The organism is Rufibacter sp. JT20002 (genome assembly GCF_056491185.1).
The window spans coordinates 2,017,796-2,074,658 of sequence record NZ_JBSZJY010000001.1; the positions used below are offsets into that span (position 1 = coordinate 2,017,796).

General features: G+C 50.0%; 53 protein-coding genes (2 of these 53 cut by a window edge). 29 read left to right on the forward strand and 24 right to left on the reverse strand.

Annotated features, from left to right (window positions below):
* The 5 genes from ACW9SV_RS08035 to ACW9SV_RS08055 all read right to left on the reverse strand — a co-directional run.
* On the reverse strand, positions 1-106 hold the 5' portion of the coding sequence (locus ACW9SV_RS08035; protein WP_479556218.1) for a DUF5615 family PIN-like protein. The gene continues 218 nt to the left of window position 1, outside the view; only the first 106 of its 324 coding nucleotides appear in the window; its start codon is at positions 104-106; its stop codon lies off the left edge, out of view.
* Positions 90-332 (reverse strand): DUF433 domain-containing protein, encoded by a 243-nt coding sequence (locus tag ACW9SV_RS08040; protein ID WP_479556219.1) that lies wholly within the window; start codon positions 330-332, stop codon positions 90-92. Before ACW9SV_RS08040 ends, ACW9SV_RS08035 begins: the two co-directional genes overlap by 17 nt.
* A gap of 37 nt (positions 333-369) precedes the next feature.
* Positions 370-1,314: an NAD(P)H-dependent flavin oxidoreductase gene (locus tag ACW9SV_RS08045; protein ID WP_479556220.1), complete on the reverse strand. Its 945-nt coding sequence runs from the start codon at positions 1,312-1,314 to the stop codon at positions 370-372.
* A gap of 17 nt (positions 1,315-1,331) precedes the next feature.
* The gene (locus ACW9SV_RS08050) at positions 1,332-2,525 is read right to left on the reverse strand and encodes a hypothetical protein (RefSeq protein ID WP_479556221.1); all 1,194 of its coding nucleotides are present in this window, start codon (positions 2,523-2,525) and stop codon (positions 1,332-1,334) included.
* Between the two features lie 94 nt (positions 2,526-2,619).
* Complete coding sequence (locus ACW9SV_RS08055; protein ID WP_479556222.1) at positions 2,620-3,618, reverse strand: sugar phosphate nucleotidyltransferase; 999 nt, start codon at positions 3,616-3,618, stop codon at positions 2,620-2,622.
* A gap of 322 nt (positions 3,619-3,940) precedes the next feature.
* On the opposite strand from ACW9SV_RS08055, the gene ACW9SV_RS08060 reads away from it, so the two are divergent.
* From ACW9SV_RS08060 to ACW9SV_RS08070, 3 genes are all read left to right on the forward strand, one after another.
* Complete coding sequence (locus ACW9SV_RS08060) at positions 3,941-4,519, forward strand: LemA family protein (RefSeq protein WP_479556223.1); 579 nt, start codon at positions 3,941-3,943, stop codon at positions 4,517-4,519.
* Positions 4,520-4,656: 137 nt separating this feature from the next.
* Positions 4,657-5,121 carry a TPM domain-containing protein gene (locus tag ACW9SV_RS08065; RefSeq protein ID WP_479556224.1) on the forward strand — a complete coding sequence of 155 codons (465 nt, stop codon included), beginning with the start codon at positions 4,657-4,659 and terminating at the stop codon, positions 5,119-5,121.
* Complete coding sequence (locus tag ACW9SV_RS08070) at positions 5,118-5,906, forward strand: TPM domain-containing protein (protein ID WP_479556225.1); 789 nt, start codon at positions 5,118-5,120, stop codon at positions 5,904-5,906. Before ACW9SV_RS08065 ends, ACW9SV_RS08070 begins: the two co-directional genes overlap by 4 nt.
* Positions 5,907-6,174: 268 nt before the next feature.
* Here the strand turns inward: ACW9SV_RS08070 and fbaA are convergent, their stop codons facing one another.
* Both fbaA and ACW9SV_RS08080 read right to left on the reverse strand, forming a co-directional pair.
* A complete protein-coding gene (fbaA, locus tag ACW9SV_RS08075; RefSeq protein WP_479556226.1) occupies positions 6,175-7,242 on the reverse strand; it encodes a class II fructose-bisphosphate aldolase in 1,068 nt (355 codons plus the stop codon).
* Positions 7,243-7,294: 52 nt separating this feature from the next.
* Positions 7,295-7,576, reverse strand: coding sequence for a 2TM domain-containing protein (locus tag ACW9SV_RS08080; RefSeq protein ID WP_479556227.1), 282 nt, complete (start codon positions 7,574-7,576; stop codon positions 7,295-7,297).
* A 476-nt stretch (positions 7,577-8,052) separates the two neighbouring features.
* Here ACW9SV_RS08080 and polA point away from each other — a divergent pair, with 476 nt between their 5' ends.
* Complete coding sequence (gene polA / locus ACW9SV_RS08085) at positions 8,053-10,923, forward strand: DNA polymerase I (protein WP_479556228.1); 2,871 nt, start codon at positions 8,053-8,055, stop codon at positions 10,921-10,923.
* 104 nt (positions 10,924-11,027) lie between these two features.
* Here polA and ACW9SV_RS08090 read toward each other — a convergent pair whose 3' ends face one another.
* The 5 genes from ACW9SV_RS08090 to ACW9SV_RS08110 form a co-directional block, all read right to left on the reverse strand.
* The gene (locus ACW9SV_RS08090) at positions 11,028-11,498 is read right to left on the reverse strand and encodes a hypothetical protein (protein WP_479556229.1); all 471 of its coding nucleotides are present in this window, start codon (positions 11,496-11,498) and stop codon (positions 11,028-11,030) included.
* A 101-nt stretch (positions 11,499-11,599) separates the two neighbouring features.
* A complete protein-coding gene (locus ACW9SV_RS08095) occupies positions 11,600-12,097 on the reverse strand; it encodes a hypothetical protein (protein WP_479556230.1) in 498 nt (165 codons plus the stop codon).
* Positions 12,098-12,646: 549 nt separating this feature from the next.
* Positions 12,647-13,111, reverse strand: coding sequence for a lipocalin-like domain-containing protein (locus tag ACW9SV_RS08100; protein ID WP_479556231.1), 465 nt, complete (start codon positions 13,109-13,111; stop codon positions 12,647-12,649).
* Between the two features lie 157 nt (positions 13,112-13,268).
* On the reverse strand, positions 13,269-14,708 hold the full coding sequence (locus tag ACW9SV_RS08105; RefSeq protein WP_479556232.1) for an SGNH/GDSL hydrolase family protein: 1,440 nt from the start codon (positions 14,706-14,708) through the stop codon (positions 13,269-13,271).
* Between the two features lie 11 nt (positions 14,709-14,719).
* Positions 14,720-15,961, reverse strand: a complete 1,242-nt coding sequence (locus ACW9SV_RS08110; protein WP_479556233.1) for an OmpP1/FadL family transporter — start codon at positions 15,959-15,961, stop codon at positions 14,720-14,722.
* Positions 15,962-16,230: 269 nt separating this feature from the next.
* On the opposite strand from ACW9SV_RS08110, the gene ACW9SV_RS08115 reads away from it, so the two are divergent.
* From ACW9SV_RS08115 to ACW9SV_RS08125, 3 genes are all read left to right on the forward strand, one after another.
* Complete coding sequence (locus tag ACW9SV_RS08115; protein ID WP_479556234.1) at positions 16,231-17,124, forward strand: NAD(P)/FAD-dependent oxidoreductase; 894 nt, start codon at positions 16,231-16,233, stop codon at positions 17,122-17,124.
* A gap of 708 nt (positions 17,125-17,832) precedes the next feature.
* Positions 17,833-18,630, forward strand: coding sequence for a T9SS type A sorting domain-containing protein (locus tag ACW9SV_RS08120; protein WP_479556235.1), 798 nt, complete (start codon positions 17,833-17,835; stop codon positions 18,628-18,630).
* A 311-nt stretch (positions 18,631-18,941) separates the two neighbouring features.
* Entirely contained in the window at positions 18,942-20,132 is a 1,191-nt protein-coding gene (locus ACW9SV_RS08125; protein WP_479556236.1) for a T9SS type A sorting domain-containing protein, read from the forward strand.
* 80 nt (positions 20,133-20,212) lie between these two features.
* Here ACW9SV_RS08125 and ACW9SV_RS08130 read toward each other — a convergent pair whose 3' ends face one another.
* Entirely contained in the window at positions 20,213-21,040 is an 828-nt protein-coding gene (locus ACW9SV_RS08130; protein ID WP_479556237.1) for a cyanophycinase, read from the reverse strand.
* A 241-nt stretch (positions 21,041-21,281) separates the two neighbouring features.
* On the opposite strand from ACW9SV_RS08130, the gene ACW9SV_RS08135 reads away from it, so the two are divergent.
* Both ACW9SV_RS08135 and ACW9SV_RS08140 read left to right on the forward strand, forming a co-directional pair.
* On the forward strand, positions 21,282-22,631 hold the full coding sequence (locus ACW9SV_RS08135; RefSeq protein ID WP_479556238.1) for an MBL fold metallo-hydrolase: 1,350 nt from the start codon (positions 21,282-21,284) through the stop codon (positions 22,629-22,631).
* 332 nt (positions 22,632-22,963) lie between these two features.
* On the forward strand, positions 22,964-23,770 hold the full coding sequence (locus tag ACW9SV_RS08140; protein WP_479556239.1) for a DUF481 domain-containing protein: 807 nt from the start codon (positions 22,964-22,966) through the stop codon (positions 23,768-23,770).
* 120 nt (positions 23,771-23,890) lie between these two features.
* On the opposite strand, the gene arfB is transcribed toward ACW9SV_RS08140, so the two are convergent.
* Positions 23,891-24,295 carry an alternative ribosome rescue aminoacyl-tRNA hydrolase ArfB gene (arfB, locus tag ACW9SV_RS08145; protein WP_479556240.1) on the reverse strand — a complete coding sequence of 135 codons (405 nt, stop codon included), beginning with the start codon at positions 24,293-24,295 and terminating at the stop codon, positions 23,891-23,893.
* 515 nt (positions 24,296-24,810) lie between these two features.
* Between arfB and ACW9SV_RS08150 the strand changes: the two genes are divergently transcribed.
* The gene (locus ACW9SV_RS08150) at positions 24,811-25,017 is read left to right on the forward strand and encodes a hypothetical protein (protein WP_479556241.1); all 207 of its coding nucleotides are present in this window, start codon (positions 24,811-24,813) and stop codon (positions 25,015-25,017) included.
* A 67-nt stretch (positions 25,018-25,084) separates the two neighbouring features.
* On the opposite strand, the gene ACW9SV_RS08155 is transcribed toward ACW9SV_RS08150, so the two are convergent.
* Positions 25,085-25,630, reverse strand: a complete 546-nt coding sequence (locus tag ACW9SV_RS08155; RefSeq protein WP_479556242.1) for a hypothetical protein — start codon at positions 25,628-25,630, stop codon at positions 25,085-25,087.
* A 283-nt stretch (positions 25,631-25,913) separates the two neighbouring features.
* Here ACW9SV_RS08155 and ACW9SV_RS08160 point away from each other — a divergent pair, with 283 nt between their 5' ends.
* Together ACW9SV_RS08160 and ACW9SV_RS08165 are read left to right on the forward strand one after the other, a co-directional pair.
* On the forward strand, positions 25,914-26,315 hold the full coding sequence (locus ACW9SV_RS08160; protein WP_479556243.1) for a BlaI/MecI/CopY family transcriptional regulator: 402 nt from the start codon (positions 25,914-25,916) through the stop codon (positions 26,313-26,315).
* Positions 26,290-28,362, forward strand: a complete 2,073-nt coding sequence (locus ACW9SV_RS08165; protein WP_479556244.1) for a M56 family metallopeptidase — start codon at positions 26,290-26,292, stop codon at positions 28,360-28,362. Before ACW9SV_RS08160 ends, ACW9SV_RS08165 begins: the two co-directional genes overlap by 26 nt.
* Before the next feature lie 151 nt (positions 28,363-28,513).
* Here ACW9SV_RS08165 and ACW9SV_RS08170 read toward each other — a convergent pair whose 3' ends face one another.
* The 6 genes from ACW9SV_RS08170 to ACW9SV_RS08195 form a co-directional block, all read right to left on the reverse strand.
* Complete coding sequence (locus ACW9SV_RS08170) at positions 28,514-29,158, reverse strand: class I SAM-dependent methyltransferase (protein WP_479556245.1); 645 nt, start codon at positions 29,156-29,158, stop codon at positions 28,514-28,516.
* 25 nt (positions 29,159-29,183) lie between these two features.
* Entirely contained in the window at positions 29,184-30,023 is an 840-nt protein-coding gene (locus ACW9SV_RS08175; protein WP_479556246.1) for an alpha/beta hydrolase, read from the reverse strand.
* Positions 30,024-30,120: 97 nt separating this feature from the next.
* Positions 30,121-30,621, reverse strand: a complete 501-nt coding sequence (locus ACW9SV_RS08180; RefSeq protein ID WP_479556247.1) for a GyrI-like domain-containing protein — start codon at positions 30,619-30,621, stop codon at positions 30,121-30,123.
* A gap of 180 nt (positions 30,622-30,801) precedes the next feature.
* The gene (locus ACW9SV_RS08185; RefSeq protein ID WP_479556248.1) at positions 30,802-31,200 is read right to left on the reverse strand and encodes a hypothetical protein; all 399 of its coding nucleotides are present in this window, start codon (positions 31,198-31,200) and stop codon (positions 30,802-30,804) included.
* 506 nt (positions 31,201-31,706) lie between these two features.
* Positions 31,707-32,474, reverse strand: coding sequence for an RDD family protein (locus ACW9SV_RS08190; RefSeq protein WP_479556249.1), 768 nt, complete (start codon positions 32,472-32,474; stop codon positions 31,707-31,709).
* A gap of 93 nt (positions 32,475-32,567) precedes the next feature.
* Positions 32,568-33,077 (reverse strand): hypothetical protein, encoded by a 510-nt coding sequence (locus tag ACW9SV_RS08195; protein ID WP_479556250.1) that lies wholly within the window; start codon positions 33,075-33,077, stop codon positions 32,568-32,570.
* Positions 33,078-33,270: 193 nt separating this feature from the next.
* Here ACW9SV_RS08195 and ACW9SV_RS08200 point away from each other — a divergent pair, with 193 nt between their 5' ends.
* From ACW9SV_RS08200 to ACW9SV_RS08240, 9 genes are all read left to right on the forward strand, one after another.
* A complete protein-coding gene (locus tag ACW9SV_RS08200) occupies positions 33,271-33,825 on the forward strand; it encodes a hypothetical protein (protein WP_479556251.1) in 555 nt (184 codons plus the stop codon).
* A gap of 200 nt (positions 33,826-34,025) precedes the next feature.
* Entirely contained in the window at positions 34,026-35,063 is a 1,038-nt protein-coding gene (locus ACW9SV_RS08205; RefSeq protein ID WP_479556252.1) for a DUF3667 domain-containing protein, read from the forward strand.
* 84 nt (positions 35,064-35,147) lie between these two features.
* Positions 35,148-35,855: a head GIN domain-containing protein gene (locus tag ACW9SV_RS08210; protein ID WP_479556253.1), complete on the forward strand. Its 708-nt coding sequence runs from the start codon at positions 35,148-35,150 to the stop codon at positions 35,853-35,855.
* A 471-nt stretch (positions 35,856-36,326) separates the two neighbouring features.
* Complete coding sequence (locus tag ACW9SV_RS08215; protein WP_479556254.1) at positions 36,327-39,071, forward strand: S8/S53 family peptidase; 2,745 nt, start codon at positions 36,327-36,329, stop codon at positions 39,069-39,071.
* A gap of 259 nt (positions 39,072-39,330) precedes the next feature.
* Positions 39,331-40,974, forward strand: a complete 1,644-nt coding sequence (locus ACW9SV_RS08220) for a TldD/PmbA family protein (protein ID WP_479556255.1) — start codon at positions 39,331-39,333, stop codon at positions 40,972-40,974.
* A gap of 76 nt (positions 40,975-41,050) precedes the next feature.
* On the forward strand, positions 41,051-42,367 hold the full coding sequence (locus ACW9SV_RS08225; RefSeq protein WP_479556256.1) for a TldD/PmbA family protein: 1,317 nt from the start codon (positions 41,051-41,053) through the stop codon (positions 42,365-42,367).
* Between the two features lie 170 nt (positions 42,368-42,537).
* Positions 42,538-42,693: a DUF4160 domain-containing protein gene (locus ACW9SV_RS08230; protein WP_479556520.1), complete on the forward strand. Its 156-nt coding sequence runs from the start codon at positions 42,538-42,540 to the stop codon at positions 42,691-42,693.
* Entirely contained in the window at positions 42,677-42,910 is a 234-nt protein-coding gene (locus tag ACW9SV_RS08235) for a DUF2442 domain-containing protein (RefSeq protein WP_479556257.1), read from the forward strand. Before ACW9SV_RS08230 ends, ACW9SV_RS08235 begins: the two co-directional genes overlap by 17 nt.
* 14 nt (positions 42,911-42,924) lie before the next feature.
* Positions 42,925-43,545 carry a DUF4159 domain-containing protein gene (locus ACW9SV_RS08240; RefSeq protein ID WP_479556258.1) on the forward strand — a complete coding sequence of 207 codons (621 nt, stop codon included), beginning with the start codon at positions 42,925-42,927 and terminating at the stop codon, positions 43,543-43,545.
* Positions 43,546-43,611: 66 nt separating this feature from the next.
* Here the strand turns inward: ACW9SV_RS08240 and ACW9SV_RS08245 are convergent, their stop codons facing one another.
* Positions 43,612-44,325 carry a tetratricopeptide repeat protein gene (locus tag ACW9SV_RS08245; protein ID WP_479556259.1) on the reverse strand — a complete coding sequence of 238 codons (714 nt, stop codon included), beginning with the start codon at positions 44,323-44,325 and terminating at the stop codon, positions 43,612-43,614.
* Positions 44,326-44,622: 297 nt separating this feature from the next.
* Between ACW9SV_RS08245 and ACW9SV_RS08250 the strand changes: the two genes are divergently transcribed.
* Both ACW9SV_RS08250 and ACW9SV_RS08255 read left to right on the forward strand, forming a co-directional pair.
* Positions 44,623-45,618: an AAA family ATPase gene (locus ACW9SV_RS08250; RefSeq protein ID WP_479556260.1), complete on the forward strand. Its 996-nt coding sequence runs from the start codon at positions 44,623-44,625 to the stop codon at positions 45,616-45,618.
* A gap of 167 nt (positions 45,619-45,785) precedes the next feature.
* Complete coding sequence (locus ACW9SV_RS08255) at positions 45,786-46,670, forward strand: DUF58 domain-containing protein (RefSeq protein WP_479556261.1); 885 nt, start codon at positions 45,786-45,788, stop codon at positions 46,668-46,670.
* 146 nt (positions 46,671-46,816) lie between these two features.
* On the opposite strand, the gene ACW9SV_RS08260 is transcribed toward ACW9SV_RS08255, so the two are convergent.
* Together ACW9SV_RS08260 and ACW9SV_RS08265 are read right to left on the reverse strand one after the other, a co-directional pair.
* Positions 46,817-48,889: an insulinase family protein gene (locus ACW9SV_RS08260; RefSeq protein WP_479556262.1), complete on the reverse strand. Its 2,073-nt coding sequence runs from the start codon at positions 48,887-48,889 to the stop codon at positions 46,817-46,819.
* Positions 48,890-48,922: 33 nt separating this feature from the next.
* Positions 48,923-50,248: a M16 family metallopeptidase gene (locus tag ACW9SV_RS08265; protein ID WP_479556263.1), complete on the reverse strand. Its 1,326-nt coding sequence runs from the start codon at positions 50,246-50,248 to the stop codon at positions 48,923-48,925.
* A gap of 213 nt (positions 50,249-50,461) precedes the next feature.
* Between ACW9SV_RS08265 and ACW9SV_RS08270 the strand changes: the two genes are divergently transcribed.
* The 6 genes from ACW9SV_RS08270 to ACW9SV_RS08295 all read left to right on the forward strand — a co-directional run.
* Positions 50,462-50,893, forward strand: a complete 432-nt coding sequence (locus tag ACW9SV_RS08270) for a hypothetical protein (protein ID WP_479556264.1) — start codon at positions 50,462-50,464, stop codon at positions 50,891-50,893.
* An 89-nt stretch (positions 50,894-50,982) separates the two neighbouring features.
* Positions 50,983-53,484 carry a penicillin acylase family protein gene (locus ACW9SV_RS08275; protein WP_479556265.1) on the forward strand — a complete coding sequence of 834 codons (2,502 nt, stop codon included), beginning with the start codon at positions 50,983-50,985 and terminating at the stop codon, positions 53,482-53,484.
* Positions 53,485-53,486: 2 nt separating this feature from the next.
* Positions 53,487-53,819, forward strand: coding sequence for a hypothetical protein (locus ACW9SV_RS08280; RefSeq protein WP_479556266.1), 333 nt, complete (start codon positions 53,487-53,489; stop codon positions 53,817-53,819).
* Between the two features lie 194 nt (positions 53,820-54,013).
* Positions 54,014-55,195 carry a hypothetical protein gene (locus ACW9SV_RS08285; protein WP_479556267.1) on the forward strand — a complete coding sequence of 394 codons (1,182 nt, stop codon included), beginning with the start codon at positions 54,014-54,016 and terminating at the stop codon, positions 55,193-55,195.
* 171 nt (positions 55,196-55,366) lie between these two features.
* Complete coding sequence (locus tag ACW9SV_RS08290) at positions 55,367-56,233, forward strand: EamA family transporter (protein WP_479556268.1); 867 nt, start codon at positions 55,367-55,369, stop codon at positions 56,231-56,233.
* Positions 56,234-56,446: 213 nt separating this feature from the next.
* Positions 56,447-56,863, forward strand: the 5' portion of a protein-coding gene (locus ACW9SV_RS08295) for an RNA polymerase sigma factor (RefSeq protein WP_479556269.1). It continues 93 nt past the right edge of the window; only the first 417 of its 510 coding nucleotides appear in the window; the start codon lies at positions 56,447-56,449; the stop codon falls past the right edge of the window.

Here is a 56,863-nt window from a genome sequence, read left to right on the forward strand (position 1 = left end):
CATTCTTCTTTCCATTCCAGCCTTTGTCTCGAACAGTGTAGGTTTCATGTTCCGCAAAATCAGTTTTAAGGCGTTTAGGCAAATTCTCGTCAAGCAGCAGTTTCATATAGCTGCTCAATATTCTTAGAGGTTACTAGTTTTTCTGCTATTCCCAAAACGCCAACGGCATGCTCTCTATGTACTGTGGGAAAGTCTTCTAAAAATTCATCTAGGGAAATTCCTTTTTCCAAATGGGCAAACAGAGTTTCAATTGGAACCCGGGTTCCTTTGAAGACTGGTTGCCCTGCCAGGATTTCTTGATCAATAGTGATATAATCTTTAATAGCCGCCATACTTAAATATACGCATATTGTGCAGAAGAAGCGTAACTCACCATTGGCTACAAAACCTCGCCTTGGCGGCTTCAAACTCCTTCCACATTTCGCGCAGAATATCGCCGGCTGGTTTGATGCCGTTGACGATGGCGGCGGCTTGGCCAATCTCTAGTTCGCCTTCCTCCAGGTCGCCCTCATACATGCCACGTTTGGCCCGGCGAGATCCTAACAATTCCACTAGCTCCAGATTAGAAGCCCCGCGTAACTCAGCTGCTTTCACGTCTTGGTAGAACTTGTTTTTGAGCAGGCGAACCGGCGTAAGTTGCTTCAGGGAAAGTTCAGTGTCTCCTTCCTGAGCCGCTACCACACGGTCTTTGAAACTCTGATGCGCACTAGATTCCACGCTGGCCACAAACCGGCTGCCTACCTGCACGCCCTCGGCGCCTAAGGCTAAGGCGCCGAAGATACCGGCTCCGTTGGCAATGCCACCGGCGGCAATCAGCGGCAAGTTCACGGCTTGCCTAACCAGCGGAATAAGGCAGAACGTGGTGGTTTCTTCACGGCCGTTGTGGCCACCCGCTTCAAACCCTTCGGCTACAATGGCGTCTACCCCAGCCTCCTCGCACTTGCGGGCGAACTTCACGTTGCTCACCACGTGCACCACTTTGGCCCCATTGTCCTGAAGCTTCTTCGTCCAGGTCTTCGGGTTACCGGCGGAGGTGACCACCACGGGCACTTTCTCTTCCATGATAATCTTGAAGTGCTCTTCCAAGTCTGGGTACAGCAAAGGCACATTCACGCCAAAGGGTTTGTCGGTCGCCTTTTTGCATTTCTGAATGTGTTCCCGTAACGTATCTGGGTACATGGAGCCAGCGCCAATTAAGCCCAGCCCACCGGCATTGCTCACCGCTGAGGCCAGTTCCCAGCCGCTGCACCAAATCATGCCCGCCTGAATAATAGGATATTGTATGTTGAAGAGTTGGGTGATTCTATTTTGCATGTGCTATCAATAGGTATCTATTCAACCACCAAGTACGGGACATCCAAGGCGCCGGAATATAGCACCACCGGAATGGTTTCTCCAACGGGAGTTTGCTCGTAGTACTCCTGCGTGACAGTGATGTCTTCCGGCTCTTTCCTAGGTCCCCAAGGGGCAAGTGTCAAGTAGTAAGAGGTGGTTTTGCCGTTGGAGATATGTTTGTCCGTTACTTGGGCCTCAAATTCCTTAGGGGCGGAATTGTCTAGCAGAAAGTTTGCCTGCACGCTTACGCCATAACCATAGAACGTTAACAGTCCTAAGAACAAGAAAGCTATTCCAATGCCCTGCCCGGCTTTGAAGTTAAACTCTTTGGTGGCTGCAGCCAGAAGAATATAAAGGAGAAGAGTGGCGCCTACCATCCAAGGTAAAATAGGACCATAGGTAAGTAGCTCTATGTCCATGAGGGCACGTACTGCTAGTGCCGCGCTCACCATGATTATTCCTGCCGTTAAAGAAGGATGGGCACTTTTGTCTTTGGTGTTTAACTTGAAAATACCTTTGTAAAACAGCATCACACCGGCTAATAACAGAGGATAGAGAATACCAGCCAGTATAGCGGCTTTGTAAGGGGTGGGATAAAAATATAACCAGCCCACAATAGCAAATCCCCCTCCATTGAGCCAGGAGGCCAGCTTTCTGGTACCTTCCAGTTTGGCAAGCCTTTCCTGTTCTGTTTCGCCCAAGACGTTGTTCGACAATAACTCTTCTTCTTCCTGGTAGTAGGTAACTTCTTCCAGATTTTGTTTTCGCAACTGAAGCCATTGGATAATTTCCTGGCTCTCTATTCCAACAACCCCAATTTTAATGGTTGGCTTTCCTTTTTCTACGGGATAGACCCTGATATAATATTGATCGGCCTCAAACCCTTTGATCTGGGATAGCAAAAGAACTTTGTTTCCAAATACGCTCACCTGCTCTATGCGGCCCCGGCTTAACAATATCTTGCCATAATGTGCCTCTAGCAAAGTATAAACCATCAAAAGGGAGAAGGCGAGTCCAATAGGAATGAAAATATACTCTGCTCCAGGAGTCAACGTATCATCAATGAAAGGGAGAATGCCTAAAAAAACACCACATGCAATGAAAACTGGGGCTAATAGGTAAACAAAGATGCGCCAACCCAGTGTCATGCGGTACTCTCGGGTGGTTTGGGCAAGGGTGATGGGGTTCATTTTCTTATATCAGATATCACGTTTTAGAAATCTAGGGGAAGGCAAGCTGTGTCTACCCAGACTGGTAAATGTTCGCTGAAGGATACTAAGCGCCTCAATGACTGAAATCAATCTCGGTGCTGTCGCCAATGTTCAGGCGTTGGCTCAGGCCTTTCAGCGCGGAATCTGAACCTACCAGCGAGTCTTCCAGCACCGCATAGCCCAGCTCGGCGTAGCCGCCGATGATGGAGTTGCGCACGATGGTGTAGTTCAGGATGGCGCTCTCCCCGATGGCCACGTTGGGGCCCACAATGGAATTGGAGATCTGCACGCCTTTGCCAATGCTCACCGGCGGAATAATGATGGTATTGGGAAAATCGGGGTACTCGGCGCGTTTGAATTCTGGGCGGTTCAAAAGCGTGGCGTTGGCTTGCAGCAGGGTGTCTTTGCGGCCGCAGTCAAACCAATGGTCTACGGTGTGGGAGACCATCTTCTCGCCGTGCTGAATCATGTGCATGAGCGCATCGGTGAGGTGGTGCTCGCTCTGCGTCCGGATATCGTTGGTGACAATGTACTCCAGGGCCTCGGCAAGTTTAGCGGGGTTCGCAATCTTGTAAAGCCCCACCAGCGCGAAGTTAGATTTAGGGATCTTGGGTTTCTCAATCACTTTGGTGATAAAACCTTCGTTGTCCGTCTCGGCAATGCCGAACATGGTCGGTGTTTTTACCGGTTTCACGGCCAGCATGGTATGCTCCGCCGCGAAGAACTGCTGCATGTCCACATCCACAATGGTATCGCCCAGCTGGATGAGCACGTCTTTCTCATTCCGGAAGGTCTCGCGGGCGGCCCATAAGGCGTGGCCCAAGCCTTCGCGCGGCTGCTGCACTACAAACTCGGCTTCTATATGGGGGTATTTGCGTTGCACATAATGCATGATTTTTTCGCCCAGGTACCCCACTACCAAAACAAACTGCGTGATACCCGCTGCCTGCAGCCGTTCAATGATATGGCCCAGAATGGCTTTGCCGGCAATAGGCACCAGCGCCTTGGGTTGGGTGTGGGTGTGAGGCCGTAAACGCGCTCCCATCCCAGCCACCGGAATTACTGCTTTCATACTACGTTAAAGAAGGCTTTTCATCACAAGCTACGCAATTCTTGTGGTTTTCACGCACAACAGGTGCACAGGAAACATGCCTAACAGGAGATAGGATAACAAAATCTTTATAGTGTTTTTTGAATATTTAAGTAGAACCTCCTTACCTTTAGGTAGGCTCTCCTCTGGCGGATGAAAGAAAGACGGTGCTCCTGTTCTGGGGCTGTTCTCAGGAATCTGCGGTTAAAACGCACATTTTCTCTTCTGTTACGTATAGAGGTTGCCTATAAGTGATAAATACGGATATTGCGCTATAACCTATTCTGATTAAACTACTTCAACTATGAAAAAACTATTGCTTTACCTGGTCGGCTTTGTGATCCTGGCCTCGCAGAGTTCCTGCGGATACAATGAGATGGTGCAGAAAGACGAGCAGGTCGCCAGCCAGTGGGCGCAGGTACAGAACTCCTATCAACGCCGGGCCGACCTGGTGCCTAACCTGGTAAACACCGTGAAAGGAGCCGCCAACTTTGAGAAGGAAACCCTTACCCAAGTAATAGAAGCCCGTTCCAAAGCTACCAGCATCCAACTGAACGCCGACCAACTGACGCCCGAGAACATCCAACGTTTCCAGGAGGTGCAGGGCCAGTTGAGTGGTTCGTTGTCACGGTTATTGGCTACCGCCGAGGCGTACCCAGACCTGAAAGCTAACCAGAACTTCCTAGAACTGCAGGCGCAGCTAGAAGGCACCGAGAACCGGATCTCAGTGGAACGGCAGAAATTCAACACCACCGTGCAGGATTATAACACCTATATCCGGGCGTTTCCGCGCAACTTCTTCGCCGGTTGGTTCGGGTTTGAGAAGAAAGGCTACTTTGAGGCCGCTGCCGGTGCCCAGAACGCCCCAACGGTGCAGTTCTAAGCAACTGTCAAGCAGGACGCACCAGATAACAAGGCTTTCACTTCTGTTTAGAGGCTGATTTTACAAGAACAGCCCCTAAACAGAAGTTCTCTTATTGACTCAGGACTCACCATTCAAGACCCAGAACCTCACACACCATGCCCCGCGAAACCATCACCGAAGCAGATGAGGCCATCATTGTGCAGGCCATTCAGGAAGCCGAACGAAACACGTCCGGCGAGGTGCGGGTGCACATAGAAGACACCTGTGAGGGCGAGGTGTTAGACAGGGCCACCCAGGTGTTTGCCTACCTGCACATGCACCAGACCAAGCTGCGCAACGGCGTGCTGTTCTACGTAGCCATGAAAAGCCACAAGTTTGCCGTCTTAGGCGATGCCGGAATAAACGCCGTAGTGCCCAAGGACTTCTGGGTAGAAATTAACAAAGTGGTAGTAGCCGATTTCAAAGAAGGCAAGTACGCCGAAGGGCTGCGCAAAGGTATTACCATGGCGGGCGATCAGCTTAAAAGTTATTTCCCGTATGCCGGGGACCATAAAGATATCAACGAGCTGTCTGATGATATCTCCTTTGGTAGTAACCTGGACGAAACCTCAACTAAATGAGAAAATCAATCTGGCTTCTGGGGGTATTGTGGCTTTGGGCAGGGCTGGGGCTGGCGCAGGATTTTCCGCCGCGTCCTTCTCCGCCGCGCCTGGTCAATGACCTAGCTGATATCCTTTCCCCGGAGGAAGAGCAGGTGCTGGAACAAAAACTGGTCAATTACAATGACAGCACCTCCACACAGATTGCTGTAGTCAATATCACCTCCATTGGTGGGTACGACATCTCAGATTACGCCTTTAAGTTAGCCGAGCAATGGGGTATTGGCCAGCAAGGCAAGAACAACGGTATTCTCATTCTTACTGCGGTAAATGAACGCCGGGTATTTATTGCTACCGGCTACGGCATGGAAGGCGTGGTGCCAGACGCCATTGCCAAACGAATCACTGAGTACACCATCAAACCCGAGTACCAGCAAGGCAACTACTACGCAGGTCTGGACAAAGGCACTAGTTTCATCATTGATGTGGCCAGCGGCGAATACAAAGCAGACCCCCGGCAACGCCAGAGCGAAGAAGGTGGCGGCATTCCTTTCCTGTGGATCATCATTGGCTTGCTGATTCTTATCTTCATCATTAGCCGTCGCGGCGGCGGTGGTCGGGGTGGGCGTGGCGGCATGCGCACCTTGGGTGGGCCGTTCTTTCCACCTGTGATCTTCGGGGACTTCTCCGGCGGACGCGGCATCTTCGGGGGCGGCGGTGGCGGCTTTGGAGGAGGAGACGGCGGCGGTTTCGGTGGCTTCGGAGGCGGTAGCTTCGGTGGCGGCGGGGCTGGTTCTAGCTGGTAAAGATGATGTAATTACAAAGAGTTATCTTCTTATTAAAACATAAAAGCGTTTTGGGCCCAACTTAATAGAAGTAGGCCCAAAACGCTTTTTCTTTTCCGCGGTTGTCGTTGTCAGCCCCAACAACCTTCTATGCAGCTCAAGATTTTTCTGATGCAGGGAAGTTAATTTTCCATCTGGAGGGAGGAAGTAACGCTTGTAGTTTTCTATAAAACAGAGAAGCCGATCTGGTTGGATCGGCTTCTCTGTTTTATAGGAAGAACGAGTAAGATTACGCGTTACGGTTCATGCAATTCAAGTCTTGGAAGGCTTCTTTCAGGCGGGTAACAAAGGTCTCTTCGCCGGCGCGTAACCAAATGCGTGGGTCGTAGTACTTTTTGTTAGGGCTATCCTCGCCGGTTGGGTTCCCGATCTGGGCTTGCAGATAGTCTCTTTTGCCTTCGTAGTAGTTTTTGATTCCATCCCAGAACGCCCATTGCATGTCAGTGTCAATGTTCATCTTGATGGCACCGTACTCAATGGCTTCGGTGATTTTCTCTTTTTCAGAGCCAGAACCTCCGTGGAACACGAAGTTCACCGGGTTTGCCTGGGTACCGTATTTCTGTTGGATAAAATCCTGCGAGTTCTTCAGGATCTCAGGGCGAAGCTCTACGTTACCAGGCTTGTACACGCCGTGTACGTTCCCGAAAGCAGCCGCTACGGTAAAGCGATGGCTGATTTTGCCAAGCTCTTCGTAAGCATAGGCTACGTGCTCTGGTTGAGTATATAAGTGGGTGCTGTCTATGTCTGAGTTGTCAACGCCGTCTTCCTCTCCACCGGTAACTCCAAGCTCAATCTCAATGGTCATGCCCATTTTAGACATGCGCTCCAGGTACTTGGCAGAGATTTCAATGTTTTCTTCTAATGGCTCCTCAGAAAGGTCCAGCATGTGGGAGCTGAACAAAGGCTTGCCGTGCTGGGCATAGAATTTCTCACCGGCATCCAGAAGACCGTCAATCCAGGGCAACAGTTTCTTAGCGGCGTGGTCGGTGTGGAGAACAACGGTAACACCGTAGGCTTCGGCTAATTGGTGTACGTGGTGGGCACCGGAGATAGCACCGGCAATGGAAGCAGCTTGGCCTTCGTTGCTCAGGCTTTTGCCCGCATAGAACTGCGCACCGCCTTGTGAGAATTGAATAATTACAGGGGAATTTACCGCCTTAGCAGTCTCAAGCACCGCATTGATGGAGTTGGTGCCAATTACGTTTACCGCTGGCAGGGCAAAGTTATTGTCGTTAGCGTACTTGAATAAGTCCTGCACTTCGTCTCCGTACAGAACCCCAGTTCTAAATTTAGGCATGGATTAGCTAGTTTTGGTCTACTAGCAAAACTAACTAATAAATTGGTTAGTTCTAAAGATTCTTGTTGCGGGTTAGTTTCTCATACTCGCGTTCCACGGCGTAATCCTGTGTGCCATGGTAGGCATCATAATAATTGAAGACAAGCCCAATGCCCCAACCAAAGGTCAGCCAGGCGGGCCAAGGCAGCCCAAAAGTGGTGTCGTTCTTTTCCTTGGTAAGAAACCAAACTACCCATACTACTACATTAACCAACGCAAACGTGATGAGATGCCGACGGAACGCCACCCGCTTTTTCGCCAGCTTCCAGAGAAACTTATCTTTTCCTGCTTCCATGCTTTAGTTGGTATATAGTAAAACATAAATATAATGCATGAAGTGAATACATGGGTACTTCGAATGCTAAGAATCGCACAGAATCCCCTCAGGTACAAGCAACGCTTTCAGTCTCAATAAATATTTATACTTTATTTTTAGAAAACAGGCTGAAAACCGTCTGCATCAACCAGTTGCCAAACAAGCCTAAACGTCTAAGCACATTTCCATCACTTTTACCAAGGATTCCTGTCTATAGAACTTCAAGCTTGAAGATCCTTTTTCCCATCTTTCGGCAGAGCGCCTTTTAGACCTGGTGCCGCGCAGGCGGCAGGCCTACTGGCCAAGGCTAAAACAACAGCGCGAAGGCGGAAGACGAGGCCCCGCGGCCTTGAGCCCACCATGCATACTAGGAGGAAATAACTTTCAGCTGAGGATTCAGTTATATAGAGTATCACCATTGCATAGCCGCGGCTTTGCCCGTACCTTCGTTTCCTATGAGTACACCAGACAAACGCCTGTTTCTGCTAGACGCTATGGCGCTCATTTACCGCGCTCACTTCGCCTTCAGCAAGAACCCCAGAATCAACTCCAAAGGCATGAACACCGGGGCCGCACTGGGCTTCACCAACACCTTGGTAGACCTGCTTAATCGCGAGAAACCCACCCATATTGGCGTGTGCTATGATGCGCCTTCCAAGACCTTCCGCCATGATTCCTTTGTGGAATATAAGGCCAACCGGCAGGCCATGCCTGAGGATATTTCCATCGCCATTCCGTACGTGAAAAAGATTGTGGAAGCGTTCGGGATACCAGGCATGATGATGGACGGGTTTGAGGCCGATGATATCATTGGTACGCTTTCCTGCAAAGCCGAGAAAGCCGGGTACGATGTCTTCATGATGACGCCTGATAAGGACTATTACCAGTTGGTCACCGACCACGTATTTGTCTATAAACCGGCGTTTTTGGGCAATGCTATTGAAATCATTGATAAACCAAAGGTGCTGGAGCGCTGGGAAATCAGCGACGTAAAGCAGGTAATTGACATTCTGGGCTTGCAGGGTGATGCCGTAGACAACATCCCCGGAATACCCGGTATTGGCGAAAAGACCGCTAAAACGCTGATTCAACGCTTTGGCTCCGTAGAGAACCTGATTGCCAACGCGCACGAACTCAAAGGCAAGCAGAAAGAGAACGTGGTGAATTTCGCCGAGCAGGGACTCATGTCCAAAGAACTGGCAACCATTCACTTGGACGTGCCCATTGACTTTGACGAGGAAGGCCTACGCTACGATGGTCCGGACACGGAGAAACTGGCCGCCCTGTTTGATGAACTGGAGTTCCGGCAACTCGCTACCCGCGTGTTAGGAACTGCCTCGCCCGCCGTTCCGAAGCCGGTAAGCAACAAGCCTACTGTGGGCAAAGGCTTCAAATCTGACAAGCCCATGGGGCAAACATCGCTGTTTGAAATGCCTGCCGCTGAGACTATCACTCCGGAAGAAGGCACAGACGCTACTGCCGCGGGCGATGAATACGCGCCGCGCCTAAGAAAAACCATTGACACCACGCTGCACGAATACCATCTGCTCACCACACCAGAGCAGCGTCAGCAATTGCTCAAATACCTGAAGCTTCAGAAAGAGGTTTCCTTTGACACCGAGACCACCAGCATTGACGCCATCACCGCGCGTCTGGTAGGGATTTCGTTCTGCTACATGCCCGGTGAGGCCTACTACATTCCGGTTCCACCCAAGGATGAGGGTGCCGCCCGCGAGATTGTGCAGGAGTTCAAAGAGGTGCTGGAAAGCCCTAACATTACCAAGATAGGTCAGAACATCAAGTATGACCTGGTGGTGCTGCAACGTTACGGCATTGATGTGCAGGGACCGCTCTATGACACCATGTTGGCCCACTACCTCCTGGAGCCGGACATGCGTCACAACATGGACCTGTTGGCCGAAACGTATCTGCACTACACGCCTATTTCCATAGAGACGCTGCTGGGCAAAGGCAAAAACCAGCTCACCATGGACAAATTGCCGGCGCTCCAGATTTACGAATACGCCTGCGAAGATGCCGACATTACCCTGCAGCTCAAGAACTATTTTGACCCTCTTTTAGAGAAACAAGGCCTAAAACGCTTGTTCAATGATGTGGAGAATCCGCTCCTACGTGTGTTGGGCCACATGGAACGTGAGGGTGTGAGCATAGACGCTGAGGCCTTGGCGGAGTCTTCCATTGCGCTCCAAACCGATATCCAGGAAATTGAGCAGAAAATCTTCAATCTGGCGGGCATGGAGTTCAACATCGGCTCCCCTAAGCAGCTAGGTGAGGTGCTGTTTGACCGCATGGGGTTGGGCGGAAACAAGATCAAAAAAACCAAAACCGGTCAGTACGCCACCGGTGAAGAGATTTTGTCCAAACTGGCCTTTGAGCACGAGATTGTGCAGCTCATCCTGGATCACCGCCAGTTAACCAAGCTGAAGAGCACGTACGTAGATGCGCTGCCGGCTTTGGTCTGCAACGAAGACAATCGCCTGCACACATCTTATAACCAGGCCGTGGCTGCTACTGGTCGTCTGAGTTCTACGAACCCCAACCTTCAGAACATTCCTATCCGGACGGAGAAGGGCCGCGAGATACGCAAAGCATTTGTGCCGAGAGACGAGAACCACGTGCTGCTCTCTGCCGACTACTCGCAGATTGAGCTCCGAATCATGGCGCACTTCAGCAATGACGCTACCATGAAAGAGGCTTTCCAGAAAGGATTGGACATTCACGCCTCTACGGCCGCCAAGGTGTTCCACGTGCCCGTGGACCAGGTGGACTCTGACATGCGTCGCAAGGCCAAGACCATCAACTTCGGGATTATCTACGGTATCTCGGCCTTTGGTTTGGCGGAGCGTCTGGCTATTCCGCGCCGCGAAGCCGCCGAGATCATTGAAGCCTACTTTCAGGAGTTCCCGGCCGTAAAAGAGTACATGGACAGCGCCATCAACCAAGCCCGCGACCAGGAATTTGTGGAAACGCTGCTGGGTCGCCGCCGTTACCTGCGGGACATCAACTCTCGGAACCAGAACATCAGGGGTTATGCTGAGCGAAACGCCATCAACGCGCCCATCCAGGGTACCGCCGCTGATATCATCAAGATTGCCATGATCAACATTGACCAGTGGCTGCGCGAAAAGAAACTGGCCAGCCGCATGATCCTGCAGGTACACGATGAATTGGTGTTTGACGTGCTCAAAGAGGAACTGCCGGTGGTGCAGCCTAAGATAGAGGACTTGATGAAGCACGCTTTCCCACTGAGCGTACCCATGGAAGTAGGCCTGGGCACCGGCGAGAACTGGCTGCAGGCGCACTAAGCGTTTTAAGGTAGTTTTTCCTAAAACAGGGGAGAAACAAAAGCACCTAAAACAGGAAAGGGAGCTTACGGGCTCCCTTTTCTGTTTATTATATTCAATTTACTCTATTTTGCTTTGAAGGTGATGGTTTCTTCGAAGTCGATACCTCTAGGGTCTGTACTTTCGCCGGTAAGGGTCAGGGTGTTACCTTTAAGCTTCACCGTGAAATCATTGTCTTCTCCGTCTGAAGATCCATAGCTGAACGTCAAGGGGTACTCCCAGTCAAGTTGGTCGTCCTCCAACTGGTAATCTCCGTCTTCTTCCTCTTCCCCATCCAGGTAAACGGTGTATTCCCCTTTCCCGTCAAGTTTGAAGGCAATATCATCCGTGCCTACTGCATCAACGAATAAATCATATACGTTCATCGGCTCATCTTCCCCATCAAAATGAACCTCATGGTCATCCAGAACCCAGGTTTTTTGGGATAACTGAGCTTCAAGGGTTGGTGTTGGATCCTCTTCGTCGTCTTTGCTGCAGGAAGAGGCCAGCAGGGTGAACGCTGCCAGCAGGGTCAGGAGATAAGACTTATTGAACATAGATGGTAAGAAGCTAAGAGATGAAAGATTGGGTAAAGTCATGGCAGTTCAGGTGATTGGACGGAGCGCTGTAGGAGAGTCCCCGTCCAATCGCTTGAAGGTTATTGTGCCTTGAAAACTATGGTTTCTTCAAAGTCGTTGCCGTTTTGATTTGTACCACTTGCGGTAAGTGTTAAGGTGTTTCCATCAAGTTCAAACTCGTATTCAATAAGTTCATCCTCAGATTGGGAATAAGAATAGGTTAGAGGATAATCCCAGATGATTTTATCATCGTCTATTTCGTAATCTCCCTCACCTTCGTCGTCGCCATCCAGAAGTAGGGTAAATTCGCCTTTACCATCCATTTTGAAAGCGATGTCGTCTGTACCAGCTTCTTCATAAACGACCTCTAAAATGTCTTGCGGAGATTGCCCTCTAAACTGAACTTCTTGTTCATCCAGCTCCCAGGTTTTTTGGGATAACTGTGCCTCAATGGATGGAGGGGTATCATCGTCATCATCTTTGCTGCAAGAAGAGAATACCAACGTGAAAGCTGCTAAGATGGTCAGGAGAAAAGATTTTTTTAACATGACAGGGAGTTGATTAAGTGAAACAAACATGTGTATAGGTTAGAAATTGGTTTGCATACTTTACAAAGCCTTGGGTTAATCAAAAGGAAACAGCAAATAGGTGAGTGATAGCCTGTTTTGCGTTCATTATGTTTAATTGGGCGTTTGTAAATGTATAGACCAGCCTTTCTGGAAATACCCCCACCGTTGTTTTAGAAAATAGTTGACTTCATGACGAAACTGGATTTTAGGCGATTGAAGCTGGTAAATCACAGACCGAGGCAGCGCATTTTCTCTTTGTGAAAAAGCAGAAAAAGCGTCTATCTGGAAGCTTCAATTAAAAAGGAAAGATGGAAAAGAGAGGTATACAGCTCCTTGAGTAAAGGAAACCGAAGGAAAGCTTTACAAAATGACTGTCTGGACCGCTGGTTACCTTTTGCTCTCAAGCGATCAGCTTGGAAAGGGAGAGCACTACTTTTTGATTCCGAACTGCAGAGTCATATCTGTCCTCTTTTGCAGGAACGGGTTTAAAAACAGAAGAGGGAGCCTAGGCTCCCTCTTCTGTTTTATGGTAGGTTCAAGACCAGGTGGGTCTAAGGATTACATAGTCTCCAAAGTAACGGTGCCATCAATGTCAAAGGCCCCGAAAGACTCGGTAAATTCGCCATCCAGGCGGGAACCGGATAAATCTGTAATGGTGATTTCCAGATCGTCGCTAGGTAAGCCGTAGGCCTCTCCAATACCGCTAATAGTCAGGATATCCCCATTTAAGGACCAGGTACCGTTGGTTTGCTGAGGATCTGAAGAGTTGCATTTGGTTACCCCTTCGTCTACTAACAATACACCGTTTGCTCTGAATTCCACAAAGTTGTCTCTCTGGCAGTCTTCCAGGTCTTCGTAGAAATCCATATTGCCAAATGGGGTAGATGCATCTAAAGCAGTGATTTGCCACCGTTTATTTTGCAGCATTTCTGCTTGGGATGGAGCCTCATCATCATCGTCACTGCAGGCACTGAAGAACAAAGTGGAGCAGAATAGGAGTAGAAGTAAGCGGTAGTTTTTCATAAGTTCTGGTTAAGGATAGGTAGACGAATTGTTTGCTGTTACGAACTTGAAAACGGGAGAGTTTTAAGGGTAGTATCTAAACCCGCCTGCTGTGGATAAAAAAAGACCAGCCCTCACGACTGGTCTTTGTATGGAAAGGTAGTATCCTCAATCCTGGTTACGGGAAAAGAACTGCCCGGAACTGGGTAATGTCAATGGTAGGGATGGTGGAGTTATACTTTAAGTTGATGGCCTTGATCATCTCATTGGCGATGATGGCGTACCCGCGTGGAGTGGGGTGAACACCGTCAAGTGAGAACAAGTTGCCGGTGATAAACGCAGGAGAGTACGTGACACCATTCATGCTAAAAGGAGTTTGGATGCCGTTAAAGAACTCAAATGCATCAAATATGGCTAAATCATTGGCGTCTGCCGTGTTTCTAATGACTGTATTATAAGCCGTAGTAGCCGCCTGGATTTCTGCTTGCTCATCTGCATCCAGCACCAACGCGCTTGGCAGAGGGTTCTCGGCACTTACTGCAAACATTTTGGTGGTGTCTACCTGGTAGTTCTGCAGCAATCTTCTGATCTCCTGATCTCTGGCCGCGGCATCGGTAGGGAATTTGGCTCTTGCCTGATCACGCCAGTATCTGCCGGTTGGCTGCCCCAAAAGGGCTAAATATGGGGTGGCGGTAAGGGTAAACAGGGTGTTACCAGTAGTTCCTACCCTGATGTCATCCCGAGGGATAAGCTTACGTCCGGCTCCGCTTTTCGTCAGGGCTACCACGGCGGTTACCGCAGATGGCAATCCTGCTTTAAACACCGGGCCAACTGTAGTAAAGAAAGGTACTGAACGCACGTCTGGGATAGTAGCCACAATACCTTTAGCAGCCTTGTTTCTAGCCAGGCCAGCGGCTAGCTGCGAGTAAATGGCGGTGAACTGTTGTACCGGAGTGATGCCGCCAAACGGGTTAGCCGGGTCTACCACCCCACCTGCGGTAGCATAGCCCAATACATCATTGTTCCCAAGCCAAAGCGAGAAGAACGTAGGCTGGGTAGCGAGTACTTTCTGGATATAACTCACCTGACCTACTTCGGTATCGGCTAGTAAGCGCTCAAAGTAAGGGTTCACGCCTCCGTATTGCGGCACGGCGCTGGCTAAAACCGAGATACCCGGAACCCCCCAGTTCTGGACAGCCCCGGTAAACTTGGTTAGCCGCGGACCTCCTGGCAAAGGAGGGGCATCGGTTCTAACCGCCAGATTATTGGTTACTGGAGCCAGGCTAGGAGAGCCACCTGAGGTAAAGCCCGCCAGACGCAGATAACCAGAACCGTTGAATTGCTCTGCGGTGAAGAGAGGCTGAGCAAAGGCTCCGCCCCCCACAAAGCTGAATTGGTTGGCCAGAATATTTGGGTAGGAGAAAATCTGTCCTTCGCGGTAAAGACCGTTGTCTTGGTAACCGGCAGTAAGGGAATTGCCTACGGCTACGTACTTGCTCAGATTCAGCGGGCCAGGGTTAAGGGTAATATCCTCCTCAAACTCAGGCTCGCAACCAGAAAATAAGAAAGCAGTGGAAAGAAGCGCCGCAGCACCCCATCTATAGAATATGTTCTTCATAGTGCCTTAAATTAAAACTTGTAATTGATGCCCACGCCTGGGATGTAAGCAACGGATTTGTACGTGCCGGCTACCCCACCAGACTTGCTGGCGTCATCGGTGCGTTCTTTTTTGTTGATGTACAGGAAGGAAGCGTCAAGGTCTATTTTCTCGCTAAGCGCCAGCGTTATACCGCCAGAAACCCCTCTTGAGTCAGCGTCTGGTGTCTCTGGGGTAAGGTATCCTTCTTGCACCGGTGAGTTGTCATAGTAAGCGCCTGCTCTGATGGTGAAGATATCAGAGAGTTTGTACTGTGCTCCTAGCCGGTAAATGTAAGAGTCTTCGTAGTTACGAGGGCTTTCAGAGAACATCTCGCCGCGTATGCCCGCGTTGTAGTCAAAGCGTAATGATTTGTAGGCACTCCATTCTACGCGCTGTACATCCACGGCAATGGTAAGGGCATCGGTAGGTCTGAAGCCCACTCCCAGAGTGATATTGGCCGGTAAAGGCAGCTTGGCATCAAACTGAGTGGCCTGGAACTGGCTGGTGATAAGCGGAGTAGAAGGTAGCCTGAACGAAACATCGCCTTCCTTCACTTCCATGTCTACCTTAGAGCGGTAGGTAAGGCCCAATGACAGTTTTTCTGTAGGCTGGAAATAAACCCCCAGGTTAAACCCTAAGCCGCTGGCGCCGCCGTCCAGTTCTACCTGACCTTCTTCATAATTGGTGTTTTGCAGCGGAATGCTTCTTTGCAGGTTTACATTACCGGTTGCGTACACAAACCCGGCCCCAAAGCCTAACTTATCTGAAACCCGGTAGCTAACGGTTGGCTGTATAAAGATGGCTTGCAGAGTGAGTTCGTTCAGCCCGAAGCGCCCTTGCCACAGGTTACCCCAGTTCACCGAAGATCCGTAAGGCGTGTACACGCCAATACCAAAGCGGAGCGGGCTTTCTTCTTTCCCAAAGGAGGCATACACCTGGAACGGAGTGCTGATAGGATTGTCTGTGGAGGATTCGGCAATGCCCGGTGCAAGCGCTCTGTACGCTATTTTCGCATTCAAAGCACTTACCCCTAATTGGATGCCGTTTTGCCGAAGATGGGCCAGCGCCCCAGGGTTGAAGAAGATACTGCTCTGGTCTAATGCCAGTCCCGTGCCCACGTGCCCCATGCCTATCTGCTTTTGCCCCTGAAGGTTAGCCTGGAAACCCCCAGCGTTGGCGACGCCTGCCGAGAGCACAGCACTGCCCAGTAAGGCTAAAAATTTACTTTTCATGCGTTTGCTAGTTAAAAATAAGTGTATGTAATTCTTATGGATTTGCTAACCAAATATAGATAAATCAGGCAGGAATTTAGATAGTGTTATGCATAAGCACAATATTTTTTATAAATATTAAATCTGCCGTGGTCCTGATTCTTGCTGTGCAAAGGATTGCAGTAGCCCAATAGCTGCATAGAAAGACCTACCTCAGAAAAAATTGGCTTAGATACCATCTCTTTCTCAGCAATTGCGTTTAGCCATGACTGGCAAAGAGATAGATATTTATGTATGACGTATTAATTGTTGGAGGAGGCCCAGCCGGACTAAGCGCGGCCATGTTACTGGGGCGTTGTATGCGTAAAGTGGCTTTGTTTGATTCAGGTGAATACCGGAACCACTATGCCCACAACATGAACGGTTTCATAAGCCGTGACGGAACTCCGCCGCAGGAGTTTCTGCGCTTAGGGCGCGAAGACCTTGAAAAGTATGAGGTAGAATTCAAGCATACCCGCATTGTGCAGATCACCAAAGAGACCGATCTGTTCAAAGCCACTGATGAGAACGACCAGGTGTACCTTTCAAGAAAGGTACTGTTGGCTACTGGTTTGTGCGATAGATGGCCCAAGATACCCGGTGCAGAACCCTTCTACGGAGGCAGTATCCACCACTGCCCATACTGTGATGGGTTTGAGTCCAGAAACAAGCCCTTGGCGGCCTACGGCAAAAACCGTGATGCCATCGGGCTCTCGCTTTCCCTTAAAACCTGGAGCAGTGACGTGATGCTGTTCACTGACGGTACCAACCGCCTCACCCGTGAAGACCGCGAGTTGCTGGCCCGCAACAAGGTCCAGATTACTACCGCAGGCATTGAGCGGGTAGAAGGCGAAGGCAAGCACATGCAGCGTATTGTGCTCAAAAACGGGCAGGTAGAAAACCGCGAGGTCATGTTTTTCTCCACAGGCTCAGACCAACGCTCAGACCTGGCCCGTCAGCTCCAGTGCGATTTCACCAGCAAAGGGGTGGTAAGAACCTACAAGCACCAGCAAACCAACGTGCCGGGGCTCTACGTCGCCGGTGATGCCGCCCGTGACATGCAGTTGGTGATTGTGGCTGCCGCAGAAGGCACCAAAGCCGGGGTGGCCATCAACATGGAGCTTCAGAAAGAGTTTAGGTTGTAGCCTTCTTAAGAAAGTAAATTTAGTGCTCTTCATCTGGGTGCGCTTTGGGTCTGTTTTTCAGTAAACAGGCTTAAAGCGCACTTTTTGTTTCCTGTAATCAGATGTATACCGATGGCGCTGTAAGAATAGCTATGCGTAAGAATAAAAGAGTAACTCGTTGATAAAGAGGTAAAAAGATTTTGTATATTCAGTATGTTTTACTGAAAAGGTGTTAAAAGCGGCCGCGCAAGGTAGCAGCGTGTGGCCAATGCTTTTTGGAAGTGGACGAGTGGTGTCTCCCCGGCATCCTAAGATTCAATGTATTCTCAAACAATACTTCCCATGAAAACACTTTGTCTTTATCTTTTGGTAAGTGCCCTTGCTGTACATACGTTCGCTCAAACAACCCTTGTTCTTCCCCGTTTGACACACCAGTACCACTGGGGTGGGGAGCTAGGAGCTCCCTCCTGGGTTCTTTTTGGTAATTATGTTCATACCTATAATTCCCGTGGGCAGGAAACAGAACGCGTGCTTTCCAGGGATGGTACTGAAATGCTCAGGACCGTTCACCGGTATGAGAATTTCAGTATAAGGGAAAGATTGGAACAATCTAAATCTTCTAGTGGAAGCTGGGAAACTTCATCCAAATCTACCTACATGTATGATTTACAGGGTAGGGTAATTTATATAATAAATCAAGCTTTAAGTAGTGGGACTCAGTTGACTAATTTGACTAGGGTAATCTATACCTATACGAATGATGACCTTAACCCTACTTCAATTGAGCGCCAAAGATGGAGTGAACTTTATGGTACCTGGGAAACAGACGAAAAAGATGTCAACTTGGTATGGTCTACTGACCCCAATAACCCTTTCAAGTTGCTTAGCTATGAAACCCAAACCATAGATTTTGACCTTGGATGGTCCAGTATAAGAAGGCAAAACAATTCCTATGATCCTGTCACCAGAATATGGACTTCTTCCACTGATTTCGCATCAGCAGGGGGTTGGGTGCCATGGACTCGTACTATTACAACGTTTGATGCTCAAATGAACATCATTGGTTCTCTTACGCAGGAGTGGAACTACGACACTTGGAAGCCTATGGGAGAGATACAGTATGCCCTGACTTACAACCCCGACAATGTCCTAACTGAGAGAATCACTAAAATTAAGATTGTGGGGAGTGGTTCTTTGGATATTATGACCAGAGACGTTTACTCCGATTTTCAGACGTTTGTCATCGCTTCCTCGGCAGAGCAACTGCCAGAGTCTTCGCTGGCCGTTTTCCCTAACCCTACCTCAGATAAACTGAGCATCACACTGCAGGACGTGGGTTTCAAAGAAGCCCACATTCAACTGTTCAGCCTGCAGGGAAGGAGACTCTTTAACACCACCATCTCTAAAGCAGCCATCAGTAACGGAAAGTATGTGATACCCCTTCAGGCAATAGGGGCAGGCATGTACCTCCTGCACATCGTCACTGATACCAACAAAGAAATCTCACGACGTGTAGTGAAGCAATAAGAAAAGGGGAGATTCAGATAGGAGTATTCTGCTTTAGGCCTGTATTCTAGAAATTGGCTTTAAAGCAGGGTGCTTTTCTATGGGAAATTCTAGGTAAATAGAAGTGAATTAAGGAGTTGTGTGGTCTGGTTCTGCTTTTGCGGCAAATAAGGATTTATGAAAAAAGTATCTTTGAGCATAGGGGTAAAGCGGAGAGGAACTGTCACACCATAACAGCTATCCAAAAAAATCTTTGTAAAAGGAAATGGGTAAGGCTGCTGGAGAGTAATTTCTTTCATCCATCATTCAGAAATACTTAAATCAAAAGCCCCATGAGAACTCTTTACATTTTTGTACTGCTATTTGCCTTGTGCGTGAGTGCCTTTGCGCAAACAACCATCACGGTGCCCCGCAAAACCCAATATTATGTATGGAATGAGGATGCTACTCCTGCAGCCTGGCAAGGAGCGGGAGCCTATACGCACACCTACAACAATCGGGGACAGGAAACAGAGCGCATACATGCCACCGATGCTATCAATATATCCAGGTCGGTGAATACGTATGAGAACTTCGTCTTGAAAGAAACCATAGCTTATAACTGGGACATGCTCTCCAGTTCCTGGAAACCAACCTTTAAAGCTATGTACGCGCATGATGCCCGAGGGAGGGTAGCTAATACAACTTACCAAAGTAGTACAGCCGGAGGACCTTTAACCAACACTGTTAAGTCAATTTATCTGTACAACGGCAACGAGACTAAATATCATACTGTGGTGCATCAGGCCTGGGAGCCTGCCAGTGGTACTTGGATGGATGATGAAAAAGATACCAACATCATGTGGGCATCAGATCCGGCACACCCTTTTGGAATCATCATGTATGAAACGCAAATCTTTGATGCCATAATGGGCACCTGGACAAACAAGGAACGCGTGAACACCTCCTACAATGCCACCACCAGAACCTTGGTCATGACCACAGAGGAGGCATTTAATTCCGCTTGGGTGAACAGCGACCGGGAAACCATTACCTATGATGACAAAAAGAACGTCACCGGCATGCTTACCCAAGAATGGAGAAACAATGCCTGGGAGTTTGACAGTGAGTCACAATACGTGCTTACCTACAATGCCAATAACGTACTTACCGAGCGGATCACCAGAATAAGAGAAACTGCGGGTGAGGAGATGGCCAACGCTTTCAGAGAGGTGATGAGTGATTTCCAGACGTTCAACATCATGAAATCACCAGAACAATTACCAGAGTCTTCCTTGGCGGTTTTCCCTAACCCTACTACCAATGCTTTGAAAGTGGCCCTGAGCAGCGTGGAGTTCAAAGAGGCTCAGGTAGAACTGTTCAACCTACAGGGGCAAAAAGTGTACAATGCCGCCATCTCGCAGCGTTCGCTGGCCAGCGGGGCGCATGTAATCCCTACCGAGCACTTGTCATCGGGGATGTACATTCTTCACATCCTCACGGATAATAACAAAGAAATATCCCGCCGGGTGGTGAAGCATTAAGGAAAACACCTCCTAAACAGGAAAGCCCGGAGCCTCTGATCAGGTTCCGGGCTTTCCTGTTTAGGAGCGATAGGTACTGCCTAGGTTCTGCTGGAGGCTTTGCTTCTCTTTTGGGAAACCTTCCGGAAAACGCGGTCGGTTAGGCAGTATTCGTGCCCTTCCACCAGCAGGTGCATGATCAGGTTCTCAACGGCAATGGGTTCTCCCTCGTCTACGTCCTCTAAGTTAGAATAGCGCACATGGGAGCTGTCCATGATGGTGACCACTGCATTCCCGAAGACCTCTACGTGCTGTCCGCCTTTGATGATAATGCCGGTTTCCTCGCCAAGGCCAATGCCCACAAATTGGGGTCGTTTAGAAACCGCGTGTGCCAGGCGGCCAAAACGGCCTCGCTCAGTAAAGTGGGTGTCAATGAATACATTCTTGATAAAGGAAAGTCCATCGGTGGTCTTCACCTCACCTTTGAGGAGGGAGTAGTAGCCGTAGCCTTCATAGATCATGCGGTCAGACATGGCGGCGGCCCCGGCACTGGTACCCGCAATGGTAATTTCCTCTTCTATGAAACGGCGTTGCATGAGCTGGTGCAGTTGGGTGCCGGCCAGAAACTCTTTCAGCCGCAACTGGTTTCCGCCGGTGAAGAAGATAACCTCAGCCTTGGCAATCCGCGACAGGTACTCGGGTTTGTCTGCCTCGTTGTCTTCGTCAATGTGCATAAACCGCACGCTGGTACAGCCCAGTTCTTCAAACGCCTCTTTGTACGCCTGCCCAGATTCCATGGGCTCCAGGGTGGCCGTGGTGATCACTTCAATGTTGGAGTTAATGCTGCAAAGCTCAGAGCGGATCAGGTTGATTAAACCATCATCATCGCCGCCGCCAAGTGCTATAAGGGTTCCTTTAGGTGTTTGCATAGGTTGGGTAAATAGGAGGTTGAGGGGTTCTGCCGGCGCAGCTTGGTTCTTTGTCTGCCGTGTGGGCGAAGCTGTTGAACGTATCAACGTAGGCCTTTGCACAAGGATGTCAAAATAAAGCAAAAAGTAAAGCAGGCAAGCGTTTCTGGCCTATTTTACCGCTTTTTGCCTTAAAGCCGTACACCCGAAGGCAGCGCCAAGTTCCAACGATGTAGGTCCCGCATACGTACCTGCAAGTGTTATGAAGATAGAGCAATTTGAAGACAAAGGCCTGGCCCAGTTCTCTTACATCATCATGGATGATTCTGAGATTGCGGTGATTGACCCGGTGCGTGATCCGCGGCAGTACGAAGAGTATGCCATGATCCATGATGCCAAGATTGTCGCTATTATAGAAACGCATCCGCACGCAGATTTTGTGAGTGGGCACCTGGAGTTGTCAGAGGCCAAGCAGGCTGCTATCTACGTGAGCAAACGGGCCAAAGCCAGATACAAGCACCGCACCTTTGACGAAGGCGATAACCTGAAAGTAGGTACTGTAACGCTGCACGCCCTCAATACCCCCGGCCACTCACCAGACAGTATCTCCGTTTTGCTGCGCGACGCACAAGGCAAAGAGTACGCTGTCTTCACCGGCGACACCCTCTTTGTAGGCGATGTCGGTCGGCCGGATTTGCGTGAGAACGCGGGTAATGAGACCCAGGCCCGCGAGGAACTGGCCCGGCAGATGTACCGCTCTACCCGGCAGAAACTCATGCTGTTGCCCGACCACGTAGTAGTGTACCCGGGCCACGGAGCCGGCAGCCTTTGCGGAAAAGCCCTAAGTGACGCCAAATCCAGCACCATCGGAAACGAAAAGCAGACGAACCCTGCCTTGCAGGAGATGACCGAAGATGCTTTTGTCTCCTACCTCACCACCGACCTTCCGTTTGTACCTAAGTACTTTGAGTTTGATGTGCACCTGAACCTGAAAGGCGCGCCCAAGTTCCAGTCGGCGGTAAAGCAGGTACCCATTATTGAAGCCAACCATAAACTGGACAGAAGCTGCCTTATCATTGACACGCGCCCTCAGGCCGTTTTCAAACAGGGACATCTGGCAACGGCCATCAACCTGCAGGAGGGACCCAAGTTTGAAACCTGGTTGGGCTCTATTGTAGGACCAGAGGAGCACTTCTACCTGGTAGGAGAGGATGAAGAGAAACTGCGCGAGTTAATTGGCCGGGCGGCCGGTATCGGCTATGAAGACCTGATTGAAGGCGCCTTGCCCGTGTCTCCAACCGGTACGCACCAGTTACCACTACTAGACGTGGAAGCCTTCAGAGCCAATCCCGAGGCCTTTACCATTGTAGACGTTAGAAACACCAACGAGGTAAAAGAAAAGAAGGTGTTTGCCCACGCCTTGGAGATACCGCTGCCAGAACTCCGCGAACGGGTAGACGAGATTCCGGTGGATAAACCTATTGTAGTGCATTGTGCCGCCGGGTACCGATCTGCCGCCGCCGTCAGTATTGTGGCACAGGCTATCACAAACGTTCCGGTCTATGACTTAAGCGAAGCTATCAAAGAATTCAACGGGGACTCGAAAGCGTAACCAGACCAAATTCAAGGATACTTTATCACTCCCTGCTTTAGGGCCGTTTCCTGTAGAACGGCCCTAAAGCAGGGATTCTTTTTTGCTACTAGTATGGGTGCCAGAGCAAGGTAGGGTCTGATGAATACTTCCTTTTCAGCTTTTTCAGGCACTTCCAAGATTTAGGGGAAAGTCAACTTTATGGCCGAAGGGGATGGCTGTTTCACGTAAAACCTATAACTTCGTAAAGGACCGGGTTTTAGGGGCATACTGTTGGTATAACCCAAGGCCGCTCCTGCTTCTTTTTACTTTGAAATGACAAAGTGCTGCTACCAGCCTTGTCACCTGTTGCCATGCTTTCATTCTTTCGTATTTCCTTCCTTTGCCTTTCCTTTTTCCTGTTTGTTTCAGCGGCCTCCGGGCAGATCTTGAATGTGGAGAAAGCCCGGGTAGAAAAAGACTCCTCCAACTACTTTACCGGAAAACTAGGAGTGAACCTGAACCTGTTCAACCGAGCTGTAGGCAAAGAAGGGAAAACCGACCATTACGTGGGACTTACCGGCAACGGGAACATTGGGTACGTGTCTGAGCACAATACGTATCTCCTGCTGGCCTCCTACAACTATGTGCGCCTGAAAGGCGAGACCCAGGTAGAAACCGGTTACGTTCATGGCCGGGTGACCTTCAACCGAAGAGACCGCCTGTCTTATGAAACCTACGCCCAGGCTCAGTATGATTACAACCGGGGTTTGGAACTGCGTATGCTAGCCGGGGCCGGCATCAGGTTTGCCGTGGTGCAGAAAGAGAATATCAAGTTCAATCTGGGTACTGGGGTTATGTATGAGTTTGAACGTTGGCGCAACCTGGAAGAAGACCGCTACATTGAGAAGAACATTCCCAAGCTCTCTAATTACGCCAGCATCAGGCTGCCTTTGAATCCTTTTCTGGAGCTGAGCACCATTCATTATTACCAGGTGGGGTATGACCAGCCGGCAGGTATGGCCCGGCACCGGTTCAGCGGAGACCTGTCTGTGATCATGAAGATCAACAACCGGTTTCAGCTCACCACCAACTTCTCGCACACCTACGAGAACCGGCCCATTGTGCCCATTCCCAATTACCTCTATAGTCTCACCAACGGCATTCAGCTAAGTTTCTAAAGGCTAGACGGCAGGGCGTGTTTCTGGTCTGTTTCCTTGCATAGTGCCTCAAAACAGCCGCAAACTTGTAGGTGAAGTTTGTTTGAAGCTTGTTTTCAGCAAAACAGGCCTGAAGCAGAGTTAATCTTCTGCGCCTCCGGCTCTGCGATTGGCTTTCTTCTGTCCCTGCTTTTGTTTGGCCATCAGGCGTTTTTGCACGGCGGCTTTAGACGGACGGGTTTTCTTGCGCGGCTTAGGCCGATGCAGGGCCTGCTCCAGAACTTCATACAGCTTCTGTACTACCAGTTCTTTGTTGGCCAATTGGCTGCGGTCTTCCTGGCTTGCCAGGTGCAGAAACCCTTCCTTGTTCAGGCGCGGGGCTAATTTCTCTAAAAGCAGCTCTTTCTGCTCAGGAGTGAGTAAGGCCGAGTTCTCAATGGAAAACCATACCTCTACCCTGCTGGCTACTTTGTTTACATTCTGTCCGCCGGGGCCGCTGCTGCGCGAGGTCTGGAACGTTAGTTCTGAAGTTAAATCTGGGAGCATAGAAAGAGTACGTAAGCGCACCGAGGACTGATTTCGCCGGTGCCCCGCCTAAGTACGGAAAACCAGAATTTGCGTAGAGGCCCCATCCCGATTTTAAGGCAGATTTCTTAAAACCGCTCCTAAACGGTAAAGCCAGGATGTCAAAAATAAAGCCTCAAGATTTAACCTCCTTCCGGTAAAACTCTCGCCTTAGGTAAGGAAAAGAACCAGCTTAACCAATGCTTTTCAAACTGTACCGTCCGCGTGAACAACTAGTGTTCATTTCTGGACAAATATAGTTCAGGGGTGGACAGTTGAGAATTGTTTATGTCTTAATAAAGCCTTGATAATCAATAGATTAATAGTTTGGCACGTCTTTGGAAATAAAAGTAATCAGAGCGGGCAACCAAAAGAGCAGCAGTCGCATCTTTTAGTTGTAGCAGGACAGGAAGAACGAGATTCCGGTTTCAGGCTCAGGGAGATGCAACTCCCACCAAACAAAGTAGTCTATTCAATAACCTTAAAAATTTAAAGCCATGAAAGTTATTATCTTATTATTCGCCATGTGTATTGGTTCTGGTTTGGCCTTGAAAGATGCCTTAAGCGGCCTGAACTACAAGCAAGAAGTAATCTACATCAACCAGTCCGGAAAGCAGATGCCAGCCCCTACCGCTGAAGCTGCTACCCCAGAAGCTGCTACCGTGGCCTACTCGCCTGCCGGAAAAGTTACCTTCAGCGCCTAAGCGTTACCCCCTGCTGTTTTAAAGGTGTTTTCCTCAGGGTACCCCAGAAACAGCACGCCTTTGGACGCTAGAACTTGAAGATGGAAGAACCTTCTTTTTTCTTCTTTTTCTTTTTGTCTGAAGGGCTGAAGATGCCTTTGATGATTTGACCCGGAGTGGGTGGCTTTTCCTTGATCAGAACGTACCGGATAGAGAAGGCACCCCCAAAATCAAACCATTCCTCGTGCCGAAGGTGAATGGCAGGTTTTAAATCGGCAGACAGCAGGAACGGAAGTCCGTTGACTTTGTACTCCAGGCCCAGAATGGCATCTACGCCATAGATGGCTCCATAGTCTTTTAAGCGGCCTCCGTGCACCCCGCCCCCCAAATAATAGTTGAAGCGCTGACCCAGCATAGGGAAGTGCTGTTCGCCTAGTATGGTGGCGGTAACCTCCCGGGGAGAGGCGGTGACCATACCCTCTAGGGTGGTTTTTTCAAGAATCTTTTGTTGAACGGTAATCCCAAACTCATCGCTGCCAATTCTTACGCCGGCGGCGGTTTTGTAACGTTGGGCTAAGGCCGGTAAGCAACTCAGAAAACACAGGCAAAAACCTGCTACAAAAACTTTCTTCATGCGGTAAAGTACGGAAGAGAAATCCAAACAGCTATCCAAAAAACGAAGGAGAGCGCTTTCCTGCAGAACGGCCTTATGAATGGTTTTCTTTCATAGCGCCAGCGTCAATTATTTCCCCTGATCTACTCATACCTGCTAATCTTCTTGTAACCAATGACATTCAAGAAAATGAACTACTCGCAACTTTATCTACGAAATTTTTCGTGTTTCTATTTTCTTTTTACGAAAAGCTTCGTATACTTGTCTACGAAACAAGTCGTAGGATAGAGCAGAGCAGAAACATATGGAGAATACAGCCCCTTTGAAACCCACTGAGACCGAACTGGAGATCTTACAGATTCTGTGGCAGCATGGCCCCAGCACCGTCCGGTTTGTAAATGAAGAGCAGAATAAAATCAAGGAAACCGGGTACACCACCACCTTGAAACTGCTGCAGATCATGTACGAGAAAAACCTGGTGTCGCGCGATGAGGAAAGCCGCTCACACGTGTACCAGGCCGCCGTGACCGAGGAAGAAACCCAGCAGCACCTTTTGGGTCGTTTCCTCGATACCACTTTCCGGGGATCGGCGATGAAATTGGTGATGCAGGCCCTGGGCAATCACCGCACCACGCCAGATGAATTAAACCAAATCCGCCACCTTTTGAAAAAACTGGAAGATGACTCCTCAAACGCTGATTCATGATGTACTTCCGCAGGCGGTGACCCACGCCTTGGGGTACACGCTCCTGCACTCGCTCTGGCAAGGAGCTTTGATGGCCCTGTTAGTGGGCGTCTTGCTACGGTTAATGCACCGGCACTCGGCCGCTACCCGCTACTGGGTGGCCTGGGGTGGCCTCATGGGGCTCCTGCTGGTATCAGTAGTCACGTATGTGAACGTGTACAACCAGAATACCGGGGCAAGTAAAGAGGTCGCGCAAGTGGCTCTTAGCCCCAATGCCCCTGTAGAGGCAATTGTACTGGTGCAAGCCGTTGACACCCCTTCTTTTCTTGACACGGCTCTAACGCAAGGGCAGGCTTATTTCAACCAGCATCTACCGGCCGTGGTCATGCTTTGGTTTCTGGGCATGTTGCTGATGGGGTTACGTGTGCTGGGTGGCTGGGTATACGTGCAGCGCCTTCGGTCTTACCGTACCCGCCTGGTGTCTCAGGAATGGCAGCAGAAAGCTCAGGAATTGTCCCGTCAGTTGGGTATGAAGCAGTTGGTGCGCGTGGCCGAGTCTGCCCTGGTGCAGGTGCCTATGGTCATCGGGCATTTTAAACCTCTGATCTTGCTTCCGGTGGGGGCGTTAACCGGCTTGTCCACCGCGCAGGTAGAAGCTATCCTGGCGCATGAACTGGCCCACGTGCACCGCCGCGATTACCTTCTTAATTTACTGCAGAGCCTGGTAGAGACCTTGTTCTTTTTCCACCCGGCCGTTTGGTGGATCTCTGACTGCGCCCGCACCGAGCGGGAGCACGCCTGTGATGACTTGGCGCTTGATCTCTGCGGAGACTCCCTCACTTATGCTTATGCCTTAACTAACTTAGAAGAATTGCTCATGAAAACGAACATCACCTCTCCCCGTCTGGCCATGGCTTTCTCGGGCCGCCGCCGGTCGCTGTTGGGCCGCATCACCCGCCTGGTGCAGAAGTCAACGCTGCGTCCTTCTTTCTCTGAGGGTTTCCTGGCCAGCTGCGCCGTCATTGCCGGAGTAATGGTTTTCTCGGCCACGGCCTGGGCTAACTACACGGCACCCGCCCAGCCAGTACAGGTAGAAACGCAAAATGAAACCCCTGCGCCTCAAGCGTCAACGGCATCTGCCATCGTTTTGGAAGAACAGCAGGAAGAAGGTCTCACGCTGCAGCAGTTAGATGACGACCTCATCATTGTGCAGAATAAGAAAGGGAAAGTAGTAGAAGTGTACGTGAACGGGCAACGGGTGCCTAAAAGCGAGCTTGGCAAATACCAGTCCCGTATTGAGCAGCAATTAGTCTCAGCCAAGAAAGGCAAGACGCTCCGGAGCGAGGAGGAAGTAGAAAGAGCCATGGAGCAGGCCGAGGCATCCCTGGAAAGAATTGAGGAAGAAGAATTCTTCAGAGCGCCCCGGGGAATGGCGCCTATGCCGCCCATGCCCCGCTCGGTACCTGCGCCCAGAATAAATGGGGTAGCCCCGGTACCTCCTGTGCCGCCAGTGCCACCAGTGCCCCCGCTTTCAAACGACAAAGAGGGCAGCAAGCGCTTTAAGCAGGAGATGAAGGAGTACGAAGCCCGCATGAAAGACTATGAGGCCAGAATGGAGGAGTTTGCGGCCCGCCAAATGGAGTTTGAAACCAGGGTAAGGGAAAGACACGAACTCAGAGGAGCTGACCATGCCCGCAGATTAGAGGAGCATAACCGCCGGTCCACTGAGCATACAGAACGCATGAAGGACCACGAGAAACGCATGGCCGAACACGCCGTGCGTATGAAGGACCACGAGGAGCGCATGAAAAAACATGATGCCATGATGAAAGAACTTCAGGCAGCGTTGGTGGCGGATGGCCTGATCAAATCCAAAGACGATGACTATGAGTTTAACCTGGACAAGAACGGCCTTACCGTAAATGACCAGAAGCAATCTGATGCCTTGTTCCAGAAGTACAAGAAGATCATTCAATCTACCACCGGCGAAGACGTGGACCTGATGCTGAAGAAAGACGGCGCTAATTTCAGGATCAGATCTAACGGAAGCACTGAAAAGACGAAGTAGCCGTCTGTTTGTAATCTGAAGATCATCTAAAATCCCCTTTCTGCCTGTTTCAAGGCTGTTTTACTAAAAAGCAGCAGAAACAGACAGAAAGGGGATTTCTGTTTAGAAAGGCAGGCGTGACCTGATTGATCCGAAGCTTATTGACTTAGAATTAGGCGTTGATGCTTTTACGGGCGATGAGAATGAGGTGCGTGGAGGAGGTGCCATCTGCTTTGGGGTAAGGCTTGCGGATCACGTGCACCACTTCAAAAGCACCTTCTCCCAGATAAAGGCGCAAGTAGTCTTCCTGATGATAGTACACAAACATTCTGTCTTGGCCGTTGCTGCTGGTTTCAAACCCCGAGTTCTGGTATTCGCCTTCAATGGTGCTGAGGTAAAGAACCCCATCAGTGGTCAGGAGAGAAGAGCAGTTCCGGATTAGTTTGGCACAGTCTTCCTTTGAGAGATAGGGCAGGCAAAAGCCGCATAGGATACCGTCAAATTTGTCCGGGATCTGGGCAATATCACGGGCATCCATGGTTTTGAATGTAGCCGTGGGGTTATTCTGCTGCGCCAGCGCCACCATGTTGGGTGCCGCGTCAATCGCCTGTATGTTAAAGTCTGGCCGGGTAGCCAGGAGGTAGCGGGTAATGTTGCCGGGGCCACAGCCAATCTCCAGAAGGCGTGCATTGGGTTTTACCACCAACTGGCAGAAAGCGGCGTAGGTGTCGTTGTACAGATCCAGGCCCATGAACTTGTCTTGGTACGCGGTTGCCAGCTTGTTCCAGGTAGAAATGGTTTGGTGGTAGTTCTCCATGGGGCTTGGGCTTTTGGGCGTAAGTCTACTCCTTTTTTCTAGGCCCTTTCATTTTCTCGAAACTGTCATAGACGGCCAGGTGCAGCGCGTCTCCGTGGTTCTGCGCTTTGAAGTACCGGTAGAACACCCGGTTGTTACCAGGGCCAGATGCTTTCAAAGTCTGGTGTAATTTCTTGGCCGCCTTTTTCATCTCTTTCCCTTCTCTGCCCCCGGCAATGTAGACAAATTTTTGAGTGTCGTATTCTCTGGGCTTGACCTTTAACAATGATTCATTGTCCCACCACAAACTGGGGCTGATGATAATGTAATTGTCAAACAGATCTGGGTTCTTGAAGAGGATTTCGGTGGCCAGTAACCCGCCCAGCGATTGGCCTATGAGTGTTCTGGAGGCATTGGTTTTATACGATTCTTGAATAAATGGCTGTAATTCGGTTTCTATGAATTGAATGAACTTTGCCGAGTGTCCGCTGGTGGGCAGGTCCTTTCTGTCTTTCTCAATAGTGGTAGGATACGTGAAGTCTCGTCTCCGGTCAACGTTGGCAATGCCTACTACAATGGTCTCGGGGATCATCTCAATCCAGGGGAAAGAGCAGAACTGGACAAGCCCCGCTATATGGATGAAGTCTTCGTCTACAGAGCCGTCCAGCAGGTAAATAACGGGGTAGGTTTTCGCGGAGTCTTTGGAGTAGCCAGCCGGTAAATAGATATTCAGAACCCTGTCTTCTCCCAAGATTTTGGAAGATACCTGAACCGTTTCGCCAATGGTGAACGGCTTCTTGCCTTCTGGTGCTTGCCTTTCCTGCGAAAACCCTGGTGCCGCGTTGAAAAATACAAATAGAAAGAGCACTGCGTAAAGTAATTTCATTTTCTTGGGTTTAGGTGCCAAACGCCATTGTGGTACGCCAGAGAAGCTTGATTTGTAACGCTCATCTCCTGTGCAGTGATGAATCTAAAAAGCTGAATCAAGTGCTGGCTTCTTTCTTCTTGACCGGAATCCATAATTCTTCTTCTGAAGCAGGGTCCTCGTTTCTGTAATGCTCACCCATAAAGGCGAAATGTGGTCTGTTGTCCAGGGTATAGCCAGAATGGGGTATCCAGGATCCATAAATGTATTGGTAAGTGTGCGCTGCCTCACTTGCCTTTCCTTTGTAAAAGAAAACAGCATAAAGCCCCTCCGGAAGCTCAAGGGTTTCCATGCCCTCCGGAACTGCTCTAGAGCCAGTTACCTGCACGGCCGCCCATTTCACAAATTGAGTACTAGGATTGAAGTGCCTGAAAAAGAAGGTGTCTGGATACACCTCAACGGAGTAGAAGTCTGTGCCCACCCTGTTTTCAATCTCCCGCCGCCTAGGCATAAAGTTCTGCCACAGCGTTTTGGTGGTGTTTTCAGCAAAAGACATGGTAACTCGCTGGCCAACCAATCTTGTTTTGGGGAGGGTTCTGATTTCTGCTTTTAGATCCATGTGGAACGAACTGGTGTTACGGTGCAAGTAGCTTACGTTTCTATTCCTAAGCTACACTTTAAATTTGTGGAGATGGAATTTGAGTGGTGTGATTAGGATACTCTTTTTTAGTGGATGTTCTGACTTGGCGCCTAATAACCTCGTGTAAGCGGGATGTTCGTTAGCCGGGATTATTGGGCGTTATTTTTCCCAAGGTTTATTATAATCACTGTATTCGCTCCACTTCTTTTTCAGAGTCTCCAGAAGTGTTGCACCCGAGATTGTAATCGTATTCTCGTGCGACAGGTAAATTACCCAATCCGCCTCAGAGTTTGTGTAGAACATTTCAACTCCACCATAATCTTCCATTTCAGAAATTGAAATAATTCTGTCTTCATAAATTTCGCTTATCTCATGAATGGGTTCAGATTCTAACTCTTTTAAAGTTTGTTTGAGTTTTTCAAAGCCAAATGCTAGCTCAAACGCATCGTATTCAAAGTAGTCTACTGTGTCAGTGGCCTTTTCCCCGTTCAGAGGTGTCCATAATCCTTCTGCACCCCACTTTTCAACAAGTTTCTTTCTTACAAGCTCATTTTTCATTGATAATCTAACTTTGCCAGAGGGCTGCGGGGAAGGTACGTTTCAGTAAGCTTTAGCTAGGGTTAGGTCTTTAATATATAAAATGCAGCGCAAGGTTTAATATGAAGATCAAAATGGCTCCGTTTGCAGATAATCCAATAAAATGGGCAATCATTCTTGGTTCAGAAGATGTTTTCTTAATCCCAAATCTCATTATATCCGATAATAACCAAATGATGCCTATAAGAATGAAAACACATCCTAAAAGAAACGAAGCAGGAGGTGTATGACTATGAGAAAATCCTGATTTAAAACCCACAATTAACGTAGTGATAAAAGCAACTGAATAATATATCCAATGTAACATAGGTTCAATCTATCTTTTTAGCCGTTGCAAGTTCCCTCATAGGATGAGCGTAATCTAGTTGTAATAAAAAGTTAGATTTTACCCCATTGGTTATAATGGCTTTATGCATGAGACGTGCAAGGCCGGCATCCGTAGCATGGCTTTAGCACGAGTATTTTATTTATTTCAATTTATTCATTTCAATAAGCTTCCATTCTTCATTTGGTTCTTTTGTCAGGTAAACTTCTATATCCAAGTCTTTCTCATTTCCTATTACATTGATTTGCAATTGGGCTTCTCCATATCCGTTTGTGATATTAATACTTCCAGATGGAAACATTCCGTATCGCTTAATTGCTCCAATTTCCTTTACTATATCTTGATTTTGCTCTATCCCTTTTGTGGCTGTTTTATAAGCATCAGAACTTTTCATTGCTGCCCCAGCGAACAGAAACATAAATATGAAAAATATGAACCCAACGCCAATTAAAGCGACAACCCTTGGTAGTTTCTTCGCTTTTTCAGGGTCTGTTAGAACAACCGTGTTCGCTGCCTTGTCTCCGAGTCTCCTCTTATCTTTACTGGCGGCAAGCACAATAATTTCTATTGGCCATAATATTATAAATAGATTCCTGGCAAGTAGCCTTCCAAAAGAAGGAATTAGGTTTTTATTAGTTGAATCCCGAACCGTTATTCCCAGCACCCACTTTCCAATACTTTTCCCACTGACTGAATCTTTCGCAAAGTATAGAAGGAGCCCTGGTAAAATAACGGCAAGTAGTGTCGCCGTCATTCTACTCATGCTGTCATCTTCCATGAAGTTTGGCCCAAGAGCTAGAAAAGTAACAGAAACCAATAAAAAGGTCATTAAGAAATGGTCAATCATGAAAGCCGCAATCCGGCTTTTCCTGCTCGATAGGTTTAATCTTTGTTCTAAAACTACAGTCATGATAAATTTTTGATATTTGTGCTAACGTACTGGGCTAAACGACGGGCGAGGCCGTCGGACGAGGCTGCCGTTTAGGTGTTGTTAGGAGAAGTATTATTTACTGGTTACTACTAAGTCATTTGATGTTGCATTACCATTAAAGACTGAATGCTTAGAATTTGATTCAAGTTTAAAATTCCCATAACCATAATTGAGGGAAGCTTTCATCCTATATTTTCCCTTTTTCAAATGAGGTCGTATCCCTTTCTTATCTAGGTTCATAATAGTTGAAAATGAATCTAAAGGAGGGATTAAAACTGAATTTGAATTATTTAGAAGTATATGGTCTAAGTCGGCAATCCAATCACATGGGAGATAGCTATGTTCTTTATTAGTGCCAACCTGGATGAATTCTATACTCATGACTGTTACACAACATGACTCTTCTGTTGGAGTGTAAAATATAAGCGTATCAGTTGCGCTTATATTTGTTGAAGTTATTTTGATTTTGTTTGAATCTCTGGTCTCAGATAAAACCTCCAATCCTAATTTTATTTGTCCTTGACAATTAAGACTTAAAAAGAATATCAAAGCCGTTGAATATAAAATCTTTTGAATCTTCATGTTTTATATATTTCTCCTAACTATCAGATAACAGGAATAAACATACGGTTTATTGCCGAAACCATCAGGTCCCTGAAGCCGAGACGACAAGATTCTATTTGGTCTTAGTTGCGAAAATTGCCAGCATATCTCCTTTTCACGCCTCTTTTCCATAAAGGGGCTTTAAAACAGGACACCGGCTGGAACAAAGGAAATGCGTACCTTCGCTTTTGTATTGAGCCGCGAGTGTATGAGTGAGAACATCTTTCCCGAGTTGCAGCATATATTGGGGCTGCCGTTGACCAAAGCTACCCGGTTGGGGCATGTGCAGTTCTTTCATTTCGGGAAGGCGCACATCAGGAATGCGAACGGGCTGATCCTGGACGTTGGTGCCTGGACCTTGGAGGTAGCCTGCCATTGGCAACTGGAAGAGGAAGGGGAAGTGAGCATCCGGTTTGAGGAGGTGGAAATTCCCAGAGATACCAAGGCGCTGGCAGATCCGGCCTTTGATCCGCAGGTGCCCGGCAGCAACCTCAGGGATCGCAAGCTGCAGGAATTGATCAGGGGCCAGAAGGAGGCCTTACGGGTGTGGCAGGTCACCGCCTCGCCAGAAGGAGAGCTCACCATTGCGCTGGAAGGAAACCGGCTCCTGCGCATCCGGCCCAGCCAGGGCGTACTGGAAACCTCGGCCCAGTTCTGGCGCCTTTTCAGCAATACGGAAGCCGGCGGCGCGGTAGGCTTTGGGGCCGATGGGGTAGAGCGGACGTAAACAGGGCGCTGCTGTTTAAGGGCAGTTTTCCTAAAACCAAGGCCAAAACGGCATAATTAGTTAATGTCTGCCAGCACATGGTCCTGTTTTGAGGATCTGCAGAAAGCCTTTTACAGGCAACGGTGGCGGGTCTTCTTTGTTACTTGCCGCCATTTGCAGTATATTGCTTGTCTAATATATAGCGTGTAGTACAAAGCTTTATGGGCAAGCATCTGCGTAAATATCCGGTCTGTACCAATTGTGATTTTGAGTTTGCCCAGGCGCAGCCAGACAACTTCTGTCCGCGCTGCGGTCAGGAGAACCATGACCTGAACGTGCCCTTCAAACACGTGGCGCTGGAACTGCTGGAAGGCACTATCCATTATGACAGCAAGTTTTGGACTACGCTCAAGTATCTGCTTTTCTATCCGGGCAAGCTCACCAATGAGTTCCACCGGGGCCGCCGCATGGGGTATGTGCCGCCCATCAGGCTGTATGTGTTCATTTCCTTTATCTTCTTTTTCTTGCTCTCCCTGCGGATAGGCCATGTGGAAGGCGGAGAGCAAATCATAGGGAAGCAATTAAGAAAAGCCCCGATGCAGGTAGACAGCCTCATCACCCAGGCTACCCCCCAAACTCCTGATTCTATCCGGAACATTGTCCGGGAAAGGTTGGAGGAGAAAAACCTTAACATGGACAGTCTTCTGGTGGCGGATAGCAAAGCGGAGCAATATAATTTCGCCACGCTGGACAGCATTCCGCCGCATGCCTCCACCGCCCAGTTAGACTCTGCTCTTACTGCCTTTAAGGTTAAGCAACACAACTGGTTTACGCGTGGGGTTCTGCAGAAAAGCGCCGATTTTCAACGGTTAACCAGAAATGAACTCATTGCCAAGGGGCTTAAATACATCTCCCTGATGATGTTTGTGCTTATGCCGGTTTTTGCGCTGCTGCTCAAGCTGGTCTTTTTCAGGGCTAGGCGTTTCTACATGGAGCATCTCATCTTCAGCATCCACCTGCACTGCTTTTACTTTGTGCTGTACATCCTGTACATGCTTTCTCTGTACCTGTTCACCTCCATAGACCTGTTTGGCTGGGCCAACCTGCTGGGTTTTCTTTACCTTTTCTTTGGGTTGCGGCGGGTTTTCAAACGCGGCTACCTGCGTACTTTCTTCAACATGGCTACGCTCCTGTTCTTTTACCTCATTGCCGGGGTAACTACGCTTTTGCTAGGGCTGGTGGTGAGCCTGGCGGTTTAGTCTCTTTTTTGGGACTGCAGGCAACCATTGGCAGATTTCGTCATCTATGTAAGAAACAACCAACCCATAAAATACGCTAGACCCATGAAAAAGACATTCTCTTCTCTTTTATTGCTCCTCGCCTTGCTTACCTGGGTGTCACAAGTACAGGCCCAGTCAGTAGAAGGTAACGGCAAAATCACTACCCAGAACCGTTCTGTAGGTTCTTTCAACAAACTAAAGGTAAGCGGCGGTTTTGAAGTGGTGCTTACCCAAGGCACGGCGGAAGGACTGAAACTGGAAGCCGAGGAGAACATTCTGCCTTTGATTGAATCTACGGTAGAAAACGGCACGCTTACCATTAAGACAAAATCCAACAGCATCCGGAATGCCAAACGTCTGAAAGCCTATGTCACAGTACGTGACCTGAAAGCCCTGGAGCTGGCCGGTGGTATTAAACTCACCTCTACCAACACCATTAACGGTTCGGCCCTAAACCTTGAGTTTGCCGGCGGTATTAACGTGGTAATGGCCGTGCAGGTGAAAGAACTCACCGGCGATTTTGCCGGGGGCACCAAAGTAACCTTAAGCGGCCGCGCCGATAAAGTACGCATGGATCTGGCCGGAGCCACCACCCTGAAAGCCCTTGACCTGAAGACGGATTACCTGACCCTGGATGCCGCCGGTGCCAGCAATGCGGAGGTAAACGTTTCCAAAGAGCTAAGTGTGGAAGCTGCCGGTATTGTAAATGTCAACTACAAAGGCTCCCCAAATGTGAAGCACAGCGGCATGGGTAAGGTTAGGCCTATCTAGTTTTTCTCATTCGTATTCCTCTCAAAAGAAATGCCCCGGCAGATGGTTCTGCCGGGGCATTTCTTTTGAGAGGAACTGTAAGGCTTTCCCAATTCTTCTAAATACACTGTCAAAGCAGAAGGTGTGACGATAAACACAGGAAAAGGTTATTGCATTTTTTAACCTTTTTCATAAAAAGATTACGAAACTAAAAGATGTAGTTACATGGGTTTATGCTGTTGTAAATAGCATCAGGAAAGTATCTTATATGAAATTTTGAAAAGGAAGTGGTGCGGTGTCTTGCTAAAGTTTTATTGATAATAGCAAGGGTGATAAAAGAGGAAAAACGGGAGTTTGAAAGCCATTAAAACTGCTTTTATATTTTTCAAATATAGAAAAACCTACTTGACATAATGTTCCGTAGGTACACTCCATAAGCCCCATTACACACTACCAAACTAACAAATGTAAAACCTTTACCCACCTTCCTTTATGAGAAGAATTCTATCCATTGCGGCTTTCTGCTTTTTGGCAGTAAGCCAAGTCTTCGCACAAGCCTTTGTAGACCCAAAACTGAAGGCAACCCTCGTTAACAGATTACTGCCCGTGCAGGTGGTGGTAACTTTCAAAGGCGATGCAGCCCCTACCTTGCTGGATGTCGCTTCCCTCACCAAAGTAGGCATTCTGCAAGGATTGACCCTGCGTGCCTTGCCTATTGCTGGTATTGTGGGTACTCCATCTCAGGTAGAAGCCCTGGCCAAGGACCCCAGAGTAGCCTCTCTTTACCTGAATGAATCCCTCAAGTATGAGAACGATGGTGCCCGCGCCATCACCGGGGTTGACAAACTCCGCACCGAGATGTCCTTTACTACCCAGAACGGAGGTCTTCCGGTATCTGGGAAAGGAGTGGGCGTGCTGGTAAACGACAGCGGCGTAGACGGAACGCACCCAGACCTGCAGTTCGGCAAGAACCTGAAGCAGAACGCTACCTCGGTGACCAACCTGAACTCGGTTTCCGGTATTCTGCCTTACACGCCGGTTGAGAATATCCCTAACACCGATGCCACCGGTGGCCACGGAACGCACGTAGCCGGGATTGTGGGTGGAATCGGTCAGGCCTCCGGAGGCAAGTACACCGGGGTAGCCCCTGGCGCCGACCTGGTAGGCTATGGTTCCGGTGCTGCCCTGTTATTGCTGGATGTGCTGTCTGGCTTTGACTATGCCATCATCAACCAGGCCCGCTACAACATCCGGGTGATCACCAACTCCTTCGGGAACACTAGTGACACCGGTTCAGACGTGAACCCAGCCGATCCTATCACGCTGGCCACCAAACGTTGCGTTGACCGGAACATCGTGGTGGTATTCTCGGCGGGTAACTCCGGTCCTAGCTCCAGCACCATTACCGGTAACTATAAGAAAGCACCCTGGGTCATTGCCGTAGCTGCTGGTGACAAAGCAGGCCGTTTGGCTGACTTTTCCTCCAGAGGGGTTAAAAACAAAGGCGGTTCCTTCACCCTTGACGGACAAACCTTCACTTGGCAAGATCGCCCAACAGTGACTTCTCCTGGCGTGGATATCATCTCAACCCGCGTGATTGCTCCGGTTTCTTCCCTGTCAATTGACAAAGACGCTACTACCTTAGAGCCTGCCCACTTGCCTTACTACACGCACATGAGCGGTACTTCTATGGCGGCTCCGCACGTGGCAGGTATCGTGGCACTGTTGCTGGATGCCAACCCTGCCTTAACCGTAGCGCAGGTAAAAGAGATTCTGCAGCAGACGGCTTCTAACATCCCGGGCACTGAGTCATGGGAAGTGGGCGCCGGTTATGTGAACGCATATGCTGCCGTTGACAGAGCCTTTAGAGCTTCCGCTATTTATGGTTCCACGGTAAACATGACCAGAACCTTCAACAGCAACGTGAACGCAAACAGCGAATCCGAGAATTTCTCCATCAACTTTAACCCGGCCACTACTGCAACTAACGTTTACAAATTCAATGTGGCTTCAGGCACTACCAGCATTGAAGCCAAAATCAAAGCCACTGGCTTAGCCGGTGAAACCGGTAACCCTGTTAGATTAACCCTCATCTCGCCAAGCGGCGTGAGAACCAGCGCTGGCATCCCAGTAACTTTCTCCCTGAGCTATGACCGAGGCGTAGCCGTGGCTTCCCCGGAGGCAGGCACCTGGACAGCCGAGGTCTCTGGTTTGAACGGCGTTGCTTTCCCCGAGACCATTAACGGGGTTGTAAACAAAATGACAGCCGCTGGCACTACCGGATTGGCCGACATCGCTGGTCACCCAGCCGAGGCTTCCATCAAAATGGCCGTAGGTGCGCGCTTGGTGGATGGTCTGCCCGGGGGAGGCTACAAGCCAGACGAACTCCTGAAACGCATTGACTTGGCAGATTACCTCATGATGGGCGAAGGCATTCGTCAGTTCCTGCCCATAGATGGTTCTTTCACCTTAACCGATGTAAAAGACAGAAAGCTGCTAGCCGAGTCAATTGTAGCCAAGGGCGGTGCCTTGCGTGATTTAAGCCATACCTTCAACGGCATCATGTTACCGGTGTCACCAAGTAAATTTGTGCCAGCCGGGAAAGTGAACCGCGCTGAGTTGTCTTACTCTTTGGTACAGGCCTTGGGCTTGCAGGAATTTGCCTTAGCCCGCAACGGTAAAACTCCTACGGTTACCATTGAAGGCGTTAGTTACCCAATTGAAGATGCTGCTTCTATCCCAGCCGGTCTGGAAGGGTACGTAAGTGTGGCCCTGGAGTTGAACCTGATCAACGCGTACTACTCGGTTACCCAAGGTCCTTATGATCTGAAGCCAACTCTGCACGCCAGCTTCAAGCCGCTGCAAGACGTAACCCGTGGTGACTTTGCCGTGATCATCACCCGGACCCATGCTCAGTGGAATGCCGCTACCCAGCCTATTGCTGCCACCAGCACTTCTACTGCGGTAGCTGCCTCGGCTAATGATCGCGTGTATTCTTACCCTAACCCATTCTCTGGCAGAACCACCATCAGCTATGCCGTAGCGCAGGAGGGACCGGTACAGATCAATGTGTATGACGTGATGGGCAACAAAGTGCAGTCGCTGGTTGCTGAACGCAAAGCTGCGGGCAATCACACCGTGAACTTTGACGGAACCAACCTGCCTGCCGGAACCTACATTTACAAAGTAGAGGCTGGTAACAAGGTCTTCACCAACCGTTTGGTGCTTACCAAGTAATCTGTAAACAGCTTAAAGAATAAGAAAAGGCGCCACCCCGCAGAGGGTGGCGCCTTTTTTGTTTTGAACCTGATTTTTACAAAAAAGGCTTAAAGCGAGCAGCTTCATAGGTGGTAAACACCAGTGCCTTTTCCTTAACTCATCGGCCCTTTCCTCAGTTACCGCACAACTTTCTTGCTTTCCTCCTGAACATGAAGTAAACTTAGAAGTGCAAATCTTTTTGCGCTGAGAAATTCTCGCTTACCTAACAAACAAACCCTTGAAAAGACGTGATTTTATAGGACTGACCGCTATGGGCGTAGGAGGGCTGCTGCTTTCCAACGTCCCAACGTTTGGTCACGAGATTGATCCGGCCCGCGCCTTGGAAACCGTGGACGTGGCCCTGAAAAAGCGCTTGGCCGATGTGGCTCTGAACGCCGCTAAAAGCAAAGGCGCCACTTACACCGATGTACGCATTGGCCGCTACCTGGCCCAGAACGTGTTTACCCGCGAGAAACAAGTACAAGGCATCAGCACCACCGAGAGCTACGGTGTGGGTGTGCGCGTGATCGCCAACGGTACCTGGGGTTTCGCGGCTACCTCAGACGTGAGCGACAAAGGCGTTGCCAAAGCTGCTGAGCAGGCCGTGGCCATCGCCAAAGCTAATTCCAAGCTGCAGAAAGAGCCGGTACAGCTGGCCCCGCAGCAAGGGTATGGAGAGGTTTCCTGGAAAACACCCATAAAACAAAATGCCTTCGCAGTCCCTGTTTCTGAGAAAGCCGATTTGCTTCTGGCCGCCAATGCCGCCGCCCTGGCCAACGGAGCAAACTTCGTGAATTCGGCCTTGTTTCAGATAAACGAGCAGAAATACTTCGCCTCTACCGATGGCTCTTACATTGACCAGGACATCCACCGCATCTGGCCCAACTTCACGGTAACCGCCGTGGACAAAGCCTCTGGCAAATTCAAAACCCGTGATGCCCTGAGTGCGCCGATGGGCATGGGCTACGAGTACCTCACCGTGAAAGCGCCTACCATGAAGGGTCCGGAAGGAATCGGTCTTACCGGCTACGACAAATACTTTGATATGGTGGCTGACGCTGGTCTGGCGGCCAAGCAGGCCCGCGAGAAACTGACGGCTAAATCGGTGATGGCGGGTAAATATGACCTGGTGTTAGATCCGAATCACCTCGGCCTAACCATCCATGAAAGCGTGGGTCACCCCTTGGAACTGGACCGCGTGCTGGGCTACGAGGCAAACTACGCCGGTACTTCCTTCGCTACGCTGGATAAGTGGAAAACCAAGAACTTCCCATACGGCAGCAAGCACGTGAACATCTTCGCCGACAAAGTGCAGCCGGGTTCTCTGGGTGCGGTAGGCTATGACGACGAAGGCGTGAAAACCAAGCGTTGGGATTTGATCAAAGACGGCGTGCTGGTGAACTACCAAGCTACCCGCGACCAAGCGCACATCATTGGCGAGAAAGAATCACATGGCTGTTCTTACGCCGATAACTGGAGCTCGGTGCAATTCCAGCGCATGCCTAACGTGTCATTGGCCCCAGGCAAACAGAAACTGAGCGTAGACGACATGATCAAAGGCGTGGACCGTGGTATCTACATCGCGGGCCGTGGCTCTTACTCTATTGACCAGCAGCGCTACAACTTCCAGTTTGGCGGTCAGCTGTTTTACGAGATCAAAGGCGGCAAAATTGTTGGTCCGCTGGAAGATGTGGCCTACCAAAGCAATACTCAGGAATTCTGGAACTCCTGCGCCGCTGTCTGCGACGAGAGCGATTACCGCATGTTCGGGTCGTTCTTCGATGGCAAAGGCCAGCCCAGCCAGGTAAGCGCTGTTTCGCACGGCTCAGCCCACACCCGCTTCAACGGAGTAAACGTGATCAATACAGGTCGTAAGATTTAAATTAGAAATGAAGTTGGCGAGATTATATCGACATAGAAAGTCGTGTGCCTTGCTACCCCATACGTGATACAGACCAATGGCAATATTAAGTAAAGATCAGGCGCAGGCGCTGCTGAAAAAAGCCCTGAGCTATTCCAAAGCCGATGAGTGCGAGGTAAACCTCACCGGCTATAAAGGGGGTAACATCCGTTACGCCCGCAGTACCGTGTCTACCAGCGGCGAGGAAGAAAACATGTCCCTTGCCGTAGAAGCCCGCTTCGGGAAACGTTCCGGCGTGGCCACCATCAACGAGTTTGACGATGCCTCGCTGGAGAAAGTGGTGCGCCGTGCCGAAGAGGTAGCCCGCATTGCCCCGGAAAGCCCGGAGTACGTACCTATGCTCGGGCCGCAGAACTACCTGCCCAGCAACGCCTGGTTCAAAACCACCCACGACATAGATCCTGAATACCGCGCCAACGCTGCCGCTAAAAGCATGCAGCTCGCCGATAGCAAAAAACTGACGGCAGCTGGTTTCTGGGAAGACCGCAGTGGCTTCAGCGCCAAAATGAACTCCAAAGGTCTGTTTGCTTACAACCAAAGCTCAGACGTAGATTTCTCCGTGACCATGCGTACCGCCGATGGGACCGGATCGGGCTACGTGACACGTGATGTGAGCGATGTTTCCAAGCTGGACACCGCTGCTGCTTCTGAGATTGCAGCGCAGAAAGCCTTAGGCTCTATGAATGCCAAAGCCATTGAACCTGGCAAGTATACCGTGATCCTAGAGCCCACCGCGGCTGTGGATTTGCTGGAAAACATGTTTAGAAGCATTGATGCCCGTAACGCAGAAGAAGGCCGTTCTTTTCTGAGCAAGCCGGGCGGCAAGACCAAACTGGGCGAGAAGATGTTTGACGAGCGCGTAACCATCACCTCAGACCCTACTAACCCCGAGATTCCTTCCTCCACCTGGTCCGGTGACGGCCGTCCGCACGAGAAAGTGACCTGGATTGACAAGGGAGTGGTGAAGAACATGTCGTACTCCCGTTTCTGGGCTGAGAAAAAAGGCGTAAAAGGCTTGCCTGCCCCGGGTGGTTTCATCATGGCCGGCGGAAACCAAAGCCTGGACGACCTCATCAAAGGCACTCAGAAAGGCATTCTGGTCACGCGCCTGTGGTACATCAGAGCCGTGGATCCGCAGACCCTGCTCTACACCGGCCTTACCCGTGACGGAACTTTCTACATTGAGAACGGCAAGATCAAGCACCCCGTGAAGAACTTCCGTTTCAACGAGAGCCCGGTGATCATGCTCAACAACCTGGAGGCCTTGGGTAAACCGCAGCGCATCGGTGGCAACCTGGTGCCCCCTATGAAGATCAGGGACTTCACCTTCACCAGCTTGTCTGACGCGGTGTAGTCGCGCCTGAATGTTTTTCCCGCTTTTGGCCTAATTTCAAGAATATAGGTCAAAAGCGGGATTTTACTTGTCTATCCTAAAGCATTCTGATTGCTGTGCCAACTATTTTAAGAATATTAGGATTCAGGTTCTTCTTTAGTAATGAAGGTTCTGAGCCTCCTCATATCCATGTGGAGAAAGCGGAGGCTTATGCTAAGTTCTGGCTTTCTCCTGTTGAATTGGCAAGTTCTTACCAGTTCAATGCAAAGGAACTGAATGAACTACGTAAATTGGTACAAGAACATAAGTCTCTGTTTGAGCAAAAATGGCATGAATACTTTAGTTAAGCACACTACTCCTCAAGCTCAAAAGGTTTGGTTTACCGATGCCAAGATGTATGTTCTTCTTTCGGATGGAAGAGAATTGGGAGTGCCTTTGGAGTGGTTTCCGATTTTGAGAGACAGTACAGAAGCGCAACGGATGAATTGGCGCCTGATTGGTAATGGCATTGGTATCCACTGGGAGGACTTAGACGAAGACTTATCTATTGCGGGTTTACTCTAGTTTCTAAGTTCTTCATGCCCGCTCCCTTCACCTTCGTACGCCTGCAATACCGCTCCGGCAACTGGGATACCGACCAACGGATGCCCTCCAACCTGCTGCACTCACTGGTAGAGTACACCACCGTGCCTATAGTGGAGCAGGAAAAGGTCATAAGCCTGGAAAGCACCGAATTGTTCCGTTATCCGTTCTGTTACCTGAGTGGCCACAAGTTGGTGCAGTTTAACGCGAAAGAAAGAGCCAACTTTGAGCGCTACGTGAAGAACGGTGGCTTCGTGTTCGTGGATGACTGTAACCATGACATAGACGGGTTATTCGCGCGGTCGTTTGAGGAGCAGATGCGGGTGTGTTTCGGGCCGAAGGCGCTGAAGAAAATTCCCAACAACCATCCTATTTACCGTTCCTTTTTCAAATTTGAGGAAGGTCCGCCTACCACCTCCTTTGAGCTCAACGGCTGGGGCGATGACCTGGTACACGACTACCTCAAAGCCTACGAGGTGAATGGCCGTATAGCCGTGCTCTACAGCAACAAAGACTATGGCTGCGAGTGGGACTATGACTTCCGGAACAAGCGCTGGCTCGCCGAAGACAACACTAAGTTTGGGGTGAATATTCTGATGTATGCGCTTACGAGTTAAGTTCGTTTTCGGGCTTTATTCGTAATCCGTAGCCGAAAACGCACAATAAGTGGAGATGTTCTTTCACTAGTTTTTCACAAACTCCTTTCTTGGGTCAGGCATTTTGGCGTGCAAATCTTCTAGAAATCGCTGATCTAACCCAACTTCTCCCTTTGCTTTAGATTTGTAAAGATAATCCCAGGCGCTAGAATATTCTTTCTTCATATACTGAACCAACGCGTGGGAATAGAGCACAAATGCATTATCAGGACTTTGAAGCAGTCCTTTTTGACTTGCAAACGCTGCGTTTTCCAAGTATTGTGCTTGCCCTGATTCCTCGTATTTGGAGAAATAAGTGAAAATGATGTCGCATGAAAGTTGGACATCGGAAGAATCCAAGGCATATGCCTTCTGCAAATGGACTAAAGCATCATCATAATTTTCCAACATTCCGCAGATAAGACCAAATCCCCAAAAAGATTTAGCATTGGTGGAGTCTAAAAGCCATGCTTGGTTAAATCTGAACATAGCAGTTGCAAAATCGCCTTGTTGAAAATACTGCCAGCCCCGGTCAGAGAAATACTTACTGTTTTCGGCTCTGGTTCCGCCGCCTTTATCTACCGCTGCTAGAAATTTTTTATCCAAGGCCAGCAGATTTTTTGGCTTTGATTTACCGCCGTACATGGGCAGGAGATTGATTTGCTTTTCACCTCGTTTCTGCCATTCTTCCCATGCTTTTGACTGTGCCTGAACTTGAGCCAAAGTAAATAAGAATAGCATAAAACAGAGGAAGCTTTTCATGGAGTGGTGTAGTTTATAGTTATCCTGAAGATACAGAAAATATCCTTTTATGGAATTGTATGAATGGACAGGTTAATTGTACTCCGCTGGCGCGAGACTCCGGCTCGTGTCCGCACGCATTTCAACCCATTAGTTTGTTTAGCAATGTGAAGACACGAGCCAGAGTCTCGCGCCAGCGTAGGAGTAGCCAGTCGCTTTTTACCTGATTTCCTGAAAACAAACCAAAATCGGAAAGGCAAATTCAAGAACAATCGCTTACTTACTGGTTCAAGTAGTATCGTTTAGCTTCCGCCCCACGTGACCCCACAAGACGTAACCCAACTGTTAAGCAAACTGCCGGCGCTTCGGCAGGAAATAAGTAAAATCATTGTAGGCCAGCAGGAAGTGCTGGACGAGGTGCTCATCACCCTGTTAGCTGGTGGTCACGGACTTCTGGAAGGCGTTCCTGGCTTGGCGAAAACGCTGCTGGTGCGTACGCTGGCCAGTGCCGTGGATTTGCCGTTCCGCCGCATTCAGTTCACGCCAGACCTTATGCCCACCGATATTCTGGGCACCGAAGTTCTGGAGGAAGACCATACTACCGGCAAGCGCTTTTTTCAGTTCAATGAAGGCCCCATCTTCGCCAGCATCGTACTGGCCGATGAAATCAACCGGACGCCGCCCAAAACACAGGCGGCGCTATTGGAGGCCATGCAGGAGTTTGAAGTAACCTATGCTGGAAAAACCTACCCGCTGCCCCGTCCTTTCTTCCTGCTCGCCACCCAGAACCCCATTGAACAAAGCGGCACCTACCCGCTGCCGGAGGCGCAGTTAGACCGGTTCCTGCTCTACATTAAGATCAAGTACCCCACAGAACTGGAGGAGATCTCGGTTCTGAAAAACACTACCGGCGGCAAACGGGAAACGGTACAACCTATTCTTTCCGGACCTGAGATTCTGGCTTTGCAAAGTCTCGTGCGCGAAGTGACAATTTCTGATGATTTAGTTTCCTATGTTGCGCGTGTAGTACGTGCCACCCGCCCCGCTGAAAGCCCGGTGCCGTTTGTACAGGAGTTCGTGCGTTGGGGCGCCGGTCCGCGCGCTGGGCAAGCGCTCATCCTTACTGCAAAGGCCCGAGCCCTGTTGCAAGGCCGTTTCGCAGTAACCCTGCCAGACCTGCAGACTATGGCGTATCCGGTACTGCGTCATCGGGTGCTCGTAAACTTCACCGCCGAGGCAGACAATATCACTACAGACAAAGTGGTAGAAGAACTGCTGAAAGGCGTGGAGATGCCGAGGGAGGTTTTAAGGTAAAATAATCAAGAGGTATACACCTAGCCATTCCCAACTTTGTCATCTTAGAAAGATCTTGTGAGTAAGCGGTAGTAGTGCTTATTCAAAGTCTATCTAGTTTGCCCACAAGATCTTTCTAAGATGACAGAAAGACAAAGGGCTTTTTACTTTACCATTAGACATTAACTATGCCCCATCGCCTCCTCAACCCGCAAACGTTCGCTGCTATCAAAGACCTGCGCCTCATTGCCAAGGCGGTGGTAGATGGGTTTCTGCTGGGCCATAACCAGAGCATCAGGCGGGGAGCGGGGATTGAGTTCAGTCAGTACCGTAGCTACCAGCCCGGCGATGATCTGCGGCAGTTGGATTGGAAGATGTTCGCGCGCTCAGACAGGTACTACATCCGGGAATCGGAGGTGGACAGCAGCGTGGCGGTGCGGTTTGTGGTAGATGCAAGCGGTTCTATGGCGCACCAGGATGGAACGCTCACCAAGCTGGATTATGCCCGCTATTTGGTTGCTTCGCTTGCATACCTAGCGGTGCAGCAAGGTGATGCTGTAGGCTTGTTTGTGTTACAGGAAGAGCAATTGGTGCAGCTCGCGCCGCAGCAGTCCAGCCAGCATTTGCAGCGATTTTTCCATCAGTTAGAGCAGGTGAAGCCTAATGGGGCATTCCCGGCACCAGACCGTTTAGCGCCTGTTTTTTCGAAAAAGCGGCAGAAAGAGATTACCGTGCTAGTAACGGATATGTACGAGCAGACTTCGGAAATCTCGGAAACGCTGCGCAAGATTGGAGCCCGCGAGAGAGATACGCTCTTGTTTCACCTCATGGGTAAAAACGAGTTGGAGTTTACGTATCAGGGACAGATTGCTTTCCAGGATCTGGAAACGGGGCAAACACTTCAGGTGAGCACAGAAGCCCAGCGGACCGAGTACCTAACACGTCTGCAGGAGTGGCTTGGAAAGCTAGAGGCAGACACCCGCAAAAGGCAGATCCATTACGAACGGTTTCACTTGCATGAGCCACTAGACAAGGCTCTACGGGCATTTCTGATGAGCCGGGCCAGGCAATAGCGGAGTTTCTAGTCGTGTTTTTTGAAAACGGCCTGAAAACAACCTGCATTTTCCATCACTAAAAGGCACAAAAAACCTGTCCCGTTTACCGGCTCTCTTCAGGAAAAGAGCCGGTAAACGGGACAGGTTAAAAGAGGCAAAAGAACCTATTTCAGTTTAAAGACATCGTCTTTCAGGTTCTTGTTGATCTCCACGCTGTTCACGGTAGAGGAAATCACCTGAGAGCCAATGTGCAGGTCAATCTGGTGCGGGAACTTAATGCCGTTTACCTCGCGGTAGTCTTTCAGGTCAGTGGTTTGGTTGGCGGTGCCTACCGAGGTTTGCTCTGTTACCACTTCACGTATTTTCAAACCGGTTTCCTTGTCAAAGTAGTGGTACGTCTTCTTGCCGCTAGGTAGGGTAAGCTCCAGTTTGTAGGCTTCGCGGCCTTCTACTTTCTCCACCTGGTTCAGGGCCAGTTTCACACCCAGTTGGTCATAGTTCAGGAAGCTCATCCAGATGTCTAATTTCTGGTCTTGTAACTCCACAGGGGTCATCTCTTTCACTTGGCCTTGAGTGATGATGGTGCCTTTGGAACCGTTGATGGCCACGCGGTTGATCTGGTTCTCGCCGTAATTAACCGTCAGCAAAGACTTGTCTGCGCCTTTCTGCTGGATGGTGACCGCCAGTTGGGCGCCGGGCACCTTCATGGTACGCTTAATGGTCAGGTCTTTTACTTTTTCCACGTTGGCTTTTCCGCCAATGGCGTTAATATAGGCTGCCAAAACGGTTTGCACGTTCACCCCAGCCGGAAGCGACATCAAAGGAGCATCGGTTTTCTCTCCAAAGGCATTGAAGTAAGCCACGGGCTGGTTCGCGTTGAACCGTTTCAGTTTATCGGCGATCTCCCGGGCGTTCCCAATGGCTACCAGGTGGGCTTTCTCTGGCTGCAGGTATTGCTGGGCCACCCGCTGGATATCGGCTGGAGTAACCGCGGCTACGTTCTTCAGGTAGTTGGCGTAGTAGTCTTTAGGCAGGTTATAGCGCGCCGTGTTGATGGCGAACATGGCTGCCGTCAACGGATTCTCCAAAGAACGTGCGAAGGAACCAGTGATCATGTTCTTCACCTTCTGCAACTCCTCGTTTGAAACGGGTTCTTTGCGCAGACGGTCCATCTCGTACATGATCTGGGTGAAAGCGCTGTCGGTGACGGTGTTTCTAACGCTGGCAAAGGCGCTGAAGCGACCCGAGAGGCGATCAGAAGACAGGGATGAGTTGGAGCCGTAGGTGTAGGCGTGCTTCTCGCGCAGGTTGGCATCCAGACGGGCAAAAGATCCGCCCAGAATGTTGTTCATCAAGCTAGCGGCAATGGCATCGGGGCTGCCCGGTTTCAAATCCACGGCGTACGTCACCGAGATATTAGATTGCACTGAATTAGGCCGGTCTACAATGGCTACTTGGTTTCCGGTTAAAGCAGCCGGAGCCGGGAACGTGCCTTGTTTTACATCGGCTTTCTTCCATTTGCCAAAGTATTCTTTCACCAGCTTCTTGGCGTCTTTGGGCGTGATGTCTCCTACAATAGCCAGGTACCCGATGTTAGGCCTGAAGTAAGTGTTGTAGTACTGCTGCACATCGGCCAGGGAAATGTTGCCTACGGTTTTCTCCGTGATGACCTCTCCGTATGGATGGTTCTTGCCATAGAGAAGTACCTGCTGTACGTTTGATTCAATGGTAGCCGGATCATCTTTAGACGACACCAGGTTAGAGGCCATCTGCTTCTTGAATTTGTCTAGCTCCTCCTGCGTGAATTTGGGGCGTAACACCACATCGGCGGTAAGCTCCAGCAGTTTAGGGAAATGTTTCTTCAAGCCTGAGGCCGAGAACCCAGTAGAAGTAGTGTTCAAAGAGGCTCCGATAAAGTCAATCTGCTCGTCTAGCTGGTCTTTGGAACGCGTGGTGGTACCGGTGCGCATAAGGTAGCCAGCGGCCCCGGTTAAACCGGCTTTGTCGCCTTCCAACACAGGGGCGCGGTCCAGTACCAAACTCATGGCCACTGTGGGCAGATTGTGGTTTTCCACCACATACACTTTGAGGCCATTAGAGAGCTCGAAGTATTCGTATTTGCCTAGCTCAATGGTAGGTGCCGGACCCGCGGGTGGCGGCGTTTGCTTGGTGGTTTGGGCTACCCCGCCAAAAGAGACAGCCAGCGCCAATAAGAAAATGGAAATATATTTTTTCATGGAGATTGAATGAATAAGGGAAAGAAAACCTGCTTATCTGGCCTGAGACGCTTTCGGCAAGTAATGCACCACAGCACGGTTCTCTTTAGTTAAATACTTCTTGGCTACCCGGGTGAGGTCATCTTTGGTCACCGCCAGAATCTTGTCTAGCTCGGTGTTGATGAGGTTGGTGTTGCCATAAAGGGCATGGTAAGACGCCAGCTTCTCGGTGCGGCCTTCCAGGGTGGTCAACCCGCTGATGTAATCGGTCTCCATCTTGTTGCGAAGCTTCTGGAACTCCTGATCAGAAATGGCTTCGTTTTTCACGCGCTCAATCTCGGCATCCATGGCGCGCTCCAGGTCATGCACGTCTACGCCCACGTTGGCAATACCTAAGTTGATGAACAACCCCGGATCTTCCAAGGACACCGGAATAGAAGCTACGGTTACCGCTTTCTGCTGCTTGTCAACTAACGCCTTGTTTAGGCGGGAACTTGGTCCTCCGGAAAGCAAGGTGGTAAGCATGTTGATGGCGTAAGAATCCTCAGAGCCCTGAGCCGGAATATGGTAGGCCTGCACTACCGCCGGTAGTTGGATGTTGTCAAACACCACTTTGCGGCCTTCCTCTACCTGCGCTGGTTCCACTACCGAAGGGCGTGGAATCGGAATGGTGCCTTTCGGGATTTTGGCGAAATACTGCTCCACCCAGGCTTTGGTCTGGTTGATGTCCAGGTCGCCAGCAATGGTGAGAGTGGCGTTGTTCGGCACGTAGAACGTCTTGTAGAACTGCTCAAACTCCCGGGCAGAGGCTCTGTCTATGTACTGCGCCGATCCGATGGGCACCCAACGGTACGGATGCACCGAGTAGGCCGTCGCGAAGGTGTTCTCCAGCAGAGTGCCGTACGGACGGTTGTCAATGGTTTGTTTTTTCTCTTCTTTCACCACCTGGCGCTGCGTCTCAATGCCCTGAGGGTCAATCTTAGCAGCGCGTAAACGATCGGCTTCCATCCAAAGGCCCAAAGCCAGTTGGTTAGAAGGCAAGATCTGGTAGTAGTAGGTGCGGTCAAAAGAAGTATTCGCGTTCACCGCCCCGCCTGCACTCTGGATCATATTGATGTACTTGCCGCGCTCCACGTTCTCTGAACCCTCAAACATTAAATGTTCAAAGAAATGCGCGAAACCGGTGCGGTCGGCGTTCTCGTTCTTGGAACCTACGTGGTACATCATGGTCACGGCTACCGTAGGAGTGGTTTTGTCCTGGTGCAGGATCACGTGCAGACCATTGGGCAGGTCATATTCCGTGAACTCAATTTTGTTGCTCTGTGCGGCCGCCGTTAAGCTGGCACCCAGCAACAGGGTACTCAAAATCTTACGTTTCATTCAAAAAGCGTTAAAATAGAAAGGGTCGTTTGTTTAGTATGGCACGTTTTTGGAGTGTTTTCCAGTAAACATCCTTAAAATTAAGGCAAATTTTTCATAAACGGTTCCATATGCCTGATTGCCTACCAGATAGTTCTTGTTTTTTTGGCAGGTCATTAAACCAAAGGATCGTAATGACCTCTAATCTGTAAACCCATTTAGTAACCCTATAGTATGAAAACCCTCCAAAAATTAACCAAGCTTGCTTTTCTATTTGTAGCATTGCTGGCCAGCACATCGGCGTTTGCCCAGCAGACCCAAACTTCCCAGGGCCAGGGACGTGCCCGACTTTCTTCTGAAGAACGTGCCCTGATGCAACTGGAGCGCTACCAGAAACAGCTGGACCTTACCCCAGACCAAGCTACTAAAATCAGAGCCATTGTGATAGAGTCAGCGCAGGAAATGGACAAGATGCGGGCCGCTGGCGGGCGTCCTGACCGGGCTGCCATGCAAGCCGAAGCCCAGAAACGTGCTTTAGAAATCAACGCTCTGCTAACCCCAGCCCAGCAGGAGAAGTTTGCCAAGATTGTTGCTGAGCAGCTGGAAAGAGGCCAGGGCGGCGGCCAAGGCGGTCCGCGCCGCGTTAAAAGCCCCGGCGATATTTAGTCGATTTATTGGATGAAAAGCTCAAAAGCCGGAGAAACCCTCCGGCTTTTTTGTGTCTGTTGGTGTAGTGAATGGTAGGGGAAACCTCCATGCCATCACGTATTCCTTCAATCACCCTCGCTTGCCATTCCCTGGAGAAGCTCCTATCTTACAGGAAGATTCCACCGCTGCCCGCTACTTCTATGAAATGGATGAAAGCCATTGCTGCTGTTCTCATGACTGTTCTTGTCGTCTATGCCCTCAACCGAACATTCGGTGTAGTGCCGGCCTTGGGGCCTTTTCTGAGTCCCTATGAAGGGTTCTGGCGCAGCGGGAGCGATGACGATTTCACCTCAGAGGAACTGGCGTTGGAAGGATTGCGGGCCCCGGTTCAGGTGAGGTTTGATTCTTTGCGGGTACCGCACATCTTCGCGCAGAACGACCATGACCTGTACTTTGCCCAAGGCTATCTCACGGCCAAAGACCGCTTGTGGCAGATGGAATTCATGACGCACGCCGCCGCCGGAAGATTGTCTGAAGTGGTGGGAGACCGTGCTCTGGAGATGGACCGCTTCCAGCGCCGGATGGGTATGGTGACCGCTGCCAAGAAGTCATTGGCGAAAATGGCGGCAGACCCACAGACCCGGGCCGTGATGGAGGCTTATACAGAAGGGGTGAACGCCTACATAGGCCAACTCGCCCCGCACGAATACCCTTTTGAATACAAGCTGCTGCACTACACCCCAGAGAAGTGGAGCCCGCTGAAAATTGCGTTGCTGCTCAAGATGCTGGCCTATGACATGACCGGGCACTCAGATGACTTGCGTATGACCAACAACCTGCGCAAATATGGCGCTGCAGTAGTGCAGGACCTGTTCCCTGATTACCCTTTCCGCGAAGAGCCTATTGTGCCGGTAGGAAGCAAACCAGATTTCACGCCGCTTCCGGTACCACCCACCCCGGCCGAGTTTGTGGCGGGCATGGCCTTTCATACGCTGGAACGTCAGCGGCCCGAGAACCTGGGCAGTAACAACTGGGCCATCACGGGTAATCGTACCGCTAATGGGTATCCTTTATTAGCCTCAGACCCGCACCTGAACTTAAGTTTACCCTCTATCTGGCACGTGGTACAGCTGCATGCGCCGGGCATCAACACCTACGGCGTCACTATTCCGGGGGCACCGGGCGTGGGCATCGGGTTTAACGAACACATTTCCTGGGGTATGACCAACGTGGGCGCCGATGTCCTGGATTGGTACGAAATCAGATTCAAAGACCAAAGCCGGCAGCAATACTGGCACAACAACCAGTGGAAACCCGTGCGCCGCGTGGTGGAGAAAATCACCGTAAAAGGCGGTCAGGACATTTTGGATACGGTGCTGTACACGCACCACGGCCCGGTGGCCTACTTACCTGATGAAACGCCTTTCCGGAGTGGCAGCACGCCCATTGGCCACGCCTTACGCTGGATTGCCCATGACCCGCAAAACGAGCTGAAAACCCTGGTTCAGATTAACCGAGCCAAAAACTACCCCGAGTTCCGGCAAGCCTTAGCCACCTGGGCTGCTCCGGCCTTTAACTTCGTGTACGCCGATGCACAGAACATTGCCATTGTCTCCAACGGGCAGTTTCCGCTGAAATGGCAGGGGCAAGGCAAGTTTTTGCTGGATGGCTCCAACCCCGCGCATGACTGGCAAGGCTGGATACCCATGAATCAGGTGCCGCAGGTGCTCAATCCCCAGCGTGGTTTCGTGAGTTCTGCGAACCAGACGCCGGTGAGCCCGAAGGATTATCCCTATTACCTCGGCTCCAGCTTTGCCGGTTATGAACGCAGCGCCCGCATCAACCAGCGCCTCTCCACCATGACCCAGGCCACCCCAGACTCTTTCCAGCTCATGCAAATGGACAACTACAGCTTTGTGCCCAAGAATGTGCTGCCCACCATGCTGAAGTTAGTAGACAAGACGGCCCTTTCCGTAACCCAGAAAAAGCATTTTCAGGTTTTAGCTACCTGGGACTATCGCTATGACACAGATAAGATAGCTCCCTCGTTGTTTGAGGAATGGTGGCAAGCGCTGGCCCGCGCCATTTGGGTTGATGACTTTCCGCAAGAGAAATTCAAAGCCCCTGCCCGCGACCGTCTGGTGCAGATGCTTCTAGCTGAGCCAAATGCCCGCTGGTATGATGACGTGACCACTCCACAAACAGAAACGCTGGCTGGCTTGGTAAACACCACCTTTAAAGAAGTAACCGATAGTCTGGGTGAAGGAGGCAAGAAATGGCTCTGGGGCAATGCCCGGGATTCGCACATCCGGCACATGGCGCAGCTTCCCGGCTTCGGACAGCAACTGTATGCCGGCGGAAGTGCCAACTCCATCAATGCCCTTTACAACAGCCACGGTCCGTCGTGGCGCATGGTGGTGCAGATGGGGCCGCAGGTGCAGGCCTGGGGCGTGTACCCCGGCGGGCAGAGCGGAAACCCCGGCAGCCGCTTCTTTGACAATATGCTCAATGACTGGCAAACTGGTAAACTGCATCCCTTGTTGTTTCTGCGCTCGGCTCATGACAGACCTGCTGCGACATCCGTCACCTGGACTCTAACCAAAAACTAACCATGCTCTTCGTCCTTATTCTTCTCGTTAGCCTCTTGGCCCAGTTCTTTCTGCCGTGGTGGAACATTGCCGTGGTTTGTTTCGGGTTAGCCTTCTGGAAAGCGCGCTATGGTGGGCATGCATTTCTATCCGGGTTCTTAGCCATAGGCGTTACGTGGCTCAGCGCAGCCCTGTTCTGGCACCTGGTCACTGGCGGTATTCTAAGCAACCGCGTAGCCGCTATGCTCACCGTGAACTCTCCCTGGATTTTGATGTCGGTTACCGTGGTCATCGGCGGAATTGTAGGTGGTGTGAGCGCCCTGTCGGGCTACTTGGTGCGGCGGTTGTGGGTGTAAGCTTGTTTAAGGCTTGTTTTGAGGAAAACAGGCAAAACCCCAGAAGATTCTTATTATAGAGCATGGAAATTAAGCTGCATGCTTTTACTCCGCAGCACCCACTTCTTCAAAAGCATGTCGCGTATTACTGTTTTTTGAAGATTCATTCCTCAGGCTATCAAACCAAGTAGTATGCCTTCACTTGCAGGTCTTGTATGAAACAGATTGGAATAACCCTTCTACTCCTCTTGTTGCCGGTGTTCTCCTGGGCCCAAGCACAACTGCAACCGTACCGCCTTTCTGCTCAGCTTCAGACGCAGGTGGCCACGGACACCGTACCTTGGAAACACCAGAAAGCAGCATGGGACTACACCTACATGGGCGACTATTTCAAAGCATTACAAACCTGGGATGCGCAGTACCCCACCATGAACCACAAGGTCACCGCTCAGGACAGTGCCATCTTTGCCGCCTATACTGCTAGAAACGCGAAAGAATACTTACTCACCCGAGCTGCCAAAGAGCAGCTGTTCATCATCAATGAGGCGCACCATAACCCTCGGCACCGGGTCTTCACCCAATCGCTCCTGGCGGACTTGTACAAGCAAGGCTACCGATACCTGGGCTTAGAGGCCTTAGGCCAGCATGACAGTCTCATCACCCAGCGCGGCTACCCTACCCTTGAAAGCGGCTATTACACCAAAGAACCGCAGTTTGGGAATCTGATTAGGGAGGCCATTCGGTTGGGCTACACCGTCTTTGGGTATGATGCCGAGGGGAATGGCAAGGAGCGCGAGATTGGCCAGGCCCGCAATATCCAACAAGTGCTTCAAAAAGACCCAAAAGCCAAAATGATCATCCACTGCGGCTTTGACCATATAAACGAAGGTTCATCTCAAGCGTGGGAGAAGGCTATGGCAGGTAGGCTGAAAGAGTTTACCGGCATAGATCCGTTCACGGTAGACCAGGAGGACTACACAGAGACAAGTGCCGCCCGCTATGATTCACCTTTCTTCCAACTATCTCAGCTATCCTACCCGGCTGTATATGTCCGCAAAGACAATGGACAGCTTTTTACCGGCACCAATAATAACCGGCAGGTAGACGTAGCGATGGTACACCCCAAAACCAAATTAGTAAACGGCCGACCAGACTGGATTTGGATGGATGGAAAGCGGAAGCCCTACAAAGTGTCGGCAGATAAAATAACAGTGGATTTCCCATGCCTCGCCTTAGCCTACAAAGTTGGAGAAAGTGAGCAAGCGGTACCAATAGACGTGGTGGAGTTCAGTAACCGTACTTCGGTTTTACCTTTGGCTTTGCCTAGAGGCGAGTACCGGCTGGTGCTCCGTGACGGAACAGACAAAGCCCAGGAGTTTCGGGTGAAAATCAAGTAGTAGCAGTACAACCCAAATTGCCGTTTTGGGCATGTTTCCTGTATGACAGGCCAAAAATGGTAATTATCTATTTTTATACGGAAGGAATACTTGAATATCAGCTTTCTGATAACTCACGAATTCCTAATTTGCTGAGGTATCAACAGACCTTGCTTCGTCTACCTCGTCATTTTGATCTTTCTAGCCGTTCTCCTCAGAATTCTCTCTAACCCATTTGCAAATGTTTTCCAGAAGCAACTTACTGCATCGGGTAGCTTGCCTTTACTGGTCAATTTCAATACTTATTTCCTGCTGAGTATTCTTTGCCTCGTTCCTGCAGTGGGCATCAATTGGCTCGCTTTACCTCTGGGCTTTTGGGGTTATTCGCTTCTGGTGGGTTTGTTTGGGGCCTTGGGGAATGGTTTTTTGGTAAGGGCACTGCAAACCGGAGACCTATCGGTGCTGGGGCCGGTGAACGCGTACAAATCAGTAGTGGGGTTGCTGGCAGGCATGGTACTGCTGGGCGAGTTCCCCAATATTTGGGGCGTGGCCGGGATCGTGCTCATCATTGGCGGAAGCTACTTTGTGCTGGACACCACAGAAGAGAAGTTTTCCTGGAAGCTTTTAAAGCAGCCTAGCATTCAGTTTCGGTTGTGGGCCATGGTCTTTGCGGCCATAGAGGCGGTGTTCATCAAGAAAACCATTCTATACTCTTCTCCCACCGTTTCTTTTATCAGTTGGTGCTGGTTTGGGGCCTTGTTCTCGGCGGTGGTGACGTTTTCAGGGAAAACCCATCGGGAGCAGTTTGCCCATGAATTTACCGCGGATAAAATGAAGCGGTACGCACTGCTGGTCTTCTGCATTGGGCTGATGCAGTTCACCACCAACTACACCTTTGAGCAGATGCCAGTAGGGTATGCGCTCTCCTTGTTTCAACTCTCCACCTTGGTAAGCATCGGGCTGGGCTACCGGTTTTTTCAAGAATCCAACATCCTCAAGAAAACCTTCGGGGCTATCATTATGGTAGCGGGCTCGGTCATGATTATCCTGCTCAAGTAGTCCTGAGTTCTGAGTCTAGAGTTCTGAGGCATTTTAACTAAATTGAAGGGCTCTCGGCCGTCTTGATGTTTTCGCCCTGTTTTCTTAAAAATCGCCTAAAACAGCTACTTCACCTCAACTCAGAAATCAAGACTCAGAACTATTTCAGATTTTTTTGAAAAAAAACTGAAATCCGCTGTAATGACTTCCGCACTCAGTCGTCTCTGTTATTGAATGGACTTACAAGAGTTTAAAACCAAGGTACTCCCGGCTAAGCAGAAGCTGTACAGAATGGCGCTCTTCCTGTTGCAGAACAAGGAGGAGGCCGAGGATATCTTGCAGGATGTTTTCCTGAAACTCTGGTCAAACAAACACAAGCTCCACGCCTACGCCAGCATAGAGGCGTTTGCCATGAGCATCACCAAGAACCTGTGCCTGGACAAAATCAAAAGCCGCAAGAACAAGCACATGGTAGATGTGGTAGGCATGGAGCTGGACTCAGCGGAGGCGAACCCGTACCAGCGCTACGAACTCACCGACCAGGTGAACAAGGTGCAGGAGCTGCTGCAACTCTTACCTGAGCAGCAGCGCCTGATTCTGCACCTGCGCGATGTGGAAGGCTACGGGTACGAGGAGATAGAGCAGGTGACG

What these genes read in the sequence shown, in the direction of transcription:
- ACW9SV_RS08240 (WP_479556258.1), top strand. Translation starts at nt 42,925, where the DNA reads ATGCCCGCTCCCTTCACCTTCGTACGCCTGCAATACCGCTCCGGCAAC.
- ACW9SV_RS08260 (WP_479556262.1), bottom strand. Translation starts at nt 48,889, where the DNA reads ATGAAAAAATATATTTCCATTTTCTTATTGGCGCTGGCTGTCTCTTTT.
- ACW9SV_RS08125 (WP_479556236.1), top strand. Translation starts at nt 18,942, where the DNA reads ATGAGAACTCTTTACATTTTTGTACTGCTATTTGCCTTGTGCGTGAGT.
- ACW9SV_RS08285 (WP_479556267.1), top strand. Translation starts at nt 54,014, where the DNA reads ATGAAACAGATTGGAATAACCCTTCTACTCCTCTTGTTGCCGGTGTTC.
- fbaA (WP_479556226.1), bottom strand. Translation starts at nt 7,242, where the DNA reads ATGCCTAAATTTAGAACTGGGGTTCTGTACGGAGACGAAGTGCAGGAC.
- ACW9SV_RS08140 (WP_479556239.1), top strand. Translation starts at nt 22,964, where the DNA reads ATGCTTTCATTCTTTCGTATTTCCTTCCTTTGCCTTTCCTTTTTCCTG.
- ACW9SV_RS08265 (WP_479556263.1), bottom strand. Translation starts at nt 50,248, where the DNA reads ATGAAACGTAAGATTTTGAGTACCCTGTTGCTGGGTGCCAGCTTAACG.
- ACW9SV_RS08200 (WP_479556251.1), top strand. Translation starts at nt 33,271, where the DNA reads ATGCGTACCTTCGCTTTTGTATTGAGCCGCGAGTGTATGAGTGAGAAC.
- ACW9SV_RS08135 (WP_479556238.1), top strand. Translation starts at nt 21,282, where the DNA reads ATGAAGATAGAGCAATTTGAAGACAAAGGCCTGGCCCAGTTCTCTTAC.
- ACW9SV_RS08070 (WP_479556225.1), top strand. Translation starts at nt 5,118, where the DNA reads ATGAGAAAATCAATCTGGCTTCTGGGGGTATTGTGGCTTTGGGCAGGG.
- ACW9SV_RS08190 (WP_479556249.1), bottom strand. Translation starts at nt 32,474, where the DNA reads ATGACTGTAGTTTTAGAACAAAGATTAAACCTATCGAGCAGGAAAAGC.
- ACW9SV_RS08150 (WP_479556241.1), top strand. Translation starts at nt 24,811, where the DNA reads ATGAAAGTTATTATCTTATTATTCGCCATGTGTATTGGTTCTGGTTTG.
- ACW9SV_RS08185 (WP_479556248.1), bottom strand. Translation starts at nt 31,200, where the DNA reads ATGAAAAATGAGCTTGTAAGAAAGAAACTTGTTGAAAAGTGGGGTGCA.
- ACW9SV_RS08115 (WP_479556234.1), top strand. Translation starts at nt 16,231, where the DNA reads ATGTATGACGTATTAATTGTTGGAGGAGGCCCAGCCGGACTAAGCGCG.
- ACW9SV_RS08080 (WP_479556227.1), bottom strand. Translation starts at nt 7,576, where the DNA reads ATGGAAGCAGGAAAAGATAAGTTTCTCTGGAAGCTGGCGAAAAAGCGG.
- ACW9SV_RS08055 (WP_479556222.1), bottom strand. Translation starts at nt 3,618, where the DNA reads ATGAAAGCAGTAATTCCGGTGGCTGGGATGGGAGCGCGTTTACGGCCT.
- ACW9SV_RS08050 (WP_479556221.1), bottom strand. Translation starts at nt 2,525, where the DNA reads ATGAACCCCATCACCCTTGCCCAAACCACCCGAGAGTACCGCATGACA.
- ACW9SV_RS08065 (WP_479556224.1), top strand. Translation starts at nt 4,657, where the DNA reads ATGCCCCGCGAAACCATCACCGAAGCAGATGAGGCCATCATTGTGCAG.
- ACW9SV_RS08060 (WP_479556223.1), top strand. Translation starts at nt 3,941, where the DNA reads ATGAAAAAACTATTGCTTTACCTGGTCGGCTTTGTGATCCTGGCCTCG.
- ACW9SV_RS08280 (WP_479556266.1), top strand. Translation starts at nt 53,487, where the DNA reads ATGCTCTTCGTCCTTATTCTTCTCGTTAGCCTCTTGGCCCAGTTCTTT.
- ACW9SV_RS08245 (WP_479556259.1), bottom strand. Translation starts at nt 44,325, where the DNA reads ATGAAAAGCTTCCTCTGTTTTATGCTATTCTTATTTACTTTGGCTCAA.
- ACW9SV_RS08180 (WP_479556247.1), bottom strand. Translation starts at nt 30,621, where the DNA reads ATGGATCTAAAAGCAGAAATCAGAACCCTCCCCAAAACAAGATTGGTT.
- polA (WP_479556228.1), top strand. Translation starts at nt 8,053, where the DNA reads ATGAGTACACCAGACAAACGCCTGTTTCTGCTAGACGCTATGGCGCTC.
- ACW9SV_RS08040 (WP_479556219.1), bottom strand. Translation starts at nt 332, where the DNA reads ATGGCGGCTATTAAAGATTATATCACTATTGATCAAGAAATCCTGGCA.
- ACW9SV_RS08225 (WP_479556256.1), top strand. Translation starts at nt 41,051, where the DNA reads ATGGCAATATTAAGTAAAGATCAGGCGCAGGCGCTGCTGAAAAAAGCC.
- ACW9SV_RS08160 (WP_479556243.1), top strand. Translation starts at nt 25,914, where the DNA reads ATGGAGAATACAGCCCCTTTGAAACCCACTGAGACCGAACTGGAGATC.
- arfB (WP_479556240.1), bottom strand. Translation starts at nt 24,295, where the DNA reads ATGCTCCCAGATTTAACTTCAGAACTAACGTTCCAGACCTCGCGCAGC.
- ACW9SV_RS08095 (WP_479556230.1), bottom strand. Translation starts at nt 12,097, where the DNA reads ATGTTTGTTTCACTTAATCAACTCCCTGTCATGTTAAAAAAATCTTTT.
- ACW9SV_RS08270 (WP_479556264.1), top strand. Translation starts at nt 50,462, where the DNA reads ATGAAAACCCTCCAAAAATTAACCAAGCTTGCTTTTCTATTTGTAGCA.
- ACW9SV_RS08235 (WP_479556257.1), top strand. Translation starts at nt 42,677, where the DNA reads ATGAATACTTTAGTTAAGCACACTACTCCTCAAGCTCAAAAGGTTTGG.
- ACW9SV_RS08155 (WP_479556242.1), bottom strand. Translation starts at nt 25,630, where the DNA reads ATGAAGAAAGTTTTTGTAGCAGGTTTTTGCCTGTGTTTTCTGAGTTGC.
- ACW9SV_RS08105 (WP_479556232.1), bottom strand. Translation starts at nt 14,708, where the DNA reads ATGAAGAACATATTCTATAGATGGGGTGCTGCGGCGCTTCTTTCCACT.
- ACW9SV_RS08130 (WP_479556237.1), bottom strand. Translation starts at nt 21,040, where the DNA reads ATGCAAACACCTAAAGGAACCCTTATAGCACTTGGCGGCGGCGATGAT.
- ACW9SV_RS08165 (WP_479556244.1), top strand. Translation starts at nt 26,290, where the DNA reads ATGACTCCTCAAACGCTGATTCATGATGTACTTCCGCAGGCGGTGACC.
- ACW9SV_RS08195 (WP_479556250.1), bottom strand. Translation starts at nt 33,077, where the DNA reads ATGAAGATTCAAAAGATTTTATATTCAACGGCTTTGATATTCTTTTTA.
- ACW9SV_RS08090 (WP_479556229.1), bottom strand. Translation starts at nt 11,498, where the DNA reads ATGTTCAATAAGTCTTATCTCCTGACCCTGCTGGCAGCGTTCACCCTG.
- ACW9SV_RS08110 (WP_479556233.1), bottom strand. Translation starts at nt 15,961, where the DNA reads ATGAAAAGTAAATTTTTAGCCTTACTGGGCAGTGCTGTGCTCTCGGCA.
- ACW9SV_RS08175 (WP_479556246.1), bottom strand. Translation starts at nt 30,023, where the DNA reads ATGAAATTACTTTACGCAGTGCTCTTTCTATTTGTATTTTTCAACGCG.
- ACW9SV_RS08275 (WP_479556265.1), top strand. Translation starts at nt 50,983, where the DNA reads ATGCCATCACGTATTCCTTCAATCACCCTCGCTTGCCATTCCCTGGAG.
- ACW9SV_RS08100 (WP_479556231.1), bottom strand. Translation starts at nt 13,111, where the DNA reads ATGAAAAACTACCGCTTACTTCTACTCCTATTCTGCTCCACTTTGTTC.
- ACW9SV_RS08255 (WP_479556261.1), top strand. Translation starts at nt 45,786, where the DNA reads ATGCCCCATCGCCTCCTCAACCCGCAAACGTTCGCTGCTATCAAAGAC.
- ACW9SV_RS08170 (WP_479556245.1), bottom strand. Translation starts at nt 29,158, where the DNA reads ATGGAGAACTACCACCAAACCATTTCTACCTGGAACAAGCTGGCAACC.
- ACW9SV_RS08210 (WP_479556253.1), top strand. Translation starts at nt 35,148, where the DNA reads ATGAAAAAGACATTCTCTTCTCTTTTATTGCTCCTCGCCTTGCTTACC.
- ACW9SV_RS08205 (WP_479556252.1), top strand. Translation starts at nt 34,026, where the DNA reads ATGGGCAAGCATCTGCGTAAATATCCGGTCTGTACCAATTGTGATTTT.
- ACW9SV_RS08045 (WP_479556220.1), bottom strand. Translation starts at nt 1,314, where the DNA reads ATGCAAAATAGAATCACCCAACTCTTCAACATACAATATCCTATTATT.
- ACW9SV_RS08215 (WP_479556254.1), top strand. Translation starts at nt 36,327, where the DNA reads ATGAGAAGAATTCTATCCATTGCGGCTTTCTGCTTTTTGGCAGTAAGC.